Raw genomic sequence first — 57671 nt, forward strand, 5'->3', positions numbered from 1 at the left:
TACAAGGAAACCATTTTCGGCTCGACTGTGATTAAAATCATGGGCTACCTGACTATGGCGTTCTTCCCTACCTTTTGGGGCTTTTTATCGGGGGCACTGCTACTCGCCATCGGTACGGGTATCTTTAAACCCGGTATTCAAGGCACCTTAGTGCTCTCCACCAATCGCAATAATACCTCCATGGCTTGGGGGATATTTTACCAAGTCGTGAATATCGGTGGCTTCTTAGGCCCATTGGTTGCCGTGCATATGCGTCAACTTTCTTGGGATAATGTGTTTTATGCCTGCGCCGCAATTATCTCACTAAACTTCCTGTTTTTATTGACATATACCGAGCCAGGAAAAGCCGAGCGCCTCATCCGTAATCAGCAAATTAAATCAGGTGAAGTCAAACAAGAGTCCCTATGGCGCGACGCTTGGCATGAGCTTAAAAAGCCAATTGTGATCTATTACATGCTAGTTTTTGCAGGCTTTTGGTTCCTCTTTAACGCCCTGTTCGACGTACTGCCGATCCACATATCCGAGTGGGTCGATACCAGTGTGATTGTCACTTCACTCTTTGGTAGTGAAGGCACCAGCAACGGTATTTTACAATTCTGGCTCGGATTAAATAATGAAGGCACGAAAGTGATGCCTGAGGGCATGCTTAACCTCAACGCCGGCTTGATTATGACGAGCTGCTTTTTAATTGCCGCCCTGACCGCCAAATACCGCATAACTACTGCCATGTTGATTGGCTGTTTACTCAGTATTTTAGCCTTTGTGTTTATCGGTGCCTTCCATGCGGCTTGGTTTATTGTGCTCGCCATCGCCATGTTTTCGATTGGCGAAATGATGATTAGCCCAAAGAAAAACGAATTTATGGGTAACATTGCCCCCGAAGGTAAAAAAGCCATGTACCTTGGCTTTGTGATGCTACCTCAAGGGATTGGTTGGGGCTTAGAAGGTTATTTTGGCCCAAAACTCTATGAAATTTTCGCCTCGAAAGAGTTGTTCTCACGCGACTTATTACTCGAGCGCGGCATGAGCGCAACGGATGTGAATGCCATTCCGCAGGGTGAAGCTTTTACCACCCTAGTCAGCTTTACCGGTGAAAATGCCCATGATCTGACTCAGCTGCTTTACCACAGCCACAACATTGGTATGGCTTGGTATATTATTGCGGCGATTGGCACCATTTCGGCGGTGGGTATTTATTTCTATGGTAAGTGGTTACTGACGCTGCAACGTGCGCAGCAGGCAACGAACTAATACCTTAACCGCGTTATCTAAGCCGCTAATCGATTCCAAATAAAAAGTGAGTGTGCATGCACTCACTTTTTATTTAACGGCCTTGATACGCGACTAAGTCATTAAATCTAGTCATTAAATCTAGCCTTAAAAACCCGCTAACAGTTCGACCTCAAATTGTTCAGCCGATAGCGCTAATCCTAAAACGTCGCATTGTGCCTGTAACTGTGCAAGCTCCTTATCAATCGCTGATAAGGTCAAGGTATTATCATCCAGCAAATACACCTGGCGTAAACTGGTGAAGTAAAATAGCAATGTAATCAACGCATTTATATCATTGTCCGCCGCAGCTGCTTTGACTTTAGCCAGCTTGCGATAAATGCGATTTTGCAGTTGCTTTAACTGCCACACATAATAAATCTCTTTAAAAAAGGGCTGAGTTTTTAGCTGATAGACAATGGCACTACAAAGTAATACCGCCAAAATCACCCCGAGTAAATTCCAGTGGAAATTTCCTGTAGGCTCACCGGGTAAAGCCTCAACGCCAAAGAGCGCAATTAATCCAGCCCCAAAGCCAAGGGAGCAAACGATCAAGGCCAACACTAAGGCCACCATAAAAAGGTTCATATTGCTACGATAAAGGGATTTATCAATTTGCTGTAACTTCATGGGTTCTCTTTTAATCAAAATACGCATTGGCGGCGCAGCATAACCCAGTTTGCTTGAGCTTGCCTGAATAATATAAGTCTTCCGCCATCACACCAACCACAAAGGATACAATTTGAAACAAATATGGTTAAGGATTTATATTATAAAATTACCAATCTTTTTATTTAGTTATCTTCCGGTTATTGAGGCACGGTTATCCGCATTAATGACAGGTACGTGCAGATAGGGATCTAAATCAGTGTACAATTTGCTGATATTCAAAGTACGTAACGATTTATTTAACAAACTCCCCTTACTTGCACCACATTCCACTTGGAATGAAGCAACCATCACAGGAATGAAATGGCATTAAAGAACACCTTGCGAAGGTTAGTTTTGCTCACCCTCATTTGCTTAGTCGCCCCTATAAAAGCAGAGGAGCTCTTTGCTGTAGGGACTCGTTTTAGCCAAATTTTTGAACAAAAACCGAACGGCGAATACATCGGTTTAGGGGTAGATATACTCAATCGTTTTGCCCAGCAACAAAAAGTGACCATTCATTATCAAATAGCGCCTTGGCGCCGAGCGCAATCTATGGTCGAGCGCGGCCAAGCAGATATTTTAATTGGCCCCTATTTTTCGGAAGAACGGCAAAAGCACTTAGCCTTCTCGGCCCAACCCTTTTATCGCGATGAAATCGTTTTTTATGCCGGAGTCAATCATCCCACGCCTTGGGATGGTAGTTATGCCAGTATCCATGGATTAAGAATTGGCAAAATGCAAGGCTGGAGTTACGGCTATTTGTTTAACGAACGCACCAAAACGCTCACAATTAATGAATTTGCAGATCTCAAAAGTGGTATTGAACGCTTATCCCGTGGCGATCTTGATTTGCTTGCCACCAACATACGCAATACTCAAGCGGTGCTCGCGCAAATCAAAATTCCACAGGCAATCACCCCTATAATGCCCAGAATTGATATCCAAGATGGCTTTATGGCCTTTCCAAAAGACGTAAAATTTCAACCACTTCAACAACGTTTCGATCTATTTATGCAACATATGGTTGAGACAGGCGAATTGGCTACACTGGCAAAAATACGTGGCGTTACCATTCCGACCTCAATGCTCACCGATTAATCCCCTTCAATTAAATGGCTAAACATTCCATTAAGGCCAGTTCAATGTGGTCCCAATCCAGCTCTTGGGTTGCAATCATTTCGAGCCGAGAATCAACACAATCATCAAGTTCAGTGACAGTCATATCCCCACTGCTCCAATTGATCCCTGCAATACCATCGCTGGTAATCATTACAGCCTTTAACCGCAGTAAAGTAGGATTTGTTTGGGTCTGGAGGGTAATAAATTGCATTAATTTATCAAAATCAAACTCTTGCATAGGTTCAAATACCCAGCCGCAGCTAAAACAGCCCTCCCCCTGATTTTGCTTACGTACTATGCCACGCGCATCAAACTGGTAGACTTGCTCGCTTGCCTCCTCGGTAAACAGCCCCTGCAAACCCAAAGTGTCGGCAGTGTTACGCAACACACTGCGAGATTGGCTCAATGCGTTAATGCTAGCGGCTAGGTTAATGGCCGGTTTAGGTAAATCACGGCGGGGTTGCTTAAGGAGCTCAAGTAATTGAGCCGATAAGCCTTGAGGCGAACTATGCTCCACCACTGGCGTATTATCGAGTTGTAAGGCATTGAGATAATGAGTTAATTCCTGAGCTAATTGCCTGCCCTGCAATACCTCAAACTCAGGATATAAATCGGTTTTGGTTGCAACGATCACATCGGCTACTTGCAACTGCTGCACAAAATTATCATGTCCGCGGTAGCGTTCATCCATTAATTTACGGGCATCGATTAGGCATAAAGTACTTTGAAGGCGAATAACATGTTGATAATGGGGCGCACTGAGGACTTTAATAATTTCATTAGGGTGCCCGAGTCCCGTAGGTTCAATCAGCAAGCGATCAGGCTTAGCACGAGCGATCAGTTGATTGATTGCCACTTGCGTGGGTACGCCCGCCGCGCAGCACATGCAGCCCCCGGCAACTTCACGAATCTGCACGCCACTGTTGTTTGCCTCTAAGAGGCCCGCATCGATACCGACTTCACCAAATTCATTGACTAATATCGCCCAAGTTTCGCCCTCCGGCTTAGTCTTAAGTAGTTGTTTTATAAGCGTTGTTTTACCGACACCTAAAAAACCTGTGATGATATTGGTGGGAATGGCTTTGACGATCATGGACAACACTCGCAGGGTAACGGGCAACGTTTAGGGGCATTCGAGTGTAGGGATATTCTAGTTAAAGCTCAACAAAAAGCGCGCCTTGGGCGCGCTGCGTACTGCACTATTTTACTTTATTGCCGCCCTGCGGCTTACCACCAGAACGCTGAGTTTGAAATGGGCTAAATTTCGCCTTATCTTTTGAATACTTACCCTCGCGGGTAGGAGATTTTCTTGCTCTAGCTTGGCTCTCACTCGACTTTCCGGCAGCACTGACTTTGCCAATAGTGCGATCTTTTGGAGCTTTATAACTCCATTTAGTTTTAGTGGTTGCCGCGGGAGCATCGCGGTAACGTGCAGGCAGTGGCGTGCCCTCCTCGTAACCAGGCTGCACGGTGACAGGGAGTTGCTGACCAATTAAAGCTTCAATCTCAGCGAGCATTTCATCATCTGCAGAGCTGACAAATGAAATCGCTCGACCTGACAGGCCAGCACGGCCGGTACGACCAATACGATGAACATAATCTTCCGCGAGGAAAGGCAACTCTAGGTTTATCACTAAGGGCAGCGCCTGAATATCAAGCCCGCGGGCCGCCACATCGGTTGCCACCAACACGCGCAGTTTTCCGGCTTTAAAATCATCGAGCACTCGATTACGCGCCCCTTGGGTTTTATCTCCATGAAACACGCCCGCGCTGATCCCATCGAGTGTTAGCTCCTGCAATAAATGCTCAGCGCATTCCTTAGTACTGGCGAACACCAGCACTTGGCGCCAATTATTGCGCCCCACCAGCTCAGATAATAACTCTGCTTTGCGACGTTTATCGACCCGATACACTAGCTGTTCTACGGTCGATGCCGTGGTATTTTCGGCAACATTAACCCATTCAGGTTGATTGAGCATCTTATGGGAGAGTTGCTTCACCGCATCGCTATAGGTGGCTGAAAACAACATCGTTTGATGTACAGGGGCAATAAGGCGCTTCACCTTTTCAATGTCGCGTACAAAGCCTAAATCGAGCATACGATCCGCTTCGTCGATCACTAAGGTCGTTACACTGGACAGGTCTAAATTGAACTGGCCAATAATATCGAATAGTCGCCCTGGCGTTGCGACGAGGATATCGACGCCCTGCTCGACGCCTTTACGCTGCGGATTCATATTCGCACCGCCATAAACCGCTAAGGTTTTAAGGGGCAAAAACTGGCTATATTTTTGAATATTCGCACAAACTTGAATTGCCAACTCACGGGTTGGCGTCATCACTAAGGCGCGCAGCAAGGGTTTATCGGCAGGCTGGGCAGCAAGTTGCTCAAGCACGGGCAAGGCGAAGGAAGCGGTTTTACCTGTTCCAGTCTGAGCACAGGCCATAATATCCTTCCCCGTTAAGGCGAGAGGAATAACCTGTTGTTGCACTTGAGTGAGTTGCTGATAGCCACACTCAGTTATCGCATTCAAAATAGGTGAAGATAAGCCGAGTGTGTCAAATTTCATAGGAACTCTTAGGTGTTAGTCGGTGGAATTGCTCAATGCGCAGCAAAAAAGAGACGAATCGAAGAGATGACTTGTTGTACTCTTCAACATTATTAATTTTCTGCATCATGCCCTTAAATGGGGCCGCGGAGTCTAGCAAAATTCGCGGCGGATTTATAGGCAAAACGTCGCACGCCTGATAAACCTTTCTCGCCTAGGTGTTTATGTCAGCAAATACTTGCTGGCAAACTCACTGGCACTGACGGGTTTAGAGAATAAATAACCTTGGCCATAGTCGCAGCCTGCATTGAGCAACACCTGCCGCTGCGCCTCGGTTTCAACCCCTTCGGCGATGACTTTCATGCCCAATTTATGGGCCATCACAATAATGGCTTCACACAGGGTGTGGTCATTTTCATCCGTATCAATATGACGGGTAAATGATTGATCTATTTTTAAATAGTCGATATCGAATTTCTTCAAATAGGCCAGTGATGAATACCCAGTACCAAAGTCATCTAAGGAAACTTGCACGCCCGCATCCCGATAGGCTAACAATTTTTCGGTCACGCCCATGCTAGCATCAAGCAATAGCCCCTCGGTAATTTCCACACAAACGCCAGTACCAGTGACATCTAACTGCTGCAGTAATTCAAGCCAATTGTGTAACAGAGTGCCCTCGTCACGGAACTGTATAGGCGATTTGTTAACACTGATCTGAATTTCCACGCCCAACGTCTTGCGCCATTGGGCGCTTTGGCGTGCTGCTTGTTCAAATACCCAGTTACCGATTTCAACAATCAGCCCTGTATCTTCAGCAACGGGAATAAATTCTGCTGGCGATACAGAGCCGCGCTCAGGATGGAACCAGCGCAATAAGGCTTCTGCCTTAGCCACTTCACCAGTCGCCATCGCTACTATCGGTTGATAATGCAGTTCAAATTCTTTATTCAGCACAGCTTGACGGAGATCGTGAATTAATCGCATGCGGTACTTAGCGTATTCCTGCATCGAAGGGGTGAAATAGTTAAACCGATTGCGGCCTTGATCTTTTGCCGCATACATAGCCTGATCCGCATGTTTAAGTAAACCTTCAATACTGGTCGAATCATCGGGGTAAAGCGTTATACCAATACTGGCGCTAATATAAGCAGTTTCTTCACCGAGCAGATAGGGCTCGGCAATACGCCTTAAAATATGTTCGGCAACTCGCTCAATCCCCTTATGATCAGCCATAGCACTTAATACTACGGTAAACTCATCACCGCCAAGTCGCGCCACCACATCGGCATCCCGCACACAGGATTTTAAGCGACTGGCGGTTTCGATCAGTAATTGATCCCCCATGGCGTGACCTAAGGTATCGTTAACCTCTTTAAAGTAATCGAGATCGAGGAACATCAGCGCAAAGTGATTGCGATTACGGTCAGCATTCTTGATTTCGGCACTTAAATATTCGAGCAACATGCGTCGATTAGGCAGGCCAGTCAAGGTATCGTAGTTGGCTTGTTTCCAGATTAAATGTTCACTTTGTTTTTTATCGGTAATATCAGAAAAAAGCGCAACACGACGATAAGGCAAACCCTCGGCATTATTAATCGTATTAATGGTTAGCCAAATGACATACTCTTCATTATTCTTACGCCGTTGGCGCATTTCCCCCTGCCACTCGCCTTTTTCGCGAATGTCATTATTCATGCGCTGATAAAAATCGTGACCATTAAGGTCGCAATACATCATACGAATATGCTGTCCACGAATTTCAGACTCGCTATAGCCAGTGATATCGGTAAATGCGGCGTTTACGGTAATAATCACTCCGTTTTCATCGAGTACACTCATGGCTTCGGAGCTATTGTTATAGACTAACGCAGAGAGTTTTAAAGACTCTTCAATCAACTTAGCATCGGTGATATCGGTATAAGTACCGCACATTCTGAGCGCATTGTTATTGGCATCACGGCTCACCACTTTACCGGTATCTAAAATCCAGCGGATGTCGCGGTTAAGGGTTTTTAAGCGATATTCCATCTTATGTTGCGGCGTTTCGCCACGAATATGGGCCTCGATAGAATGCAATACTTTGGGCCTATCCTCAGCCACTATCGAGTCCATCCATTGGCGACTATTGGCATTGAGCATATCGATATCGCAACCTAAAATATCGGCACTGCGGGCGTTTCGCTCGATATGGTCATTACGAATATCCCAGTCCCATACCCCAAGATCGCTACTGCTCAATACCAACTCAAGTTGCTCACGACTGGCGAGCACCTCCATGTCAGCTAATGTTTGCGCCGTGACATCCAAAAAGCCTGCAATCACTAATAATACCTGATGATTTGCGCGCTTACAGGCCACTGTCATATGGGTGTAAACAATCGAGTTATCCTTGGCAATAAAGCGTTTATCTAATTCGTAATTATCGATTTTGCCTTCAAGCATTAGCTCAAACTTTAATAGATCAGCTTCAACATCATCGGGGTGAGTGAGCTGCTTCCAAGTCATATGCAGCAACTCATCCTCTGAGTATTTAAGCATCTGGCATAACCTTGGATTCACCTTGATCCACTTTTGATCGACGCCAGTAATGGCAATCCCAATGTTACCGACGTTGAATTGGCTGCGGAATAAAAAATCATCTTGCAGGCGAATTTGCTCGTCCCGCTCTAGCTCAAAACGGCGAGATAGCAAACGACTTAGCAGCCAGGTAGCAAGGGGATAAATCAATAATATTGGTAAGGCGATTTTCGACAATACGGGCAATGCAAGCTGGTTAGGCAGCAGAAAAAACCATGACAACATCACTAAATGCACTAAAAAAGCAAAACCAAAGACTTCTTTACCCGAAATATTGGCAAGATAGGACTTACGATAATGCCGCCATATCACACCGATAAGACCGGAACTGATAATTACGCCAACGCCAACCCACATGGCGACACCGCCAATACTGAGTCGGTACAGCGAAGTGATAACAACGGCAATCGCCGTCGGCAAACCACCAAAAAACAGGCCCGAAACACACAAGAGTACAGAGCGGGTATCGAAGATAATACCGGGTTCGTACATCCATGGGGTGCTCATAATCGCGACACCAATGCCACCGATAAATAAGCCAATCCCCAGTCGCCATAGTAAAAAATACTGCCGCTGATGCTTTTTAGGAATCGCATCGTACAAAAACACTAAGGCGAGCAGTAACGCTGCATTTTGTACTAAGGGTAAGAAAATGCTTTTATCCATGGATGTGGAAGCAACTCCAAAAATGAGGAAATGGTCTATCTTACGAAAACTCTCCCCCAAAAGTGTAGCAGAATTGCTTACAAATCATGATCTAATTACATGGGGTAATTCACAAAATGTTGTAAAGTTGTTTCTTGTAATCAAAGGCGATGCTATGCCAATCGAAGCGCCGCGCTTTCGCCTTGCGTTTTAATTGCGTCCAATCACGCGTATTAAATTTATCGAGTGCTTCAGCCAGCTTTGCCAGCATAGCCTCGCCCTGGCTTTTGATATCTTCGCCATAAAACACAAAACCATCGACATTGTCCTCGACCGTATCTTGTAATCCGCCCACACCATGCACTAAACAAGGCTGACCGCTACGCATGGCGAGCATTTGGCTAATACCACAGGGCTCAAAAGAACTCGGCATCAGGAACAAATCACCCACTTGATAAAGACACTGGGAGAGTTCCTCATGGTATCCCTGCAGAAATACAAAATGGGCATACTTAGCCGCAAGGGTTTGAAAAAACAGCCCTATCTCTGGGTCGCCGCTGCCAAGCAGCACCAATAGCGCCTTGGGCTGCGTCAGCTGCAACTGTTGCAGTAATGTCTCTAATACCGATAAGCCAGAAGGTAAAATATGGCGCAGGATCAATACTTTTTGATCGGTAAGCCGACCAACAGACGTCAACAGAAAGTTCGGGAACTCCCCCACTGAGGCTTGGCGCCACAGGGCTTGCAGCCGCGTAAAAGCAATCATATCGACGCCACTCACCTGAGTTCGCCCACCCTGCCACTGGGCTAAAGCTGACTCGATGCAACTCAGTAGCTTCGTAAAATCCGTTAATTCCATACGTTCGAGGGAGGTTTGAGCTAAAGCCTCTGGGTATTCGCAACCGTTTAAAATCCCCAATACTCGACCTTGATCAGCTTTATGTTGCAAATCGGCCTCAAGCCCTTCTCCACCGAAAAAGCCCAACTCTGGGCGAGAGGGAAGCAAGACTTCCTTCGCGTAGGTAGGTGAGACTAAATGCACCCTATCCGCCAGCCTAATCCCCATCCGCATCGGATTAATGCAATGGGGATAACGGGGGTCGATAATCTGGGCGCGTTGGCCCTCATCCAACTGGGCAAATAAGGGAGGAAACCAAGCCGCAAAGCTTGACGAATCATGGCTCAGCGGCCTAATACCCTGCAGCGCAAGGTTATGAATCGAAAACACACATGCTATGCTTTTTAACGCTTGATACTCAGGTGCTAGCGCCCGTAGCATGGCTAAACATCCCGTGTGCCAGTCATGCAGATGTAAAAGCTCAGGCATAGGCACAAGCCCTGCCACTAAGGCCTTGGCTACGCTTGCACACAACAGCGCAAACTTAGTCGCATCATCGGCAAAGGGGCGATCACTTGTGCCTTGGCTATAAATCTGCCCGGGGCTCGATTGCCAGAGCCCATGCTCGAGCAAGTAAATATTGGCGCCCAGCACCTTGGGGTGCGCCAGCCAATACAACTTAATCGGCTCCTGTCGCCCGGCAAAACTCACCTCAAACTCATGGATAAGTTTGGCTCCAAGACCCGTTAAAAATCCGTAGCTTGGCATAATGACATCAGCTTGGATCTCAACCCCCGCCAGCGCTTGGGGCAAGTCACGGATCACATCCGCCATACCGCCCACTTTCGCCCCTTTCAGCGCCCCATTTTCGGCCGCGACCATTAATATGCGTTTCACCTAACTTCATACTCCAACAGGGTTAATTTTCAAGCTAATTAATGGGTTGGCCTTACTCGTAGCCCACCGGCAGTCCTAACATATCGCGGGTGACTAAGGTAATGCCTTTCTCGGACACCCTAAAGCCTTTTGCCCTGTCATGGTCGTGGTTATAACCGATCACAGTACCTTCGGGAATGATGCAGCCCCTGTCGATAATGGCGTTTTTAATCTTGCAGTGGCGCAGCACCACCACATCGGGCAGCACGACTGAATCCTCAACCACTGAGTAGGAACAAACCCGCACCTCGTTAAACAACACGCTGCGACGCACGGTCGCGCCCGAGATAATACAACCGCCAGATATAATCGAATCCACCGCCATGCCGCGTCTATCGTCATCGTCGAACACAAACTTGGCTGGAGGCAATTGCTCCTGATAGGTCCAAATCGGCCATTTGGCATCGTAGAGGTTTAAGGCGGGCGTGGGCGATAGCAATTCCATATTGGCCTGCCAAAAAGAATCCAAGGTGCCCACATCGCGCCAGTAGGCTTGCTCATTCGGGAAGGCGCTCTTAAAGGGATAGGCAAACACTTTATGTTTTTCGATGATCGAGGGAATAATGTCTTTGCCAAAATCCCGATCGGAATTGGCGTTTTGCGCGTCTTTCTTCAACTGTTCGAACAAAAACTCAGTGTTAAACACATAGTTGCCCATCGAGGCGAGGCACTTCTCGGGATTACCTGGGGAGTGTTTAGGATGCTTGGGCTTTTCTTCAAATCCTAGGATGCGCATCTCGTCATCGACTTCCATCACCCCAAATGCGCCCGCCGCTTCGGCCACGGGCACCTCAAGGCAGGAGACTGTCATATCGGCGCCAGATTCGGCATGGGCGGCCAGTAAGCCAGCGTAATCCATGCGATACACATGGTCACCCGAGAGCACCATCACGTACTTGGGCAGCTCATGGCGGATGATGTCGATATTTTGGAATACCGCATCAGCCGTGCCTTGATACCAATTCTCAGAGTAACGTTGTGAGGCGGGCAGAATTTCCACCGACTCACCTAATTCCTTTTTAAAGTGGCCCCAACCGCGCATCACGTGGCGAATTAACGAGTGCGACTTATATTGGGTCACCACCCCAACACGGCGGATCCCCGAGTTGATGCAATTCGACAGCGGAAAATCGATGATCCTAAACTTGCCCCCGAAATACAGCGCGGGTTTAGCGCGCCAGTCGGTGAGTTCATGTAAACGCGAGCCTCGGCCACCAGCCAGAATCAATGCATAGGTTTCACGAGTTAAATTACTGATATAACGTACATTAGACATAGGCTCTACTCCCCAAATAGCACATCAGTGCCGATTGCTTCACAACCACTCTTCCCTGCCGCCCTAAGGCCGCAGCATTGCATACAACTGCGTATTCCTTCGCTCATTAACGACTCCCTTACAGTTTCCAAATTTCATCCCGATAGCCTGCAATCGTCACATCACTGGAGAAGCGACCACTGGCCGCCGTGTTGCGAATGCTCATTTGCGTCCACTTTTTCGGATCTTTATAAGCCTTAGCCACAGCCTCTTGGGCGAGGCGATAACTATCGAAATCCGCCGCAGTCATCCACTGGTCGTCCGCGCTTTCAATCGAGGCGATAATCGGGTCGAAAATTCCCGGTTCCAGTAGGTTAAAATGGCCGCTCTTCAGTAAGGCCATGACTTCGGATAAGGCGTGGGACTCGGCGATAATGCGCTGAGGTTGGTAATCACAGCGCATTTGGGCCACTTGATCGGCGTTGAGGCCAAAGAGGAAGAAGTTATCCTCGCCTACCTCTTCGAGCATCTCGATATTGGCGCCATCTAAGGTGCCTATGGTGAGTGCCCCGTTCATCATAAACTTCATATTGCCCGTGCCAGAGGCCTCCTTACCCGCGGTGGAGATTTGTTCGGAGACATCGGTGCCGGGGCAGATTTTTTCCATCGCACTGACGTTGTAATTGGGCAGAAACGCAAAGCGCAGATAAGGCGCCACCACAGGATCGCAATTGACCATATGGGCAACATTACTGGCGAGTTTAATGATGAGCTTCGCCATAAAGTAACCGGGCGCAGCCTTGCCACCGATCAGCACACAGCGTGGTACCAGATGCTCTGTATGCCCCTGCTGGATTTGATGGTAAAGATGAATAACATGCAGAATATTGAGTAGCTGACGCTTGTACTCGTGGATCCGCTTGACCTGCACATCAAACAGCATTGAAGGGTCAAACTCGACGCCACATTCCTTGGCGATCATCTTGGCGAGTTGTACCTTGTTGGCTTGCTTCACCTCGCGCCACTTTTGGATAAAGCTGGCGTCTTGGGTTAAGGCATTGAGCGCCGTGAGTTGGCTTAAGTCCGTCACCCAACCTTTGCCTAAATGGTTGGTTAACAGTTTGGCGAGCGCGGGATTGCAGTGGGCTAACCAACGTCTTGGCGTCACCCCGTTAGTGCGATTGTTAAACTTCTGCGGCCACAGGCTATAAAAATCCTTAAACAGGCCCGACTTTAACAATTGGGTATGTAATCCAGCGACACCGTTCACCGAAAAGCTGGCCACGATGGCTAAATATGCCATGCGCACATGGGGATCGGGGCCATCTTGAATAATCGACATGCTGGCCAGTTTGGCACCATCCCCTGGCCAGTGGTGAGCAACTAAATCGAGGTATCTGGCGTTGATTTCATAGATGATTTCTAAAATACGCGGCAGCATCAATGCCATCATACGCACAGGCCAGCGCTCTAATGCCTCGGGTAGCAGCGTATGATTGGTATAAGCAATGGTTTGACTGGTGATCGACCAAGCGGCATCCCATTCGAGGCCATATTCATCCACCAGCAGCCGCATTAACTCGGGGACCGCAATACTGGGATGAGTGTCATTCAATTGCATCACATTTTTTTCAGCAAAATGAGTGAAATCATTGCCATGGTGATGTACCCAACGTTTTAAAATTGCCTGTAAGCTAGCGGAAGACAAAAAATATTGCTGACGCAGCCGAAGCTCCTTACCGTTCTCGCTGGCATCATTGGGGTAAAGCACCATAGTGATCTGCTCGGCGAGGTTTTTACGCGCCACGGCCTCTGTGTAATCGCCTTGGTTAAATTCTGCTAAGTCAAAATCATCGGTAGCTTCAGCCTTCCAAAGTCTTAAGCTATTCACGCGGCCATTACGATAACCGGGGACAGGCATATCGTAGGCCACAGCTAGCACATCTTGGGTATCGACCCAAATCATGTGCCTGCGCCCTTGTTTATCGACATAGGATTCGGTGTGACCAAAGAACTTTACCGTCACATTATGGTGCGGAACACGCACCTCCCAAGGATTGCCCTCACGTAACCAGCGGTCTGGGCGCTCAACCTGATAACCATCAACTATCTTTTGGGCGAACATGCCGTATTCGTAACGAATGCCATACCCAGTCACGGATAAGTCCATGCTGGCGCAACTATCGAGAAAACAAGCTGCAAGCCGCCCAAGGCCACCATTGCCTAAGCCCGCGTCATGTTCGGCCTCTTCTATCTCCTCGAGTGAAACAGAGTAATGGCTTAACGCCTCGCGGCTATCTTGCTCTAACTCTAAGTTTAACAAGGCATTGCCCAGTGTCCTGCCCATTAAAAACTCGAGTGACAAATAGGCCACTTGTTTGTTGTCGTAGCAGCTATCTTTGATGCGCGTCTCACGCCAATCATCCAGCATTTGCTCTTTTACGCTCAGAGCCAGCGCTTGAAATAATTCACCACGCGCCCCTTCGCCGCGGCTTAATCCATAGCGAACATGGCGAGTAAAAGAAGCGGGCAAGGCATCACAGGGCTCGCAGGGTTCGTGAGCGGTTTTGCTCTTACTTTCAACCGTCTTCGTTGAACGTTTTTTGGGAGTAACGCCGCTGGTATTTGGGCTCAGCTCACTGTTATGACTCATAGTTAATTCCTTATAAAATCAGCATGAAACAGCATAAGACTGCGATCCTGTAACAAGTACCGCGTCGGTGAGGACTGAGCATCCAGCGGCTCAGTGTGAGTTAAAAATTGTGGGTCCGTTTGGGTATGCAGCAGGCATTGCCACGGCCCTAAACCGTCAAAAACCGGCAGGGTAAAGGCCAAAGGGTGCTCATCAGCATTAACCATCAACAGCAGTGCTTGAAGGTTGTCATCCTGAGTCTGCGGCTGAGTGGCGGTTAAATTGCCTGATAACACCACACTAAGACTGCGCCCCATAGACTCGCTCCACAGGCTTTTACTCATAGGCTCCCCTTGACGGCTAAACCAATCCAGCCTCCCCCCCGCTGGGGTTGAGACAGGGCTTGCAGCTTGGGTTGCAGATGCCTCCGGCGACCAATTGAAGGCATTGGCCACTAGCTGCTCATGGATAAAACGTTTGGCGCACAGCAGCGGGAAGCGTTTACGCAAGGCAATCAGCTGTGAGGTGAAATTCAGCAATGAGCTATCCATGCCATCCGATGACCAATCGAACCAATTCAAGGGATTATCTTGGCAATAGGCGTTGTTATTCCCGCCTTGGGTGCGGCCCGCCTCATCACCACTGAGTAACATAGGCACCCCTTGGGATAAGAATAATGTGGTCAATAGATTGCGTTGCTGGCGGGCGCGCAGCGCAAGAATGGTGGCATCCTTAGTGTCGCCTTCTACCCCATAGTGATAGCTGAAGTTCTCATGGTGGCCGTCGCGGTTTTCTTCACCGTTGGCCCAATTGTGCCGCTCGCAATAACTCACTAAATCTTTAAGGGTAAAACCATCGTGACTGGTTAAAAAATTGATACTGGCGGCAGGAGGCCGGCCGCTATGCTCAAAAAAATCCCCCGAGCCATGAAAACGCCGCGCAAACTCGGGCAACATACCGTGATCGCCGCGCCAAAAACGCCGCATAGTGTCGCGGAATCTGTCATTCCACTCGCTAAAGGCCACTGGGAAATTGCCGAGCTGATACCCACCTGGACCAATATCCCAAGGCTCGGCAATCAGCTTCACCCGGCACAACACAGGGTCTTGCAGCAGCGCATCAAAAAAACCACTTCCTGGGTCAAATCCATAGGCTTCACGGCCAAGACAGGCGGCTAAATCGAAACGAAAGCCATCGACGCCCATCACTTCGACCCAGTAACGCAGCGAATCTAACACCAACTGCAACATGCGCGGGTGATTGAGGTTTAAGGTATTACCACAGCCGGTATCGTTGATATAAAAGCGTTTATCATTTGGATGCAGGCGGTAATAACTCAGATTGTCGATACCGCGAAAGCTAAAGGTCGGCCCGAGGCGACTGCCCTCGGCGCTGTGGTTATAGACCACATCGAGAATGACTTCGATACCCGCGCCATGCAGTGCATCCACCATGTTGCGAAACTCGCCAATATCCTCAATCGAGAGATAACTCGGCTCAGGCGCAAAAAAGCCAATGCTGTTATACCCCCAATAGTTAGATAGCTGTTTTTCAAGTAAAAAAGGCTCGGAGAAGAATGCCTGAACTGGCAGTAACTCGACGCAATTTACGCCGAGATTAACTAAGTAATCTATCGCCGCCTTCGATGCTAGCCCAGCAAAGGTGCCTCGCAGCGGTGCATCTATCTCAGGGTGCAGTGCGGTAAAACCCTTTATGTGCATCTCATAGATAATGCACTGCTCAAGCGGTAGTGGCTCACGCTTACTTGTAAGAGGCCGAATAGTATGCGCCTTAGCGACATTCAAAAGAGGGCGAGTATCGACCACTTTGCATTTTGGGACAAAGTCCGCGTTATCTAAGGTACTGAAAGATAAGTCTTCATTAGGACTATCTATCTCATAGCCAAAGTTGGCGATATGGTGGTGATAACGCCCCACGAGCTGGCGCGCGTAAGGGTCTAACAATAATTTGTGTGGATTAAATCTGTGGCCTAATTGCGGCTCGTAAGGACCATAGACACGGTAGCCATAAAGCTGGCCAGCACTCAGCCCATGCACATACAAATGCCAGATTTGCTGGGTCTGCTCCGTCAAGGCGATGCGCTGAATTTCCACCTCGCCTTGGGCATCAAACAGACATAACTCCACCCCTGTGGCATGGGCCGAAAACAGGGCGAAATTCACCCCGCCATCATCGACCGTCGCCCCTAAGGGAAAAGGCTGCCCCGCACTTAGGTTAAAGGCGGTTGAGCCATCAGCATTTACAGGCACAGGATTCGTCATAGGCTAACATCTCTATCGGGCGCATCCATCGCTGGCCCGAGGATTAAGCAACCCAGGGGCGGCACAGTGATCAACGCGCTCGACGCCATACCCTGCCAAGGTAAATCTTCGGCAATCACCTTGCCCGCATTACCCTGATTACTGCCGCCATAGAGATGGCTGTCGCTATTGAGGTACTCACAGAAATCCCCGCCTTGGGGCAAGCCAATACGAAATCCTTGGTGCAGGGTTGGTGTCATATTCACCACAAACACTAAGGGCACATCACTGCCCTCGCCATAGCGAACAAAGCTAAAAATACTGTCGCGGCCATTGTCACAATCGAGCCAGCGAAAACCCTGCGACTCATAGTCGAGCACGGATAAGGCGGGGAATTGGCGATAAAGCTGATTCAGATCCCGAAGCCAGCGCTGCACGCCTTGGTGGGGCTCAAAAGCAAGCAAATGCCAATCGAGGCTATGGTTATGGTTCCATTCGTCACGCTGGGCAAACTCGCTGCCCATAAACAGTAGTTTTTTGCCCGGATGCCCCCACATAAAGCCGTAATAGGCCCTGAGGGTAGCGAATTTTTGCCAATCATCGCCGGGGATTTTATGCAGCAAAGAGCCCTTGCCGTGCACTACTTCATCGTGGCTTATCGACAGCATAAATTGCTCCGAATAGGCATACATCAGGCTAAAGGTCAGCTGGTTGTGGTGATACTGGCGATAAATAGGATCGCGGCCTAAGTAGCTTAAGCTGTCGTTCATCCAACCCATATTCCATTTAAAACCAAACCCCAACCCGCCGCTATCCGTCGGCTTAGTCACGCCTGCAAAGGCAGTTGACTCTTCGGCTATCATGCAAATGCCGGGGAAGGCTTGATACAAACGTTGATTCAACATTTGCAGAAAATGAATCGCCTCTAAATTCTCCCGTCCGCCATAGGCATTGGGCAGCCATTGTCCGGGTTCGCGGCTGTAGTCGAGGTACAACATGGATGACACCGCATCGAGCCTTAACCCATCAAGGTGAAACTCCCGCAGCCAATAGCAGGCATTGCTGAGCAGAAAACTACGCACCTCTCCGCGGTCGTAGTTATAGATCAGCGTATCCCAATCGGGGTGCGTGCCTTTGCGCGGATCTTCATGTTCATAGAGGCAAGTGCCATCGAAACGCACAAGGCCGTGGGGATCCTTAGGGAAATGCGCCGCGACCCAATCGAGTAACACGCCAATCTCGGCCTGATGGCAGGCATCGATAAAGGCCTTTAAGCCATTAGCATCACCAAAACGATGGGTCGGCGCATACAGGCCAACGGGTTGATACCCCCAAGAGCCGTCGAAGGGGTACTCGCTGACTGGCATCAACTCGATATGGGTAAAACCTTGCTCCTTCACATAGGGGATCAACTGCTCAATTAAGTCTTGATAATCAAAATATTGTTCACCAAACTCGCCTTTTCGGCGCCAAGAGCCTAACTGCACTTCGTAGATAGACATAGCGGCGCGATGCCAAGCCGTGCTCGCCCGTTTGTCCATCCATTGTGTATCTGCCCAAGGGTGTTGGTGTTTTTTCGGCACTATGGAGGCATTGTGCGGCGCACATTCCATTTGGGTCGCCATAGGGTCAGATTTAGCGTGACGCTCGCCATTTTGATAAATCAAATCAAACTTATAGTGCGCGCCTTCGGCAACATCAGGCAGGAAAATCTCCCACAAGCCGTTGGCCAGATGCTGGCGCATCACATGGCGAGTATCGTCCCAGTGGTTAAAATCCCCCACCACAGAGACTCGTTTAGCATTGGGTGCCCATACGCAAAAATGGACGCCTTCAACGCTATCAACTTGGCGCCAGTTGGCACCGAGAAAGCGATAGGCCTGTTCGCTACTCCCCTCGCCAAAAAGGTATAAATCTTCACTATTGAGGAGCGAGCCAAACTGATATGGATCGATAATATCCAGCTCACAGAGGGGATAAGTCACCCGTAGCGCATACAAAAAGGGCTTAACCCGTCTGCCAAGCGTACCCGCAAATAGCCCCGCCTCATTGACGCGCTCAAGGCTCGCCACCTTGCGGCCATCCTTAAGACTTATCACATCAACCTTTTGGGCATTGCGTAAAAAACAGCGCACCACCAAGGCCTTGCCCTCGTTGATACTGTGCATACCAAGCAGGGAAAACACATCCGTATATTGACCGTTTAACAGCGCGACATCGCTACCGTCATAGAAGTAAGTCTGGGCTTGAGTCATCATTTGGCTTCCATTTTTAGTCAAAGGGTATCTGTATGCGCAGCCGTTTCTGGCAAATGTCTTGCCGCAGCAATGCGTTGCAAACGTTCAGCCAGCGCAGGCCTACCTGCGGCTTCGCTTAGGCTGATTGGCAATCGCCGCTGCCAATTGGGGTACTCGAGCCAAGTGCCGGGGATATTCACCGCATGGCGGTCCCCTAGCAGATCGCACCATTGCACGCTGTAAAGTGTGCTGTTGCCCGAGGCGCCAAAGGGCATCCACGCCGTTAATAAATCTTCAATATCAATCTGTTGAATATCTGTCTCGGCTAATAAGCCCTGGGAGATTAAGCACTGCGCGAGCTGGTGTTTTTCCTGCTCTCGCCCTGCGAGCGCTTCTCCCAGTTCATCATCAGTCTTGAGCAGTTCGAGTTGTCGCCTCAGGTGCAAATCGCTGCCCGTCCACCAAGCCACTAAGGTCGGCACATCGTGGTTTGCCAACATCATCAAACTTTGAAACTTATATTGGCTCGGCGGCTTAAAGCCCTGATGGTCTTTGCAGAAGTAGAAAAGCTCGTTGGAATAGACTCCCGCCTGATACAGACGATGAATAATATCGGGTGGGACTAGGCCTAAATCCTCACCAATCACCACACAACGAGCACGTTGACTCTCTAGGCAGAGAATCGCCAACAGGGTTTCGACGGGGTAATACACATAGGCGCCATGGCCGAGGCGCTTATCCAAAGGCCACCACCAGAGCCGCAACAGTCCCATCACATGGTCGATTCGCAGCGCACCGCAGTGGGTCATGTTGGCGCGGATAAGCTCAATAAAATGACGATATTGATGCTGTTTTAGCTTGACGGGGTCGAGGGGCGTAAGGCCCCAGTTTTGTCCCTGTGGCGCGAAGGGATCCGGCGGTGCGCCTATGCTGGCGTTTAAGCAAAACTGCTGCGAATTGGCTTGGACCTCAACGCCCTGCAACGCTGCGCCCACGGCCAAATCGCGGATAAGCCCTATGCCCATCCCAGCTTCTTTGGCTTTGAGTTGGCACAATTGCAGTTGATCTTCAGCCACAAACTGCAGGTATAAATAAAAGCCTTCATCCTGTGCGATGGCCCTTGGACTGCGTAGCGATTCAGCTTGGGCAAATTCCCTGAGCGGCGCGCCCTGCTGTGCTACAAAATCCTCAAACCGCTGCGCCCTTGGTGTGTTGGGCTGTAAATGGTGTTCGCAAAAGACTGTGTATAAACGTGCAAATGCGCGGTACTTAAGCTCGCTGACTTTGGGGTAATCGAGCCAGTTCTCCGCATTGAGTAGGGCGATGGCTTCTTGCCATTCCTTCGCCCCAAACTCCGTCTTTAATGACTCAAATTCAGGCACGCTAGGTAAATGAATATACAGCGGATTAAGCCTTCGACGATCGCAGGGACTATAGGGACTCGGATGTTCCGGCGCGGCAATATCTAAAGCATGCAATGGATTAAGTTGAATAAAATCGGCGCTATATTCGGCCACTAAACCGATAAGTTGCTCTAAATCGCCAAAGTCGCCCATGCCCCATTGGCTTTCGCTGCGCAGACTATAGAGCTGAAGGCTCACGCCCCACGGTTTATGGCGCTTTCCTTGCGCCACAGCGCTCATCACCCCTTGATAGGCGGTTCTCGGCGCCACCATAAAAGTGCCATGGAACTCAGTCGCCTTACTTGCTACAGAAATGCTTGCTGCTGACGTGCCTGCACTTAATACGCCTTGCTGATCATCTGCCAGCCCAAGCAAACTGACGCTCAGAGTGTGGTAGCCCAGCCCGAGGCAAGATAAATCACTTAAGTTGTCTTTATTGCTAGATGTGTTTGACGCGGCGCTGACATTTTCCCATGAACGGCGCGGCTCAGCGCAGCTATCTTGCTCAGCGGCATCGCCTGCATCACGGCAATGAAACTCATGACCTAAGAGGTCGAGGCGGTATTGCAGGAACTGACACTCATTGGTAAAGGAGGTGGTGCCAAACTGCGCCAACTCCTGCGCCTGAATACGATAATCCCCAATCGGTTTTAGCGCCAAAAATGGCACCTCAAGAATAACCCTCTCCCCTTGCTCACAGGTAAAGGTGAGCAGCAGATCGCCACGGTAAGATTGAGGTAAATACAGGCAGACCCAAGGTTCATCGACATAGCACCAATGAAACGCCGGCAACACTTGTGTCCAATGGTGTGCATCGAGTTGATACACCTGAGCGTCAAGCTCGTCGCCACTGGGTAAACTCGTTAACGGTTCATCCTTTGCCTCGCAGGGCTGAGTATTTTTTTCCTGCAACATACAGGTCAAAATCCCTTGCCTGTCAGCCTCGGGAATGCGGATGTACTTGCCAAAGCAGTCGGTAAAGTCTGCTCCCACGCCCCGCAAATACAGCAACTTCTCCAGCCCCATATTTGTCGCCCCCGCGACTGCTCATCCATAGCCTTAGATAGGCAGTAACCATGCCAGCGCAAAATAACAGCATGAAGACAGATTTGTGTCAGCCAAGTGACAACAAAGAAAACTTATAAATCAGCATCTTGAATAAAATACGTGCCTTTATCACCCAAGCCTTTGCCCACCGAGCCATCTCGCAAACGCACTAGTTTGAAGCAGGGAGTGATTAAAAAAGGTGCAACGCGCTTAAATGGCGCAAGCAAAACAACATCTTATCTTTGAGTACATTAGTGAGATTTATCTCTTAGGTTGAATGCCTCTCTGGCACAGGGGAGATTAGAGTGGCAACTAGCTGCAACACTTTGTATCAATTACATTTTTCATCTTGAAATCCCCTTCATCGCTCTGTCACTATGCGCGCACAAAACAAAAACAACACTTAATCGCAACATTTACCCATGCCCGCTTACATTATCCAAGCAGGCAAAGGCGTGGCGAACAACGCAAAAATAAGGAAATTGATATGAAAAGAATCACGGGACTTTTACTCGCCAGCAGTTTGAGCATGGTCCTCAGTGCCTGCGGCGGTGGCGAAGATGATCTCACTCCCAATATCCCCAAACCCGACCCAACTCCACCGAGCTTAAGCGCCGATGTCTGTTATTTAATGAGCACCACAAAGGGGGATGTAACCTTAGCCATCGACCTCACCCATATGCCGATCACGGGTAAGAACTTTAAACAATATGTCGATAAGTCCTTCTATAACGGCACCTTATTCCACAGAACCATTAATAATTTTATGATCCAAGGCGGCGGTTTCACCACGGGATTACAGAGCAAGCCAACGAGCTCGCCGATTAAAAACGAGGCCGCGGTCGGTATCAGTAACAAACGGGGCACTATCGCGATGGCGCGTACCACAGTGTCAGACTCAGCAACATCACAGTTCTTTATCAATGTGTTAGATAATCCCCAGCTCGATGCTTCGGCGAGCAGCTATGGTTATGCTGTGTTTGGTAAAGTCATCGAAGGGATGGATGTGGTCGATCAGATAAGCATTGTGCCGACCAAAACCAGTAACGGTTTTAACGACACACCAGTGACTGAGATTTTGATTAATAGTGTGACAGAAACCAACTGCCCCAAAGCTTGATAAATACTCGGGGTTAAATAAAAAGCACTGATTTATCAGTGCTTTTTATTATTCTCGGCCCAAGGAGATTATTCATCCCCTTGAATTTTACCCACTAACAACATAGGTGCTGCGTCGATTTTATCGGCATCCATCATGGCCGCAATGCGCTCCACCGATGAAAGCAGCTGACTCTGCTCCCACTCTTCAAGATTTTGATATTGCTTAATAAAGTGTTCTTGAAGCGGTTTAGGCGATTCCTGCAATAATGCGTGGCCCGCCTCACTTAAATACAGATGGACTTTACGCTTATCGGACTCGCTGCGTTTGCGGATCACTAATCCCCGCCCTTCGAGCCTATCAATAATTGTTGTCACAGTGGCTGGGCTGAGGGTGATTTCTTCGGCCACCTGCTTGGCTAAGGGAGCGCCGAGTTGGGCAATCTTCTGCATCACCATCAACTGTGGTCCCGTCAAGCCGGAATGCTTATTGAGTTGCCGCGAATGAATGTCGATAGCGCGGATCACGCGGCGCAGTGAAATCAGCAGTTGTTCATATTTTTCCATCGTACTTCACATACTCCTCATCAACTCAACGGCCGCACCTTACCAGAAACTCAACCACAACTCACCTTGGCGGGCAATTTTATCGCGTAATAATCTGAGTTTAACTAAACAAGCAAAAGCTGAAAAAAACGTTAAAAAACATAGCGTATGCAGCCCTTAATCTCTGTCATAAAAATTCATTATTTAGTTATCTAGTTCCAACTTTAGTGCGAATTTCACCTCAGGAATCTATCTAAACCGATCTAGATCACAACTTGGCTACCCCTTAATTGGTAGTTTGGTCACCAGAAAGAAACAAATTTAATATACAAGCAAATAGGTGGATATATGGCTGCTAAATTTTTTATTCCTTCCGTCAACGTATTAGGCAAAGGCGCAGTAGATGATGCTATTGGTGATATCAAAACCTTAGGCTTTAAACACGCGCTAATTGTGACGGATAAACCTTTAGTCAATATTGGTCTAGTCGGTGAAGTTGTCGAAAAACTCGGCCAAAATGGTATTACCTCAACCGTGTTTGATGGCGTACAACCTAACCCAACGGTTGGGAACGTTGAAGCCGGTCTTGCGCTGTTAAAAGCCAATCAATGCGATTTTGTGATTTCACTCGGTGGCGGCTCACCACACGATTGCGCTAAAGGTATCGCTCTTGTGGCAACCAACGGTGGCAGCATCAAAGACTACGAAGGCTTAGACCAATCCGCTAAGCCACAACTGCCATTAGTAGCCATTAACACCACCGCCGGCACCGCCAGTGAAATGACCCGTTTTTGTATCATCACTGACGAAGCTCGCCATATCAAAATGGCAATTGTCGATAAACACACCACCCCATTACTGTCTGTGAATGACCCAGAGCTGATGCTGAAAAAACCAGCAAGCCTCACTGCTGCAACGGGCATGGACGCGCTGACCCACGCGGTTGAAGCCTATGTGTCTATCGCTGCAAACCCCATTACCGATGCCTGCGCCATTAAGGCCATTGAGCTTATCCAGGGCAACTTAGTGAATGCGGTAAAACAAGGCCAAGATATCGAGGCCCGTGAGCAAATGGCCTATGCGCAATTCTTAGCGGGTATGGCCTTTAACAACGCCAGCTTAGGTTATGTGCATGCCATGGCACACCAATTAGGCGGTTTCTACGATCTGCCCCACGGTGTGTGTAACGCCCTCTTATTACCCCATGTGCAAGAATACAACGCTAAAGTGGTACCGCATCGCTTAAAAGATATCGCCAAAGCGATGGGTGTCGATGTTGCCAATATGACGGATGAGCAAGGTGCTGCGGCTGCAATCACCGCGATTAAAGCCCTATCCGTTGCGGTAAATATTCCAGAAAACCTGACGTTACTCGGGGTTAAAGCAGAAGATATTCCAACGCTGGCTGAAAACGCCTTGAAGGATGCCTGTGGTTTCACTAACCCTAAACAGGCAACCCATGAAGAGATCTGCCAGATCTTCACGAATGCGTTATAAGTCATACAAGCTCTAACGCTTATCAGCGCGCCAATTGACAGGATGTTGTTCGGCTAGCGCAAGCTAACGACATAGAATCGGCCTAAACAAGTTCCCTTGTTTGGGCCTTTCTTTTTATGCATCAAAGACACCTTTAACACCACATGATCACAGCAAAAACCGCCGTAACGTCTTAATCTTCGGCAATTGAGATCGCGCAGATCGAAAATTCCATCAAATAGCGCAAAAACGTGATCTTGGTGGGTTACATGCTGTTACAAATCCGCTAGACTGGCTCCAGTTCGCTTTTTCCCTGCAAAAGATGAAGCCAGCTGAGAGGCCCGTTTTAAGGAACGGGCCTCTGTCCATTCAAGCCCTCATCAACCATGCACTTCCCTCATATTTTGCTAATGTTAAATAGCATACTCATCAAAACATTTTTATACCTATCATTAATTGGTGCTTTATTGCGCAGTAGTTAAGCAAAAACGAATTTGAATGCAAAACTGAGAGATAGCCCAAAGTTATTCGTTAAAAACTCATGCTAAATAACAGCTATGGCAAATAAATTAACTCGCTCATTTTTATATAAAAACACTTGTAAAAACGGTGATTTATCTAGGACGGTATCAGCGTAATTAATGATTGACCGAATTCAAAAACGATGCCTATGATGGCAGCAACATCCTCTACAGGTAGGTACGCTATGACAGCAATTACTCATGTATATAACTACACAGTTAGATGTCCGCATTACAAAGATCCCGAACATACCGCAAGTTGGTTAAACCACATTGAATTAAACCAATCGAGTGAAATTGCATTAAACCGTATCACCAAATGGCATGAACTCTCAGGCACTAAATCCTTTGAAACCAGTAAGTTTGTCGTCCGCAAAGCCGAAAATGAAGAAGCCTATTTTTCGATGCAAAGCGATAGACTTAAAAATGATGGTCATGCGCTCGTCACCTTTAAAATTTTCCTCGATACCTGTTGCGACAAGGCCGCTCCTGAAGAAATTATGCAGCACCTAATCCAAGACTATCAGCAACGTTTAGCCAAGCTAGAACAGGCATAGAACACCATTCGCCGTGGGCATGTAGCGTCAAATGCCCAATTATCCCAAAGGCCAAACCAACGTTTGGCCTTTTTGTTAAGTACTTTAGTCAAAGCTGCAGCAAGCAATTGTGATCTCATGCCTAGGGCGTGTTGACGTTTCAGTTTTGGAGCAATTTGGCCAGTGTTTATACAAGGCAAAATCCGTGCTTGTAGTCATCCTACATAAACGGACAATAACGCAGCAGAAACGCTGCCGGAAGAGTTCGTCAGACAAGCACATGCTCTTACTTTCTGTCATTAAGAGCCGCATGTCATTTGAGTAGAATAACTACGCATTATTCTTCGTTTCGCGAGCACTAGCTTGTCGGAATGAAATGTAATCTCGATACATCAATGCGCCCTAGGATTTAGTTAACTGATGACGATGGTGCTCACAAGCGGCATAAAGCGTTTCAGTTAAAAGAACTCTCCCGACACAAACAGGTGAGCCAGCGCACATTTCACCAAAAAGTGACACGACACATATCACAATTTGCGATCAGCATAATCATACATTCAACACCCATAAAAAATAAGACTAATAAAATCAATAAATAATCATTATTCCTGACTCACTTCCCTACATATGGCCTCATTGCTTGAGACATAAAGCTAAGGTTAATATTTTGTTTCACAACCTTACCCTCTGCACAATCTAACAACACAACGAATAGGAATAATCAGCATGGCTATAGCAAACATTGTTATCGTGGGTGGTGGTGCTGGCGGGATGGAGATTGCGACTAAATTAGGCCACAAACTGGGGCGCAAAAGAAAAGCAAAGATAACGTTAATCGATTGTGCTGAAAGCCATATTTGGAAGCCACTACTGCATGAGGTTGCGACTGGCGCACTCGATGTTGGTATCGACGCTTTAAGCTATCGAAGCCATGCAGCCGCCCATGGCTATCACTTTCAACAGGGCGCTATGACGGATATAGATAGACAAAACAAACAAGTAGTGCTGTCAGCGATTTGTGATGATAAAGGTGATGTACTACTCCCATCTCGTCATATTGATTATGACTATTTAGTGGTCGCCATTGGCAGCATCGCTAATGACTTTAACATTCCAGGCGTACGTGAACATTGCCAATTTCTTGATAATACAGAGCAAGCAATGGCAATCCGCAAAATTTTGCTGAATAAGTTTCTCCGTTATGCCAGCCATAGCCTGCTGGCCGATAAAATTAAAATTGCTGTTGTAGGTGCAGGGGCCACTGGAGTAGAAATGTCTGCGGAAATGCACCATGCCGTGGATCAGTTGCGCGGATTTGGCTATAACATCGATTCACGTCTTTTGGAGGTCACCCTCATTGAAGCTGATAAACGGATTTTACCTAAAGTAGAAAAGCGCGAAATTTCAGACTCAGTGACCAAAGAATTAGCCGCGCTCGGCGTTAAGGTCATGACTGAAACACGAATTAATCAGGTGGATGAAACGGGGCTGACCACAACAGATGGGCAGATGATCCCCGCCGATTTAGTGATCTGGTCTACAGGGGTAAAGGCACCGGATTTTCTGAAGGAAATTGGTGGACTAGAAACCAACCATATCAACCAGTTGGTGGTAAAACAGAATATGCAAACCAGCCGCGACCCGCATATTTTTGCAATCGGTGACTGTGCTGCTTGCCCACAACCCAACGGTACTTTTGTTCCACCAAGGGGGCAATCAGCACGGCAAATGGCACTCATGACGGCCGACAATATTATGCTACTGCTTGCAGGACAAGACGCCCGTCATCTGTATGTTTATAAAGATCTGGGGTCGCTTGTTAACTTGTCGAAGTTTCATACTGTGGGCAACTTGCTGTCATTTATCGGCGGTGGAGTGATGGTCGAAGGTAAAATCGCTCGCTTTGTATACACTTCTCTCTATCGGCGACATTTAATTGAACTGCACGGTGTGGTAAAAGGCAGCCTTTTAATGTTTGCTAAAGGTATTAGTCGCATTATTCATCCCCATCTCAAATTGCATTAGCAAGATTATTAAGGCGTTTTACGTAACTATTTGGTATCTTGCGAGGCAACCGTTAGTTTTCAGGATGAATAACCATGAAAAAAGCAACACTCCTCATACTGCCACTGCTACTAGCCACCACAGCCTGCGCCGATTTAAAGGATGCGGGGCGCGCTATCGGCACCACCACTAAGGATGTCACTAAAGAGATTGGTCACGCCACCCGCGACACCACCAAAGCCATTGGTCATGCTTCAAGAGATGCAGTGAAATCGGTCAAAGAAGATCTTACTAAAGACTCAGAGTGACGCCCGTGCGTCACTCTGCTTTATCGGAGCTCAATCCTTAGGCCGCATTAGCACGAATACCATGGGGAACCGGTAATCCCTGCGCATTCACATTTACAAACACCATCTTATCGATACTCACCACTGGCGCCTGCGTCATCTTATTACGCACTTGGCAACTGACCGTAATGGAACTGTGCCCGAGGCTGACAAGCTCCAAGCCAAATTCCAACACATCCCCTTGGCGCGCCGGCGTCATAAAATTGATTTCAGAAATCAGCTTAGTCACATGGCTGGTGCTTTTCATCTGGCATGCAGCAAAGATAGCCGCCTCCTCGTCAATCCAACTCAATAACTGGCCGCCAAATAGGGTATTTGCAGGATTTAAATGTTCAGGTTTGACTAAACGACGACTGTAATATTTCATGACGGTGACCTCACTGTGAATGCCAAGTTTTACGGCCAATTCACAGCATTATTTAGGCCAAGATAAATAGCCATTGAATAACAATGAGATAGCATTAAGTCTTTGTAAAACGGTTAAAAAATTGCACCAACTCGAGTCAGAGTTGCACCAGAATAATAAGTTAGATAAAAAAATAGCGACTCAGAGAGTCGCCAAGCACAGGCAAGCAAAGTATTGACTGGGTGGGAAGTTAAGTCACAAGAGTTGACTTAAAAACCCGTGCAGCACATGTAGGCGAACTGCACGGGGGACAACAGCTGCAATGCAGCTAAACACAGGGTTTACGGGTACAACATCTTACGGGTAGAACCTATTCGCGATACAACAGACTTCGCTTAAAACTGCTCTTCTTCAGTCGAGCCAGTCAGCGCAGTCACTGATGAATGACCACCTTGGATAACCGTAGTCACTTGGTCGAAATAACCTGTGCCCACTTCCTGTTGATGCGCCACGAAGGTGTAACCTTTCTTCGCTGCCGCAAACTCAACTTCTTGAACTTTCTCAACATAATGCTTCATACCTTCACCACGAGCGTAATCGTAAGCTAGGTCAAACATGTTGTACCACATGTTGTGGATACCCGCTAAGGTGATGAATTGGTACTTGTAGCCCATGTCCGATAGCGCTTGTTGGAAACGGGCAATCGTTGCATCGTCCAGATTTTTCTTCCAGTTGAACGAAGGTGAGCAGTTATAGGCCAGTAATTGGTCTGGGTACTGAGCATGGATTGCCTCAGCAAAGCGGCGTGCTTCTTCTAAGTCAGGCTTAGCGGTTTCACACCAAATTAAATCCGCATAAGGTGCGTAGGCTAGACCGCGAGAAATCGCTTGGTCGAGACCTGCGTTAACGCGATAAAAACCTTCATTGGTACGCTCGCCAGTCACAAAGTCACGATCGTACGGATCGCAATCAGAGGTCAATAAATCCGCCGCGTTCGCATCGGTACGAGCGATAACTAAGGTTTCAACACCGCTTACGTCTGCAGCCAGACGTGCTGCAACCAGTTTTTGTACCGCTTCTTGGGTTGGCACTAATACTTTACCGCCCATATGGCCGCACTTTTTCACTGACGCTAATTGGTCTTCAAAGTGCACACCAGCAGCGCCCGCGTCGATCATTGACTTCATCAACTCGAACGCATTCAGTACGCCACCAAAACCGGCTTCAGCATCGGCAATAATGGGTAGGAAATAATCGACAAAGTTTTCATCTTCCGGATTAACCCCATTGCTCCACTGAATTTGGTCAGCACGGCGGAAAGAGTTGTTAATACGTGAAACGACCGCTGGAACCGAGTTAGCTGGGTATAAAGATTGGTCTGGGTACATAGTGCCCGCTAAGTTAGCATCGGCCGCCACTTGCCAACCAGACAGATAAATCGCTTCGATACCGGCTTTAGCTTGTTGTACCGCTTGGCCGCCAGTCAGTGCACCTAACGAGTTCACATAACCTTTTTTTGCGCCACCGTTGACTAAATCCCACAGTTTAGCAGCGCCGCGTTTGGCAATGGTGTTCTCTGGAACAATTGAACCACGAAGTGCCACGACTTCTTCTGCAGTGTATGGGCGACGAACATTTTTCCAACGTGGATTCTCTGCCCAATCTTTTTTGATCGCGTCAATCTGCGCCTGACGTGAAGTCTGTGTTGCCTTAGTCATAGTGTCACTCCTTTCTGTATGATGTTGTAGCAAGTGACGCTGCCCCACCGCGTCACCCTGCCCATTGGTTTAATTGACGGTTTCACCGCCATAACGCATTCCATAGGACGCATTAAGTGTTAACGCATTTATAATTAAGCAGTTAGCATCTCGTAACCGGGTAAGGTTAAGAAGTCGACCAACTCATCCGAAGTGGTAATATCCTCAAGCAATACCGCCGCTTGGGTAAATTTGCCGTGGGTGAATCTGTCACTGCCCACTTCTTTTTTCACGTTTGCTAACTCTTCCACCAGCATGTCTTTAAACAATTGTTTCGTGACAGGTTTGCCGTTGGAGAGTGACTTGCCATGTTGGATCCATTGCCAAATCGAGGCGCGGGAGATTTCAGCGGTTGCCGCATCTTCCATTAATCCATAAATCGGCACACAACCGTTGCCACTGATCCACGCCTCAAGGTATTGCAGAGCAATACGAATATTCAGGCGCATCCCTTGCTCAGTGCGCTCGCCATCACAGGGCTTTAATAACTCAGCGGCGAGAATCGGTGCATCCACATCGCGGGTAATGTGTAATTGGTTTTGATGGTCTTGGCCGATATACTCGTTAAAAATCCCCATGGCCGTATCCGCAAGACCGGGATGCGCCACCCAAGTACCATCGTGGCCATTACGGGCTTCGAGCTCTTTATCCTTTCGAACCCGCTGCAACACAGCTTCGTTCTGCGCAGGATCTTTTGCTGGAATAAAGGCAGCCATGCCGCCCATCGCTAACGCGCCACGTTTATGGCAGGTTTTGATCAGCAGTCTTGAATAGGCACTTAAGAAAGGCGTATCCATAGTCACCGCTTGGCGGTCAGGTAACACGCGGTCGCTATGGCGCTTTAATGTTTTGATATAACTAAAGATATAGTCCCAGCGACCACAGTTCAGTGCGACGATGTTTGAGCGTAATTCATAGAGAATTTCGTCCATTTCAAACACCGCAGGCAGCGTCTCAATCAAACAAGTACATTTGATGGTGCCAGGCTGCAGGCAGAATCTTTCTTCAACAAAAGCAAACACTTTTGCCCACCAGCGCGCCTCGATATGACTCTCAAGTTTAGGGATGTAGAAGTAAGGACCACTGCCCTTCGCCAGCAATTGACGATAGTTATGGTAAAAGTACATCGCAAAGTCGAATAACGCGCCGGGAATGGACTGCTGGTTAAATTCAACATGCTTCTCTTTTAAGTGCAGGCCACGCACGCGGCAGATCAATACCGCAGGATTTGGGCCTAACTTGTAGTGTTTACCGGTTTCAGGCGCTGTGTATTCAATTTCACCACGCACCGCATCACGCAGGTTAATCTGACCTTCCACTACTTTTTGCCAGCTCGGTGCTAAGGAGTCTTCAAAATCCGCCATAAACACTTTGGCATTGGCATTAAGTGCATTGATCACCATCTTACGTTCAACGGGACCGGTGATTTCGACACGGCGGTCAAGTAGGTCGTTCGGAATACCGCGGATCTTCCATGCGCCGTCACGAATAGCGCGAGTTTCAGGTAAAAAGTCTGGCAAAGCCCCTTTATCGATACGCATCTGTCTGTCTTTACGTTTGGCGAGTAAGGTGGGCACTTCAGCCGCAAATTCCCGGCAAAGTGACTCAAGCAACGCCAGCGCACCTTCGGTAAAAATCACTTCTTGGCCAGGGATAGTATTTCCCACTATGGTCAGCGCGCCATTCGCAGTGGTCTTATTCTGTGCCGAATTCAATTGCTGCTCACTTAAAGTTTGTTCCGTCATCTTCTCACCCTCCCAAGAGGCAAAACTCTTGCTCGTTTACGACTCATTACCAGTAAAGACATGGGTAACATGTACAAACATTCACCGAAAAACATTCAAATGTTCGTTTAGAACCAAAACTTACAGACAAACATTTGTATTTGCAACTATCCAAAAGTGTCATGACAGCTAAAAAATTTGACCAAAAACCGTGACAAAATTGGTCTGACCAAAGTAACTTTTAAAATATAAACATATGATTTAAAATTACTTTACATTAAAGCGATAATTACTATTTTGGTAGTGGTGAAATTTGTCTGACAACTTTACCACTTTAAGCGCATTGTAATTTTATACGTAATTAAATTACATAATGAAAATTAATATATACACCACTTTTACCTTATTCGACCTAAGTAGAAAACAGACAGCGTTTTGAACTCCACCTTAAGGAAAGCGAGTAAAACCAATAAAAATAACCAGTTAACAAAATTGAAACACTGCAAAAGTTTAAACACTCGTTTAAATATTACGTTTACGTAAACAGTCACTAGGATAGGATGAGAGTGATAGGGATCACGGGTTATGTTTCTCGATCAAAAAGCCGAGTAGATGTGGTTAACCCAAAAAATAAATCACTTTTTTATAAAAAAAATGAAACAAATTAGAAATCTGACTAAGAGTTGCTTCAAGTTGCGCGCCTAGTGGCGGCAAAACTCACCACAGGATTAATCCACAAACCGTTAATCATACGTAAAGATGACAAACATTTAACTCCCAAGACCTATCAATCAAAGGTTGCAATGGTTATGAAAATCATTATCATTCGCGACCATTCTGTTTGGGGGAACTTTATATGTCAGTATCACAACCTATATTTCGCTTATCACTTATTGCACTCGCCTGCCTCAGTGCTTTACCACATACCGCTTTTGCCGATGACACACCTTCTGCTCGCGATCAAAACATCGAACGCATAACGGTATACGGCAGACAAAACTCCGTAGTGAAAAACTCTGGGCTTGCGACTAAGTCAGATATGTCCTTGATGGAAACCCCTGCGGCGGTAGTTATCGTTGACCAAGAGCTGATTAACAGCCAAGGAGTCGACAATCTTCAAGACTTAATTCGTAATATCAGCGGGGTGACTCAAGCAGGCAATAACTACGGCATTGGGGATAACTTGGTGATTCGCGGCCTCGGTGCAAACTACACCTATGACGGCATGTATGGCGGAGCTGGCCTTGGTAACACCTTTAACCCCACTCGCTCTTTAACCAATGTGGAATCCGTAGAGGTCTTAAAAGGCCCAGCAACAGGACTCTACGGCATGGGCAGCGCGGGCGGTGTGATCAACCTGATTGAAAAGAAACCGCAATTTGAGTCCAAACACAAATTCACCACTGAAGTTGGCCAGTGGGATACCTACTCGCTAGCCATCGATAGCACGGGTGGAATTACCGATGATCTTGCTTATCGTTTAGTTGCCAAAACCGCCCGCAGTGAAGGCTACCGTGATTTAGGCGCCGACCGTGATGAAGTGTTCGGCTCACTTAAATGGGTATTAAGTGATAGCCAAGATCTGATGCTATCCGGCGCATATATCAAAGACGCCATTGCCGTTGACTCTATCGGCCATCCAATACGTATCTACAATGCCGATTCAGTCGGCGGCAAAACCGCGGGCGAAGTCACTTGGCAAGATTTGATTAACGATCCTAAGGGTCAAGGCATACAGCTAACCGACGAGCAGCGTCAGCAATTAGCGGCGTCACTCGCCAGTGGTGATGGTTTAACTCCTTATTCCTTTGGTGACGCGGGATTAATTTCTCCCATGGCAAAAGATAATGAAGGTGAAGAATTAAGGTTCAAGCTGACCCACAATATCTACTTTACCGATAATCTGTTCCTCAATCAGCAGTTGCAATATCGCGACTACACCACAGGTTTTGCCCGTCAAACAGGGGCTTACAACTATGTGTACTGGAAACGAAACATCAAGATTGGTGGCGTATCGACTGATGTGATTAACCAGGATCCCCGCGCGCCACTGGTTGAAAATGGCATGCTCTATCCCTTTGCCGCCAGACGTCAGGAATACCGCCAACTCGATGCCGAAGAAACCTCATGGCAGTATTTTGCTGATCTACGTTACGACTTCCAAATCGGCAATATCGACAATGAATTACTGGTGAACGCTAACTACGAAGACCGCGATATTCGCCTCGAGCAATTCTCAATTTACGATGCAGATCAAGTCATTAAAAACAAACAAGGTGAAGTGATTTACCGTGGTTCGCTACCGTACATTTACGATATTCGCAATCCAAACTGGGGAACGGGTAAATTTGAGGACTACGATCCACTCAAAACCGCCAACTACAATAAAAAAGTCAGCGCTTGGGGTCTAGGCGTGCAGCATGTGGGTTATTTAGGTTATGGCTTTACCACCCGTGTTGGCGTGGCCTTTAACGAAATCAAACAAAGCTATGAGCATTTAGGTCTCGATGCGCGTTATAGCGCAAGTCAAGCGAGCCCGACCCCCGAGGAAGATAGTAAAGATAACGGTGTGACCTACAACTTGGGCTTAACTTATATGCCCATTGATGATTTATCGTTTTTCGTTAATCACTCAAAGGGCCGCACCGCCTATAGCATTTTAGGCTCAATCACTGGGGAAAATACCGACCGCGAAGACTCAGAATCCGTCAGTAACGATCTCGGTATGCGCTTTAAAGCCTTTGACGATCAGATGCTAGCATCGCTGGTGTTCTTTAAAAGCTCACGCACGAATGTGCCTTACAACAACCCAGACTATAACGCTGGTGTGTCAGGTGCTGAGGTACCCGTGTACTTTTACGATGGCAGCGAAGATACCAAAGGAGTCGAGTTAGATCTTAATGCCCACCTAAATGATCAGTGGCGAGTTAACTTTAATGGCATGTACCAAGATGCAAGGGATAAACAAAACCCAAATAGTTTAACCTACAACAGCCGCCAAAAAGGGGTACCCTATGTGACCGCCAGTGCTTGGGTGACCTATGGTGCAGACTGGTTTGCCTTATCCAGCCCTATTGAGCTGAGTTTAGGCGCCAAGTATGTGGATGATAGAAGCACGCACTCAACAGACTTTGGCATCCCTGATGGATATGTGCCGAGCTACACCTTAGTGGACTCTGCCATCAGCTACGCCACCGACTCTTGGAAGTTACAATTGAATATCAACAACCTATTCAATAAAGATTATTACAGCAAGGCGATGTTCCTCGGTGGTATGCCGGGCGAAGAGCGTAATGTGAAGCTGCAATATAGCTACAGCTTCTAAGCGTTTTCCTTAAGCCCATAAACAACAAGAGAGCCCATCGGCTCTCTTGTTGTTTTAGCTGGCAGGCTTAACTGACATTCTCCCGGTCGCCACGCATCAGCGACTCCAGCTCAGCTTTACCCTTATTGGATAAATCAATCAGCTTGGCTAAATCATGTTGGTGTGCGGCACTATCTATCACCAACTTTTTATCGTGCTCGGCAAAAATCTTCACCCTTTCATTGGCCTGCACCTGTGATAAGCCTAAGCCCTGCAAAATCTTCTCACTGGCAGACAAAGCCGAACCAAAGGTTTCACGGAACACATCGGTCACCCCAAGGCTCATTAATCGATAGGCATGGTTACGGTCCCGCGCCCGAGCGACGATATTGATATGGGGGAAATGGGTTTTCACCTGCTGGGCAATTTCAATCGAATCCTCAACATTATCAACAGCCAGCAGCAACAGGCGCGAGCGTGCAATCCCCGCCGACATCAACATATCTAAACGTCTGGCATCGCCAAAATAGACCTCACCACCGTATTTGCGGATCACATCCACATGGCTGGCATCCTTATCTAAGGCCACAAACGGAATACCCGATGACGCTAAAATCCGCCCAGTGATCTGCCCCACCCGTCCAAATCCGGCGATCACCACCTCAGATTCAGTCACATTAATGGTATCGGGTAAACGAGTATCCACCACCTTAGGTTTAGTGACTCTAAAAAGCGTGAAAATCATCGGTGTGACTGCCATGGATAAACCGATGGCGAGCACTAAGATTTGGGCGATTTTATCATCCACTATGCTGGATAATTGCGCCTGCGATAGCAGCACAAAGGCAAACTCACCGCCCTCTGCCAAGATAAGCCCTAGGGCAATACTCGGGCGCCATGTATGGTGCCGTAAACGGCCAAGCAGCATTAGCACGAGAGTCTTAATCAGCAGCATGCCCAGCAAAATCGCGAGGATAAGTAAGGGATCGGTTAAAAACAGCTTGAGATCCATACTCATGCCGACCGCCATAAAAAACAGCCCAAGCAGTAAGCCCTTAAAAGGTTCAATATCGGTTTCGAGCTGATGTCGGTAGCTGGAGTTCGCCAGCATAATTCCGGCTAAAAACGCGCCCATACCCGCCGACAACCCTAGCCACTCCATCAATTCGGCGCTGCCCATCACCAACAATAATGCAAAGGCGGTTAACACTTCACGAACGCCACTGCTGGCAACAAGTTTAAGTACCCGCGGCAACAGATATTTGCCCACCAACACAAAGCCCACTAAGGCCACACAGGTCCAATACCACGGCACCGCATGGTGCTCAATCTGGGCCGAATTAGGTGCAAGATAAGCGGTTAATAACAACATAGGGATCACGGCGAGGTCTTGCATTAACAACACCCCAAAGGCATCGCGGCCAAGCGGAGTGGTCAGCAATCGATGTTCGCTCATCAGCTGCACCGCAAAAGCCGTCGATGATAGTGATAACGCTGCGCCCACCACTAATGCTGCCTCAATGGATAAGCCAAATCCCCAGGCTAAACCGCCTATTGCCGCCCAAGAAAGGAGTAACTGACCACTGCCGAGACCAAAGATGGCACTGCGTAGCTCCCATAACTTGCTCGGATTGAGTTCAAGCCCAAGCACAAACAGCATCAGTACCACACCCAGCTCGGCAAAATGCAGCACGGCGGCGGGATCAGACACCAGCGCCATGCCTCCGGGGCCTAAAATCACCCCAGCAGCGAGATAAGACAGAATCGGTCCTGCGCCAAAACGTTTGCCCAAGGGCACAAAAATCACCGCGGCCAATAAAAATAACAGTACAGAAGTGAGCAGACTCGACTCTTCCATTAGGGCTCCACAACGTTAACGAAAGGCAAAAATAGGGGTATGGCCTTAAGCGAAAAAAGCTTCGGCTACCGCTGGCAATCATACTCTAGTTAGGCAGGAAAAAGTGTGAAAAATTGGCCTAAAAATCATCGAGAAAATGCAAGAAATAAGCGAAAAAGCGAAAGAAGAAAACCGCGTTACATTAACCTAAACAGTCAGTTACACAGACAATACAACTCTACCCCCTACGGTCTTACCAACTGGCTGGTAATATTGGTGGCGCGTTTATCGGAGGCTAAAGCGTCCTCATAACAGAATACACTGTTACGACCATTGGATTTTGCGGCATACAGTGCCATATCGGCACGGTGCAGCAGAGGATCTAAGCTTAAGTCTTCTGTTGTCATACCGCTGACCCCAAAGCTCGCGGTGATAGTAAATTTATGCCCCGACAGATGCGTATCAATGGCTTCGATTCGGCTTCGGCATTGTTCGGCAACTTCCATTCCCTTTTCCTCATTGGCATAGGGCAAAAACAACGCAAATTCTTCGCCGCCAATCCGGGCAAACACATCACCATTGCGCACATGGGGTTTTAATACTTCCACGACTTTTTTCAGCGCCCAGTCACCCGTACCATGGCCGTAGGAATCATTAATCCGTTTAAAATGATCTAAGTCGAATAAAATCACGCAAAAATCGCCCCCTCGGGCAGCGGCTTGCACAAACAGATTTTCGCCAAGATCTTGCCCTGCACCACGGTTAAGCACGCCCGTCAGCGCATCCATTCTGGCCATGCGCATCAAACGCCGTTTTTGCAAATTGCCCACGACTAACAAAATCGCAAGGAAAAACAGCCCGCCAACTAATATGGTGATAAACATCAGCATATTAGTGTACTCACGCTCTTTTACCGTTTGCTGGGCGATATAAAGTTCACGCTCTTTATTCAGCAAGTTGATTTCACGCGCCTGCTCATCGGCATTAAACTTAGCCGCCTGATAAGCAAGGGTTTTCATCCTCGACTCATCAAAAATCAGTTGATTATAATGCTGCTCTTTTCTGGAGTATTCATAGGCTTGCTCAAATTGCTGTTTTTGAGCATAAATCTTAGCGAGTACACCTGATGCACCGTGCTTAAGCTCTGTATTGCTAGAATCATCTAAAAGATTCATCACATATTGAGCATGTAACTCAGCTTTCGTAAAATCTTGCAACAACAAATAAGCTTCACTGAGCAACTCATGTACACTATTAATCTCCAGCTCAAAATTAAATGATTCATACCCCTTTAGAGAATCTAATAAGTAAGAAATAGCAAGCTGTGGCTCATTCAATCTAAGACTCGATTCTCCCATACCTTTTAATGCAATATTCGCAATTAGTGGGTAACCACTGGATTCACAATAACTACGAGTAAACTTAAATTCATCAAATGCTTGCGAATAAGACTTTGACTCTAACTGATGAACGGATAAATATAGTTTAGATATACAAACATCTTTAGCATCACTTGGAGAGGCGAGAGCAAGCGCTTTAGCTGCATATTTAGCAACCTCTTCAGTGACCCCCATCGCAGTATATAAACTAGCCAAACGCAAATATGAAGCGCGCTTAAGGTTAATATCATCAATTCGATCGATTAGCCCAAGACTCTTTCCCATCACTTTAAATGCATCATTGAAATGGTGCAGAGCAATATAGGCTGTTGCCTCATAACTATATGCAGAAAATAACATTTCAGAGTCTTTGAGTAAGGCTTCTGCTTGGCCCAATAACTCAATAGCAGTTTGATATTGTCCTGAATAAATAGAAGCTGCACCTTTAAAGAGCAAAACTCGTCCCTGCTGTAAGCGAGACATAGAACCAAATTCAGATTCAATTGTTTTAATTAGGTTTATAGCAGCAGGTAAATCAGAATGTTGTAATGTTTCAATCTTAGTTAGCGTTTCATCATAATTTGTAGTTGAAGCAATCAAGGGCATACAAAGTATGCTCAAGATTGCCAAAATGAAAACACTAAAAAACTTCAATTAATCACCATTACCATGTGAAATAACAAGGTAAGATTGATAGCTACTATCACCACTTAACGTTTTGAGCTTTTCCATATCACCAGTCATTACAGCATTAATTTCTTCATCAGTTAACCCATGGGCACGCATCACCGCCTCGGGATTCTGCTTATAATCTTCCATTAACTGCGCATCTTGGCCTAACTGGGTAAAAAAATCCGATAATGCAGACATGTTTTCTCCTTATTGTTAATAATGACTCAATATCACACTTCAATTTATCCCAAATCTTCGGGACCGATCCCTAACTTAGCCAAAATAGCATAGTTGTACTCCAGCTTTTTTGCTGGCGGAATTAACAACGTACTAATCGGTGTTAAGTGTGCTTGGGGTAAATTCGCTAAAGGTAAACGCTCGATACGCGGGGCTTGGATTGGCAAATTAGCCGCTTCGTAGATGACCACCTCATGGTCGAGGGGATACCATTGATTCAGCTGCTCCACGAGGATCTGCAACCTATCACTCGAGGTATGAAATTGGGTTAAGGTATGTTCGCCCGCAATCGCGATTTGCCAGAGTAATAAGTGGGTAGTAGGATCGGGCACATGGTTGAAAAACATAAACTGGCTAGCTTCAAAGCTTTGATGCCCGGAGTTGCCTGGGTCAATCCCTAAGTCGGCCCACAGGCAAGCTTCGGCCGAAATCCCCGGCTCCATCTTGGCCGAAAAACCTTCGGCCTTGGCGCGAGTGATAGCCATATGGGATACACAGGCAAACACGCCCGGATGACCATAGAGTGCACACACGGTTTTTTTACCCGCTCTCACCGCATCTAGAATGGCATTGACCATTTGCTCGTAGGTGTCTCGGCGATTTTTAACTTCACCATTTTGCGCATAAAACTGCTGCAAATTGATGACATTGGGATTGAGCTTCGTCAGCCAACGCTGCGAAAAACCGTCGGGTAAGAGTGAAAATACAATATCGGCATGTTCAATATAGCTGCGGCTTAATACGCTAATTTGCCCCGCGAGCTGTAACCCCGTACCCACACAAACGAGTGATCCCAATGGTCTCTCCTAAAAAGGCGATCTCAGCGGATTAATACATAAATTCAAGCGCTGAAATAACGCTCTCTAAAACCAATATCATCGCTAAGATCATCAAAACAAAAAACTTTCACAACTCTACCCACATTTAGCTAACAATGCCACAGCACAATACTGCATTTGGTAAAATTTTCTGACCTAATTACCGCCCTACACGGTACATATAAAACAAAAAGCGATACAGGTAACAATCCACGTAAATCAGTGTTCATTATAAAAATCTTCACACACAGCGAACTAAAGCCAGCCGCTTAGGTCGAAAACTCACACAATTGCAACGATAAGCGCCGCAACGCCCAATTACCCTTGTCATAGGGGGGACTGCTTGGGTATGATGGCCGCCAGATTTTCAGAAGTAGCGCATACAATGATCAATAAAAAGCAAAGTCTTACCCTGCTGAGTGCCATTGCGCTCTCAGTTTCGCTCAGTGCCTGTAGCGTGTTTGATTGGCTGATCTATAAGCCCGATATTCCGCAAGGCAACTACATGGAACCGCAACAGGTTGAAAAGTTGCGTATCGATATGACCAAAGAGCAGGCCGAATACATTCTTGGTCGCCCAGTATTGCGCGACAGCTTTGCCGATGACACTTGGTATTATGTGTACCACTATAAGAGTGGCCGTGATGCGAGCATTACCCACAAAGAACTGATCCTGCACTTTACGGGTAACAAATTAAGCTTAGTGAAGGGCGACTATGAATTAAGCCCAGAGTTTAATACGCCGCTTGAGCAGAGTAAGTTACCAATGGTAAACACCGCAGAATCTGCGCCGCAGGTGCCAGCACAGCGCCCTGACGAAAAGCCATTAGTGAAAGAAAATCAAACAGAAGCGCAAGTTCAAAAGCCAATCAAGTAAGTACACTGGTTTAACACTTGCCTTAAAAACAAAAAGCGCCCATGGCGCTTTTTTTGTGCTGGTGTTGCAGACAGATTAAGACACCCGTCCACCGGTCACTTTATTGGCACGACCTTCATCCTTGGCCTTATCGGCACGGCGACGGCGCACATCCTTAGGATCGGCAATCAACGGGCGATAAATCTCCACTCGCTGCCCAGGTAAAATCACTTGGTCATGCTTAATCACATTGCTAAACACCCCAAGCTTTACCGTTTCTAAATCAATCTCAGGGAAAAAACTCACCATATTGCTCTGACGCACTATGTCAATCGCGCTCGTGCCGGGCAATACGCTAACCGAAATCACCTTCTGCTGAGTCGGCAGCGCATAAATAACATCGACGACGAACTTATCTGCTTCATTTGTCACTGTAAATTACCTTAGCGCGGCTGGTAAATGCCGTCACCATTGACACCATAAGATCATTAAACACTTTACCAAAAGCCATATCGACCAATGAGCTGGAAAACTCGAAATTTAAATCGAACTCCACCTTACAGGCATCTTCAGTCAACTCGGTAAAACGCCACTGGCCGAATAAGTGTTTAAAAGGCCCATTTTCAAGTCTTAACTCGATACTCTTTCCCGGCACCACCTGATTGCGCGTGGTAAAGGTCTTACGGATCCCCGCCTTACTCACATCGACCGAGGCCACCATGGTTTTACCATCAAACTCAAGCACTTTACCGCCAACACAACCGGGTAAAAACTCTTTGTACGACTCAACATCATTGACTAAATCATACATTTGCATCGCACTAAAACGAACTAACACACTTCGAGAAATTTGCGGCATAAAGCTTGGCACTCTCAATCTAAGGAAACACGCTGTCTCAAGCGAACTCCGCGCGCCCTAATCTCTAGGGAAGCTAACAAAATTGGTTTGGATTCTACCACGATACTTAAAAAACGCACCCCTCACACATCCCTATGATGACACAGTCAAAACCGTATAAAAAACCAGCAACAAACTAATGAGGGCTTGAAATAGCTCAAATAAACCCTTATATCCATTTCAAATTGATTCACCGTGCGTATAATGGCGCCACTATGGTAAAGAAAAACTCAAAAAAAGCCGCGCCTGCGACAATCGCACGTAATAAGCGCGCAACCTTCGAATACCGTTTCGAAGAAAAAATGGAAGCCGGCCTGTCCCTCATGGGATGGGAAGTGAAGTCTATCCGCATGGGCAAAGTGAACCTATCGGACTGCTACGTCTTCTTAAAAAATGGCGAAGCCTTTATGCACGGCTGTACCATTATTCCGCTCAATACCGCTTCAACCCATGTGGTGTGCGACCCTATACGACTCAAAAAATTACTGTTAAGTCGTAAAGAGTTGGACAAATTAGCAGGTTTAGTGGAACGCCAAGGCTACTCGATTATCCCTATCTCCATGTACTGGCGTAAAGGGGCTTGGGTCAAAGTGGAAATCGGCCTAGGTAAAGGTAAAAAAGATCACGACAAGCGTGAAGATACTAAAGCGCGCGAATGGGAAGTCGAAAAAGCCCGCGTAATGAAAAAGGAAAAAACGCGCGGATAATGAACAAACGATTGAACTTGCAGCAAATGATACTAGGTTATCTTTACGCTACGAGTTACAATCAACTTTCTTGGGGGCGATTCTGGATTCGACAGGATTCACGAAACCCTGGGAGCATGCCGAGGGGCGGTTGGCCTCGTTAAAAGCCGCAAAGTTATAGTTGCAAACGACGATAACTACGCTCTAGCCGCTTAATGCCGCTAGCCATCTACCACACGCTTCGCACATGGGCAGTGGATTTGATGGTCATCTCACATCGTGCTAGCGAGGGAACCCTGTCCGGGGGTGAACCGCGAAACAGTACCGGACTCACCGTTTGGGATCCTGTCTTTCGGAGTTCAAACGGTTAAACAATAGAAAGACTAAGCATGTAGCGCCTTGGATGTAGGTTTTCTGGACGCGGGTTCAAGTCCCGCCGCCTCCACCAAATATAAGAACGAAGACGTCTCAGGACGTCTTTTTTCTTGCCTAAAACAATCTAAAATCAATAACTTAGCAAGACAACTTATCCATAGACGTCCAATAATGGTTGGTAACATCCATGCTTTTTAGTAACATCAGAAGTAACACCAGCACTTAACATTAAAGTGCGGTGTTACTAAAATGGTGTTATCTATTTTAGATCAATAAGTTATGTAAATATTGATTTTAGTAACACTGAGTATCAACAAAATACTGGTGCTAAGGTGTTGTTATGGCAAGACTTGCTAAGCCGTTATCTGATACAGAGATCAAAACTGCTAAACCAAAAGATAAGGAGTACAACCTTGCCGATGGTGGCGGACTACAGATCAGAATTAAGCCTAATGGCTCAAAGCTCTGGCTGCTTAACTACTCACATCCAATAACGAAAAAACGCCAAAACCTTAGCCTAGGCTCTTATCCCGATATCTCACTATTATCAGCTCGTAAACTCGCACAAGAAGCTCGAACTCTTATTGCCCATGGCACAGACCCTAAAGCCCATAGAGAAGCTCAGATTGCCGCTAAAGCAGCCATCATAGAACATACTTTTGGTAAAATTGCTGCCGAGTGGTTTGAGCGGAAAAAAGATGAGGTGACAGAAGATCATGCAGCAGCCACTTGGCGCTCTTTTAAGCTGCACTTACTACCCTCACTTAAAGACATCCCAATAAGCCAAATTACTGCACCTATGGTTATTGAATTCTTAAGACCAATAGAAGCCAAAGGAAATTTAGAAACAGTAAAACGACTCACTCAAAGGTTAAACGAAGTGATGATCTATGCAGTAAATACAGGGTTAATACATGCAAATCCCCTATCAGGTATTAAGGCTATTTTCAAAAAACCTCGTAAAGAACACTTAGCAGCCTTGAAGCCAGATGAGCTACCTGAGTTAATGCAAGCTATTGCCAACGCAAGTATTAAAAAAGTGACTCGCTTTTTAATTGAATGGCAACTGCACACTATGACTAGACCAAATGAAGCCGCCGCAGCTCGTTGGGATGAAATCAATTTTGATGAGCGTATTTGGCTTATCCCCGCAGCAAGAATGAAAATGCGCCGAGATCACCAGATCCCACTAACAGAACAAACTTTAGCCCTCCTAGAAGCAATTAAACCTATATCAGGACACAGAGAATATATTTTCCCTGCTGATAGAGATCCAAAAACTCACAGCAATGTACAAACGGCTAATGCTGCATTAAAACGCATGGGCTTAAAAGACAGAACTACAGCGCATGGTTTTAGGTCTCTAGCAAGTACCACACTCAATGAGCAGGGCTTTGATCCTGATGTAATTGAAGCAGCGCTCGCTCACACGGATAAAAACCAAGTACGCAGTGCCTATAACCGAAGTATTTACCTTGAGCGCCGACGAGAAATGATGGCATGGTGGAGTAACTACATAGTGGAAGCCGCTAAAGGGAACGTCAGTCTTGCGCACAATGCTAGAAATTTAAGACTTGTAGCTCAATAAAATAGTTCGTTTTTAAATCACAGCATAAGTAAGGGGCGACCATATGGTCGCCCCTTACTTTTACTTCGAAAAATTATAAATTCCACGGTCAAAGGCTAAGAAATGACCTTTTAAGCAATTTATTTGAAGTGCTTAGTGAGTAGACAAAGAACCACTACAGGTGTACTAACTCATACACAAACTGACAGTTTTTTCCACTCGAAACCACACAACTCACTATGGGACAAAAACCATTTAGATGCTTCGGGCGGAATTTACAATTCAGATAGCTTCTGGTATTCCAAGTAGCAAAACGGCACCATGTCAGGTAATCCCGTTCATGATAGAAAATGGACAGAAACTCGCATCTTCGTTCTGCGATGTCAGGTTCATTTGATGCAGAATTTTCGATAAAGCATGCAAAACACGACTAGCTCTTGATGCGCTTATCCACTAAAGCGAGGTTACAATCGGATTGGACCTGCTGTAACTGAATATTATTCTTCCCAATATTACTTATGTGGTTCCTTCTAGATTGAACCTCTTAACTCTGGATTGTTGAATGCAACACATGGAAGCCTCCAATGGCCTTGTAAAGGCTTACCAGTATCTGTTCGAGATATTTTAGCTATTCAACCTAAAGCGTGTCACGCATAGTTACACGCTGTAATGTATCTATACATCAGTAACTTGCTTCTTGTGCCCATATTAACACCCTGTTATGTTTCGATACACATGAGGCATTGAATGCATAGCCAAAGGATATGAGTGTAAATTATGCTGACAGAACTAATTGGAAAGAACATTAAAACATTTAGAGATGAGCAAAAGCTTTCTCAAAAAGAACTTGCAGAGCAACTTAACGTTGCTAGACCTGTGATATCAAATTGGGAAAACGGGAAAAACGAGCCATCTTCGTCTCAGTTGCTAAAACTATCGAAAATATTCAAAACTTCGACAGATGAGTTGGTCGGAAATACTTCAATCAAGAAAAAGGTTATCGTTGTTGATACTTCAGCATTGATCAAAAGACCATCGATCATTGATGAGCTTGAAGAGTTCTTTGAAGAAGTCGTGATACCAGAAGTAGTCATTTCAGAATTGAATAACCTGAAAGACCGAGGCAACCCTTCTACAAAACAAAAAGCTTGGTTGGTAATGAAATCTATTACCGAGAAAAAAGCAAAATTCTGCATAGAAAGAAGCATTAAAACAGATGGAAACAATGACGAAAAGATCGCTGATGTAGCAATCAAGAGATCGAAAGCTTGCCCTTACGATGATGTGTATTTGCTAAGTGATGATATCTACTTTCAGTTCTTGACTAGAGAACCAAGAAATCTCACAGCAATAACTCCCAATATGTACATAGAGAAGTTCCACACCGCAGACAACGATTATGATGTTGTACGGTCTATAGAGTTTGGTTCTTTAGTCAAATTAAAGAGACTTCAACAAGCTATGGATTTCGATATGCAGGGCGTTGATGTCAATTTTCATAGTCCTGATAGTGGCTTAACGCCATTGATTTGTGCTGTAAGAAATCGTGACCTACCGATGATCAAATACCTTCTCACACTAAAAGAAATCAATCTTGATGTGAGGGATAAGCACAAATACCGATTCTCAGCTATCCATCACGCAACACAGATTAAAGAATTGGAAATAATAAAGCTGTTGGTCGAAAACGGGGCTGATCTTGACTATGGGAGTGGAGGTAAGAATGCTGGCAATACACCTCTAATGATTGCTGCGTGGAGCGGATTTTTACAAGCGGCAGATTACTTTTTGTCTCACGATTCCTGTACAAATCAACAAGATAATAACGGTTACACACCTTTGATGAAAGCTTGTATTAAGCACGATATAAAAATGGTCAGAATGCTAATTGAAAGAACTGATTTGATGATTCGGTGTAGAAATAACAAAAGAGCAATTGACTATTTAGATGCTAACAACCCGAAAAGTAGTGATATATTTGAACTGTTTAGAGGAAATTTGAAGTGATTGATCGAGCTTGTATATCTCTTGGAGAACAATGTAACTTAAAATGTGCTTACTGCCATTTTCATAATGAAGATAATGGAAAGTTAAGTGGAATACCACAAGAGTTTACTACTGATGAGCTAATAAAAATAGCAAAAAACTTAAATGATTATGCAATAGTTAACAATTTAACCACCTTCAAAATTGGGATAGTTGGTTCTGGTGAGCCTATTTTACAGTATAGAAAAATTGTTGGTCTTATCGAGTATGTAAAGAATAATAATCTTGATAGATTAGCATTTTATACCATTACAAATGGAACTATATTAACAGGAAAGATGTTGGATTTTTTCTTGGAGCACAAAGATTCGATAAAGATGTGCTTCTCATTGGATGGTTATGAAGAGCTTCATAATTTAGGTCGAGAGAAATATAATGTTGTTTTTAGTGGGGTGAAAAAGTATGAGTCTAAATTTGGTCATAAGCCACCTATAAACTGCACAGTGCACAGCCAAACCATTTTGAATAAAGCTAAACTTAGAACATACCTTGAAGATAATAATTTTAAGGATGTAACATTCTCACGTCTATTTGATTCTCATGATCAAAGTATGACAATATCAAAGGACGAATATCAATCTTTGCTTGAAGATTTTAGAGGTAGCCAGTTCGAAGTACGTCAACTTGATGAAAATAATAAAAAGAAATATGACTGTACAATGTATGGCACACTCTGTGGAGTAGGTCGAACCAATATTTTTATCACTAAACGTGGTATCTATCCGTGTGGCAGATTCTATGGAAATGAAGATTACAATTATGGTGCATTCGATATGGACCTTGAAAGTTTAGCGTTTCAAATGGGTAAGATGAAGTCTCTACAGGACGGTGAATGTTACTACGACAAATATGTTGAGGTTAAATGATGAAGTTAGCTATCTATGGGGTGTCTAGATCTGGTAAAGACTATCTAATAAAGAATGTAATAGCCTATTTACAGGAAACTACATTGTTAACAGCTATTCATATTGAGGGTTCAAAGACATTGAATGCCCTTGCTCAAGATATGTTCATACAGCCCTTTAAAAGTCTCGATGAATCAAGAAAAAGAATATTGCGAGAAAAATTTACTGAGATCGTGAATGAAAAAAATTTAGAATACGATCTCGTACTAGTAGATGGTCATTATTCCTTTATAGATGGCGACTTTTACAAAGTAGTCTTCACTGAACAGGATGAAAATGTTTACGATCATTTCTTTTATTTGGATACTCCATCAGAAATTATTGTAGATTTTTCAAGAAAAAGCACAGGAGATAAAAGAAATTTAGATATTACTGTAGAGCAAGTTAGAAATTGGAAGAAATATGAAAAATGTGAATTAAATAAGATATGTAATAGCAACAGAAAAGAGCTGGTGATCTTAGATGAAGATACTAATTCTAGCATTCAATTTATTTATTATTGGTTGGAATCATATTCTTCAAAACTTTGCAATCAAACTTCAGCTCTAAACTTTTATACCAAAAATAAAGAATTACTTGATAAATCAAATCAAATAATCCTTGTTGATTGTGATAAGACAGTTTCAATTAATGATGGGACTTATGATTTTTGTAGGCATTTAGGGATTAAAAAAGAAGAGTTAAAGTCTGTATTTAGAAATGATAGGTATACGTCATACCAATTCTTTAAAGTTTGGAATTTATACAAAAAGAATAGCTCTATTAAAGTGGGAGAAGCAGCAAATCAAACTTTGCAAAAGATAAAGCTGAGCCAGAGTTTATCAAACTATTTTTCGAGTAAGAAAGACTCAATTGTTATCGGTGTTACGTCAGGTGTAATCGAAATCTGGAGTCTAGTTAACGAAAAATATCAAATTTTTGACGTTTTGTTGGGAAACAATTGTAAATCAGAAATTGAGTATCTTGTTACTCCATTGTTCAAGAAAGAAATAGCGAATCTACTAATGGACAAAGGAAAACACGTTGTGGCTATTGGTGATTCGATGATTGACATACCAATGTTAGAAGCAGCAAATAAAGGGTATTTGGTTGCTCACGAAAAGTTAAACAAAGCAGTGGAGTCTTACTTAGCTGAATCGATGTGTACAAATATCGAAAAAATGTTTGAAGTTGGGGTGTCTTATGACCTCAAAAAATGCTGTGAACTAGAAGAAGTATAATTATGTATGTATTAAATGAAAGCTGCCATAATAATAATGTTAAACAATTAATTGAGATTTGTAAAAGCAGCTCAATGTCGATGGGCTACAAACTTCGAACCGCACATTATCAGTTAGGAGAGATCATTGCTGAACCAATATCAAAATCTTCAAATCAGCATAAAAACTATGTTGTATTGATTTTGATGCGGGCTGGTTTGTGTTTTGGCAATGGTATTGCAGACAAGCTTGAACAGCTAGGTAGCAATATATCAATAATTTTCGTCAATGATGATAAGGTTTCTAACGAAGACCTAGAAATTGTTAAAGACAAAGACATTATCATTGTTGATGCAGTAATAAATTCGGGTAAAAGTGTTTTTAGTTTGATTGACCAACTACCAAATGCTAACTCTGTAAAACTTGCTACAACAGTGATCCCAAGTTCTTCGACTGAGCTACTTGAGAGCTATGATTTATATACTGTACGAGTATCAAATAACCAGTACGAAGGAGCAAAGGTTCAGGTCATTTCGGATGGTAAGGGACCCGATACTGGTGACAGATTGTTTAGTACATACAAATAAGGATATTGTCTTGGTAAATAACTAAAGTAAGTGAGCAATGATCTCAATTAGTGTACTGTAACAAGATCTATTTTTGCCTGACTTACCCGTAGAAATTCAGACCTTATCTGAGATGAACGCCTTAGAGCCGACCTCGAAGACATTCATTAACTATTAGTGAGGTTTTACTGTCAGCAAACTTGCATAACGATGCAGATTAAATTACTGGTCGAGAACACCCTCTATACTCAATTTCGGTAGATTCCGTGCAATGCATTATTGGTGCCTGCTATAACGTCACGTATTGCAGACTCCAAAGCGTCATAATTTGCAGAGTAACTGCTCTAACTAGGAATGGGGCAGAACAAACTTTCATTAGTCTGTTCTGCTATAGGTGGAGAATTTAGATCAAAAAGTCTTCGATTGAGCGGCCATTTTCAATTTGTTGTTTGAAAACAGTTGGCATTCTACCTTGCCCTGTCCAAGTGACAGTTTCACCTTCAACTACGATTGAATATTTAGCTGGACGTGGTGCTCTTGCGCTTTTTACTTTAGCAGTAACACCGCCAAGATCATCAAGTGATAAACCAGCTGATTCAATCATTTTCTGAAGTTCTGCAATTTTAGCGATACGCTCAGCATTTGCTTCAGCTTCAGCATTCGCTTCTTCTTCTCTTTCCGCAACGATCTTGCCTAACTTTTCATACACATCTTTTAGCTCTGCCACAGATAACTCTTTAACTGAAGCTTTTAAACGACGAGCATGAGTTAAGATCTCTATAAATTCAGACATTGTATTCCCTTAATAAATTTGTATAGAAACAATATAACTGATTTTCTGTTTGTAATGAATACACGTAGAGTTTCAATTTAATCGTTATTAACATGCAAAAATCACGTGTTTACGTGCATATTTGAGGTGCTTCATCAGCAATTGACTGCAAACAGCTGTTTAGATGCTGTTATGAATATGAAATTGCATAAATAATCACAAATTAGATGAATGAGCTAGAGATCTGTAGATAGCATGATGTTCAGCTATCGTAAGCATTCACGCACAACGATGCCCGTTCGTCACTGAATATATCGCTTAGCAATACTTTTCATGTGAGTCACCTTTTGATGTACTTACAAATTGGCAAAAAGTCTATGTATGAATAACGTACAAGTTAAACACGTTGTGAAACAGATAACGGAAAGTTCAAAAATATTAATTACTAATGCAGGAAAATCTTTGAGATTAAACGTTATGATAGCCTATGCATGCCATTTTTAAGCCGCTGCAACCACATCTCTATCATCCATATCTGGCAATGTTAATCCTTTAATTAACGGCATATCCTCTAGGATGAGATCGTGAATACAAATTAAACAAGATAGCCGATAGATTATTCTATCTTGCTGAATCACAAAGGTCAGCTACATTTGAGCCTAAAATAAAAATGCTCAATGAGTTACATTGAGCATTTTGGCTAAAATAAATGGCAGCCTATATCAGAATTTAAACACAAGGCACAGCGACAGTATTCGCGGCACGTGTCTCACGTTTGTTTACTATTGAAATAAACGCTAAACCAAGTACAGGGATAATTACTGCTGCATAAGGGATCATGCCTGCGCCCATCTGACTATCCAGCACCATCCCCCCTAAGAATCCACCAAACGCATTAGCTAGGTTAAAGGCTGAAATATTAGCGGTTGCTGCCAACTCTTGCCCTTCACCACCATGATTCATTACCCGTAACTGCATCGCTGGAACATTAGCAAACGAAGCGACACCAAAGACAAAAACGGCAATAACAAACATCACTTGACTATCCAGCGCGAAACCAACCAGTAGCAGCGACACAATCATGGCTATCGCCCAAAACATCGACGCTTTCTGCAAGTCTTTATCCGATGAGCGCCCGCCTAAAGTGTTACCCAATATCAAACCTAAGCCGACGATAACTAAAATCCACGTTACAGCATGTTCACTAAAACCCGTAATGTGCATCGCAATTGGCGCAATATAACCGTAAACGGTCATAAAACCGGACCAAGCAAACACAGTGATAGCAAGACTAATCAATAACATAGGGTTTTTAAATGCTCGCAGCTGAGCTGAAACATTTTTCGCTTCACTATGGCCGGTCGCATTAATAAACTTGAAGATAGACACGATTGAGATAACGCCCAATAAAGCGACTGTGATAAAGGTGGTTTGCCAACCAAATTGCAGGCCAATCCAAGTGCCACCTGGTACGCCCAATACGTTCGCTAAGGTTAAGCCCGCAAACATCTGACCCACAGCACGTCCGGCCATTTTATCTGATACCAAACTGGTCGCCACTACGGCACCTATGCCATAAAATGGACCTTGAACTAAGCCAGTAATCACTCGGCTAATCATCAGCAAGGTGTAATTGGGGGCAAATGCCGACAGTAAATTACCCAAGATAAACAGCACCATTAAGCTGGTCAGTACGGTTTTTTTATTGAACCGCGCTAAGTAAATCGTGAGGATAGGACCACCAAACACAATTGCCAATGCATAGGCGCTAATCAAATACCCTGCCTGACCTTCACTAATCGACAAAGACATTGCAATTTGTGGCAGGATACCCGCTATCACAAACTCTGCGGTGCCAATTGCAAACGCTGCCAGCGTTAGTATCCACACTTGTAACGGCATTTTTTCCTTGTTCATTGTAATCTCGCTTATTTCAAATTTTGTGTAGGAAGCATACCGGCGATGTGTTATCAGCTCGGTGCAATAATGGGTATAAAGCACGATTTATTCAGCGCATTAACTAATCAGCGCACCACCATCAACATCAATAATGGCGCCAGTCATAAAGCTGTTATTCATGGCAAGGTAATAGGCCATAGCGATATCTCTCGGCTCACCCACTTTTGCCACAGGCAATGTGGCTTTGGCTTGTTCGTACATCGCCGTTTGCGCAGGCATTGACCCAGTTCTTGTTAATCCAGGGCTAACAGCGTTGACTCTAATGGGGGCAAGCTCTTTAGCGAGCACCTTAGTAAAGGCTTCTAAGGCGGCGTTCATTGTGCTTTTAACATAGGTATTAGCGACCACTTTTCGTGACAGCATCCCAGTGGTTAGCGTGATCGAACCACCTTGTTTAATGTAACGAACCGCCTGTTTTGTAGCATTGATTGAGCCCCAAAACTTAGTATCAAAAGCCGCTTTAGCTTGTTGAAAATCGACATCAACGACCTTGCCAGCAGGCGCAGAAGAACCCGCGGTGATCACTAAGTGATCGAACGCACCAATGGATTCAAAAAATCGATTTACCGATTGTTCGTCCGCCACATCTACGCCTGTTTGGCGACTGGCGACATGGACAATCTGGTTGTCTATCGTTAGCTGCCTAGCAAGTGCAGCCCCTATTCCTGATGTTCCGCCGATGATGACAATCACAGCTTTATCGCTATTGCTCTGATTGCTAATTTGATTACTGATGTGGCTGCTCATATGACTGCTCTCTGCACTGCTGATGGATTAGTGGAGCCAGTATATTCATTCGACAAATTCTGATAATTGATTAATATACGAATTCATTATTCAGCCCAGACAAATAATAGAAGTGAAAATGGATAAATTTTCAGATATGGCGCTGTTTATCAGCATAGTGAAACATCAAGGGTTGGCAGCGGCGGGCCGAGAGCTCGGACTTTCTCCAGCGACCGTCACGGCTCGCTTACAAGCACTTGAAGATCGCTACGGGGTTAAGCTGCTTAATCGAAGTACTCGACATCTGTCACTCACAGACTCAGGGGCCCTGTATCACCAAGCATGCTTGGGGATTATCGAAAATGTAAAAGAAACCGAAAATTTGCTACTGAATGGGGTAAAAGAGGTCAAAGGCACCTTAAAAATTGCTGCGCCAAAAGATATAGGCAAACAATATATACTGCCGATTTTGTCCGCCTTCACTGACCGCTACCCCGATATCGTTCCCTATCTGTACCTTAATGATAATCTGTCTAATATTGCCGAATCGGGCATAGATGTCGTTATTCGCTACGGTGATTTAACTGACAGTAATCTGATTTTAAGGCGGCTAGCGCGGAGTCGACGGGTGCTGTGCGCATCCCCAGAATACCTTGCGCGGAAAGGTACACCCGTTAAACCGCAAGACCTCAACCATCATGATTGCCTCGCTATGCTGCGCAGTAACGAAGAGCTCAAAACTTGGCACTTTCAAGACCAAGAAGGCCGCAACTCAGTTACTGTCACCCCAAAACGGTTTTCTGATGATGGCGAAGTGATCCGTTGCTGGGCATTAGAAGGCGCGGGGATCGCGTTAAAATCACTGCTCGATGTGCAAAATGACATTAATCAGCAACGCCTAGTAACAGTATTAAATGGCTATATGAAAAACTTTAATAGCTCGACCACAGTCTCAAGTGCTGACCTCAACGTGGTATACATTAGCCGCCAATATCAGCCCAAACGACTGCGATTATTTTTAGATTTTCTGTTCGAACAATTTGAAAAGCAGCTGGAGCATTAATCGCTAAACGTCTATCAAACGGGGGCAACTGCATCTGGTAAGACCTAAGAAAATTAGACACTTTCTTAAATTCTCAAAATACTGCTGCTCATACTCTGTTGGCGACACTCACCATTGTTAGTGTGGCTATTTTCGGGATTGTAGAACATTTCGATGTATTGAAACATCGTCTGTCTTGCTTCATCCCTAAGTGAGCAATGGCACCACTTATTTTAGTTTTTAAGGCAATTTTGACAGTCTAAACGTGTTAATAGATATAAGCATTATGCGAGCAAGAAAGTGGCACCTGAGCCTACTGAAATAGCGAAAACCATGTAACGCCCGCAGGGGCATGGCGAAAATAGCTTAATCATGAGTGTGGTGGCGATGGATAGCCTCTGACTAAACAATCGTCGGCGACCTTTCCTGCCTTGCTCTACTTTAGCTTGCCAGATGGCGTTGATTTTCTCATCAATCCAGAAGATAAGCGAACTACGGTTGGTTATATTGTTCCCAATTAGTTGTTTTATTGCGGGGTTCAGGCACGGTTAGTCTGTAAATGATGCCATTCTGGTTGCCGACAAAAAAGTTCAGCCATGTTTGGAAACAAAAACCTACGAATCATTAACAGTTATTTACATTAACCATATTATTAATTTAAAGTTTCAGTATGTTACTTAACTTATACCCGCTTGCGTCTTCTCGGCCCAATGGACATGGTGATAGATTTTCTAAAAACTTTCGATTAAAAACATATGATTACCCACTCTTTTGAAAAGTTCTTTTTTGCGAAGTACATTAAACATTAGATCAAGTTTGATCACGCTTATATGCAAAATATCTTAGAGTTCTAATCTCAAAAATAACAAAATTATGACATCAAAAATTATTGAGCCTTAACTGATTTAGCGAAATCTAAAATTGTTTGATATAGCTTAAATGTTGATTCATCCTGCATATGCTCATAAGTGCTAACAAGATGATACGCGGGAGATTTATGTTTTGGCATATATATATCGAATGGCTTAATCAAACGTCCATTAGCCAACTCTTTTGAGACTAGAATTCGATTCACATAAGCAATACCAGCACCTTGAATTGCAGCTTCTATTGCTTGAATAGAGTTTTGAAAGATAAGTTTACTCTGGCTCGATTTTCGCTCTACTCCAAAATACTGCATGACAATATCCCATTGAACTAAACGGTTGTTGGTAAAAATCAAAGTATGTTTATCGACAATCTCCTGATTAAAGCTAAGAACATCAGAATTAAAATAATTAGGATGGCATACCGGAATCATTTCTTCATGAAATAAAAAAACTGAGTAGAGATTATCCCAAGAGTCGTAGCCATAACGTATTGCCAGATCTAAATCACACTTAGAAAATTCAAGGTAATCTAATGTATCAATAAATTCAACACTACGATTAAGCTCTTTTAGCTTGTTATCTACTAACCTTGGTAGAAGCCAATTCTTTAATAATGATGGAGGTATAGCTATTTTGATTTTTGGCTTACTCCCTTCAATACCCAGGTCAACCGTAGCTTCTTCCATATTTTGCAAAATCAAGGATATTCTAGAATAATATCTTAAACCACAATAGGTTAGAGTAATCTTCCTACTACCTCTTTCAAATACTTTTTTACCAATAAAATCTTCTAATGTACTTATCTGATGGCTAATTGCACCAGGCGTAACATTCAGTTCCATTGCGGCAAGTTTAAAACTTTGCAATCTAGCAGCGGCCTCAAAATAAATAATCGATTTTATCGGAGGTATAACTCTCATGCCATTTCCTTGTGTTAAGTGAATTTTTCTATTCTGACAAATTAATTTTTTTGCTTTGTCAACATGCAACTCTGCAGCAATGATAAAAATGAATTAAAACACTAGAGAGGTAAGAGTAATGTTTAACACCAAGTTATTACCGTTAGCTATATCTGCTTTTTTTATATCAACATTTAGTTATGGTCAAACATTATCAGAATTCCATATTGATAATGGCAATAATTGCCAATCATGTCACACAAAGCCTATAAAGGTTGATGATGCAGAAAGTTATGAAAATAAGTCCTGTGAAAATTGTCATGATACTATGGATAAATTAGCTACTAAATCAAAAACAAAACTATCCCCACACCATAGCCACCTTATTGATGTGTCATGTACTAGTTGCCACTCAGGCCATAAACAACCGGTATTCGTCTGCCAAACTTGTCACGACTCTTTTAAAAATGAGTTCAAAATCCCCTTTTCTGATGACAAGCCCATTCTTGATAGCTATCAATTCCCTAAAGTTACTCAAGAAATGATTGATACAGCCCTTGCAAAAGCTCCAGTTGAACAACACCAAGTTGTTGTTATTGGAGCAGGTGCAGCAGGACATGCTGCGGCTATTTCAGCGAGACAACATGGTGTTGCAGATGTCGTTATTCTTGAAAAGCAACCCTATATAGGAGGGAATAGCATGTTAGCCGCAGGCGGAATGTCTGCCGCAGAAACAATCACACAAGCCCTTAAAAACTATCCTGACAGTAAGGCACTGTGGTACGAAGATACAATGAAAGGTGGACATAACATAAACAACCCCGATCTCGTTAAAATCTTGACAGAAAACGGCAGCGCTGGGATTGATTGGCTACAAGCAATGGGAGCAGATTTAACGTCTGCATCAAGTGCTGGAGGGCATAATGCTGAGCGTTTACATAGGCCTACAGGTGGGGCGAAATCAGGTCCTGAAATCGTTAACACCCTAAAGGAAACAGCAAAGAAACTCGGGATTGAAACGCGTACAAATAGTAAAGTCATCCAGCTAGTACAAGATAAACAAGGGGTTGTCACTGGCGTCCTTGTTCAAGGAAAACACTCGAAACTACATATACTTGGAGCTAAAGCAGTCATTATTGCTTCAGGCGGTTTTGCTCGAAATAATGAACTAGTGGCAAAATATCGCCCAGATTTGAAAGGAGTCGATGCAACAAACAATCCAGGTAACGTAGGAGATGCGCTAACTTTTGCCCCCAAAGCAGGTGCAGAGGTTGTTGATATAAAAGAAATTCAAGCCTTTCCAACGGCAGCAGCAGGGAAAATGGTTATTTCAGGGACTGCACGAGGTGCCGGAGCAATCATGTTAAATAATGATGGTGACCGGTTCTGTGATGAAATGGGGCCAAGAGATAAGGTGTCTGAATGTATTTGGGCACAAGAAGGTAAGGATGCTTGGTTAGTTTTTGATGAAACCGTCTTGGATAGACTAGGCCAACTACGTGGAATGTTGGATTTAGGTATTATTTTTAAAGGCAACTCAGCAGATGAAATAGCTAAAGCAACTAAAATGAATGCTCAAAAATTTGACCACGCAATTAAACGTTATAACGATTTTAAAATGAAGGGAAAAGATGCAGACTTTGGCCGTAAAAATATGGCAGATGATCTTCAATACCCAATTTATGCGGTCAAAATTAAACCCGCCGTCCATCACACCATGGGAGGCTTAAAAATTAACGCGAAAACTGAAGTCATCGATCACAATGGCTTACCAATAAAAGGTCTCTTTGCTGCGGGAGAAGTGACAGGAGGAGTTCATGGTGCAAATAGATTGGCAGGGAATGCAATTGCTGACACCATAGTATTTGGACGAATAGCAGGTGAGCAAGTAGCCAATTCGATTAAGTAATCAACCTTGTTTTAATGCCCCCTTCTCTTAGAAGGGGGTTATTGTCCTTATACCTTCCTATTTCTCGAATATAGCTTCAGATCTAGATTTAAGTAGACCATAACTACCATCAGACTTAGGTAGTAAGTTTTTTATTTTTAATCTTCTCTTCTAGTGCCATAAAGCCTTTCAGCCGTAATCCAAAGGTCTGAAGGGTGACAATTTAGCGCTTGGGCAAGTTTCCACACTGAAGCGATAGATGCCTTAGCCACACCACGCTCAACACTTGATACAAATGATCTGGCAAGTTCAGCTTTATCCGCTAGTTCCTCTTGGTTAAACCCCACCTCAACACGACGTAACTTAACCGCTCGGCCGAAGGCCATCCCCATTT

At 45.2% G+C, this 57671-nt stretch carries 42 protein-coding genes, 1 other RNA gene and 1 pseudogene (2 of these 44 running past the window's edge); 18 read left to right on the plus strand and 26 right to left on the minus strand.

What is annotated here, in order from left to right; genetic code table 11:
• Positions 1 to 1251, plus strand: the 3' portion of a protein-coding gene (locus JM642_RS13880) for an MFS transporter (RefSeq protein WP_203432001.1). The gene continues 294 nt to the left of window position 1, outside the view; 1251 of the gene's 1545 nt are visible here — the last part of the coding sequence; its start codon lies off the left edge, out of view; it ends in the stop codon at positions 1249 to 1251.
• 126 nt (positions 1252 to 1377) lie between these two features.
• On the opposite strand, the gene JM642_RS13885 is transcribed toward JM642_RS13880, so the two are convergent.
• Positions 1378 to 1899 (minus strand): DUF3087 domain-containing protein, encoded by a 522-nt coding sequence (locus JM642_RS13885; RefSeq protein WP_203432002.1) that lies wholly within the window; start codon positions 1897 to 1899, stop codon positions 1378 to 1380.
• Positions 1900 to 2241: 342 nt separating this feature from the next.
• Between JM642_RS13885 and JM642_RS13890 the strand changes: the two genes are divergently transcribed.
• Positions 2242 to 3018 (plus strand): transporter substrate-binding domain-containing protein, encoded by a 777-nt coding sequence (locus JM642_RS13890; protein WP_203432003.1) that lies wholly within the window; start codon positions 2242 to 2244, stop codon positions 3016 to 3018.
• A 10-nt stretch (positions 3019 to 3028) separates the two neighbouring features.
• On the opposite strand, the gene JM642_RS13895 is transcribed toward JM642_RS13890, so the two are convergent.
• The 9 genes from JM642_RS13895 to malQ form a co-directional block, all read right to left on the minus strand.
• Positions 3029 to 4132, minus strand: coding sequence for a GTP-binding protein (locus JM642_RS13895; protein WP_203432004.1), 1104 nt, complete (start codon positions 4130 to 4132; stop codon positions 3029 to 3031).
• Between the two features lie 106 nt (positions 4133 to 4238).
• Positions 4239 to 5609, minus strand: a complete 1371-nt coding sequence (locus JM642_RS13900) for a DEAD/DEAH box helicase (protein ID WP_172590081.1) — start codon at positions 5607 to 5609, stop codon at positions 4239 to 4241.
• Positions 5610 to 5810: 201 nt separating this feature from the next.
• Positions 5811 to 8834 (minus strand): EAL domain-containing protein, encoded by a 3024-nt coding sequence (locus JM642_RS13905; protein ID WP_203432005.1) that lies wholly within the window; start codon positions 8832 to 8834, stop codon positions 5811 to 5813.
• 109 nt (positions 8835 to 8943) lie between these two features.
• On the minus strand, positions 8944 to 10533 hold the full coding sequence (locus JM642_RS13910) for a glycogen/starch synthase (RefSeq protein WP_203433822.1): 1590 nt from the start codon (positions 10531 to 10533) through the stop codon (positions 8944 to 8946).
• Between the two features lie 67 nt (positions 10534 to 10600).
• A complete protein-coding gene (gene glgC, locus JM642_RS13915; RefSeq protein WP_011717793.1) occupies positions 10601 to 11863 on the minus strand; it encodes a glucose-1-phosphate adenylyltransferase in 1263 nt (420 codons plus the stop codon).
• Positions 11864 to 11981: 118 nt separating this feature from the next.
• Positions 11982 to 14495: a glycogen/starch/alpha-glucan phosphorylase gene (locus tag JM642_RS13920; protein WP_203432006.1), complete on the minus strand. Its 2514-nt coding sequence runs from the start codon at positions 14493 to 14495 to the stop codon at positions 11982 to 11984.
• Between the two features lie 2 nt (positions 14496 to 14497).
• A complete protein-coding gene (gene glgX / locus JM642_RS13925; RefSeq protein WP_099457763.1) occupies positions 14498 to 16756 on the minus strand; it encodes a glycogen debranching protein GlgX in 2259 nt (752 codons plus the stop codon).
• The gene (gene glgB, locus JM642_RS13930) at positions 16753 to 18993 is read right to left on the minus strand and encodes a 1,4-alpha-glucan branching protein GlgB (protein WP_203432007.1); all 2241 of its coding nucleotides are present in this window, start codon (positions 18991 to 18993) and stop codon (positions 16753 to 16755) included. Before glgB ends, glgX begins: the two co-directional genes overlap by 4 nt.
• 17 nt (positions 18994 to 19010) lie before the next feature.
• On the minus strand, positions 19011 to 21401 hold the full coding sequence (malQ, locus tag JM642_RS13935; protein ID WP_203432008.1) for a 4-alpha-glucanotransferase: 2391 nt from the start codon (positions 21399 to 21401) through the stop codon (positions 19011 to 19013).
• 508 nt (positions 21402 to 21909) lie between these two features.
• Between malQ and JM642_RS13940 the strand changes: the two genes are divergently transcribed.
• Complete coding sequence (locus JM642_RS13940; RefSeq protein ID WP_088585862.1) at positions 21910 to 22542, plus strand: peptidylprolyl isomerase; 633 nt, start codon at positions 21910 to 21912, stop codon at positions 22540 to 22542.
• A 68-nt stretch (positions 22543 to 22610) separates the two neighbouring features.
• On the opposite strand, the gene JM642_RS13945 is transcribed toward JM642_RS13940, so the two are convergent.
• Positions 22611 to 23087 carry a MarR family transcriptional regulator gene (locus JM642_RS13945; RefSeq protein WP_133180881.1) on the minus strand — a complete coding sequence of 159 codons (477 nt, stop codon included), beginning with the start codon at positions 23085 to 23087 and terminating at the stop codon, positions 22611 to 22613.
• Positions 23088 to 23414: 327 nt separating this feature from the next.
• Here JM642_RS13945 and yiaY point away from each other — a divergent pair, with 327 nt between their 5' ends.
• The 4 genes from yiaY to JM642_RS13965 all read left to right on the plus strand — a co-directional run bounded on the left by yiaY (position 23415) and on the right by JM642_RS13965 (position 27911).
• Positions 23415 to 24563, plus strand: a complete 1149-nt coding sequence (gene yiaY / locus JM642_RS13950; protein WP_037416021.1) for an L-threonine dehydrogenase — start codon at positions 23415 to 23417, stop codon at positions 24561 to 24563.
• A gap of 685 nt (positions 24564 to 25248) precedes the next feature.
• On the plus strand, positions 25249 to 25620 hold the full coding sequence (locus JM642_RS13955; RefSeq protein WP_037416019.1) for a hypothetical protein: 372 nt from the start codon (positions 25249 to 25251) through the stop codon (positions 25618 to 25620).
• 705 nt (positions 25621 to 26325) lie between these two features.
• Complete coding sequence (locus JM642_RS13960; RefSeq protein WP_203432009.1) at positions 26326 to 27624, plus strand: NAD(P)/FAD-dependent oxidoreductase; 1299 nt, start codon at positions 26326 to 26328, stop codon at positions 27622 to 27624.
• 74 nt (positions 27625 to 27698) lie between these two features.
• The gene (locus JM642_RS13965; protein WP_037416014.1) at positions 27699 to 27911 is read left to right on the plus strand and encodes a hypothetical protein; all 213 of its coding nucleotides are present in this window, start codon (positions 27699 to 27701) and stop codon (positions 27909 to 27911) included.
• A gap of 37 nt (positions 27912 to 27948) precedes the next feature.
• On the opposite strand, the gene JM642_RS13970 is transcribed toward JM642_RS13965, so the two are convergent.
• The 3 genes from JM642_RS13970 to aceB form a co-directional block, all read right to left on the minus strand.
• Positions 27949 to 28317: a hotdog domain-containing protein gene (locus JM642_RS13970; RefSeq protein ID WP_007646510.1), complete on the minus strand. Its 369-nt coding sequence runs from the start codon at positions 28315 to 28317 to the stop codon at positions 27949 to 27951.
• 374 nt (positions 28318 to 28691) lie between these two features.
• Complete coding sequence (aceA, locus tag JM642_RS13975; RefSeq protein ID WP_037416008.1) at positions 28692 to 30014, minus strand: isocitrate lyase; 1323 nt, start codon at positions 30012 to 30014, stop codon at positions 28692 to 28694.
• A 134-nt stretch (positions 30015 to 30148) separates the two neighbouring features.
• Entirely contained in the window at positions 30149 to 31798 is a 1650-nt protein-coding gene (gene aceB, locus JM642_RS13980; protein ID WP_203432010.1) for a malate synthase A, read from the minus strand.
• Between the two features lie 835 nt (positions 31799 to 32633).
• Between aceB and JM642_RS13985 the strand changes: the two genes are divergently transcribed.
• Positions 32634 to 35102 (plus strand): TonB-dependent receptor, encoded by a 2469-nt coding sequence (locus JM642_RS13985; RefSeq protein WP_203432011.1) that lies wholly within the window; start codon positions 32634 to 32636, stop codon positions 35100 to 35102.
• 67 nt (positions 35103 to 35169) lie between these two features.
• On the opposite strand, the gene JM642_RS13990 is transcribed toward JM642_RS13985, so the two are convergent.
• From JM642_RS13990 to JM642_RS14005, 4 genes are all read right to left on the minus strand, one after another.
• Positions 35170 to 36939 (minus strand): monovalent cation:proton antiporter-2 (CPA2) family protein, encoded by a 1770-nt coding sequence (locus tag JM642_RS13990; protein ID WP_203432012.1) that lies wholly within the window; start codon positions 36937 to 36939, stop codon positions 35170 to 35172.
• Between the two features lie 224 nt (positions 36940 to 37163).
• Entirely contained in the window at positions 37164 to 38903 is a 1740-nt protein-coding gene (locus tag JM642_RS13995) for a GGDEF domain-containing protein (protein ID WP_203432013.1), read from the minus strand.
• 48 nt (positions 38904 to 38951) lie between these two features.
• Complete coding sequence (locus JM642_RS14000; RefSeq protein WP_203432014.1) at positions 38952 to 39167, minus strand: hypothetical protein; 216 nt, start codon at positions 39165 to 39167, stop codon at positions 38952 to 38954.
• Between the two features lie 44 nt (positions 39168 to 39211).
• Positions 39212 to 40003, minus strand: a complete 792-nt coding sequence (locus tag JM642_RS14005; protein ID WP_037425536.1) for an SAM-dependent methyltransferase — start codon at positions 40001 to 40003, stop codon at positions 39212 to 39214.
• 406 nt (positions 40004 to 40409) lie between these two features.
• Here JM642_RS14005 and bamE point away from each other — a divergent pair, with 406 nt between their 5' ends.
• Positions 40410 to 40901, plus strand: a complete 492-nt coding sequence (bamE, locus tag JM642_RS14010) for an outer membrane protein assembly factor BamE (RefSeq protein WP_037416135.1) — start codon at positions 40410 to 40412, stop codon at positions 40899 to 40901.
• 75 nt (positions 40902 to 40976) lie between these two features.
• Here the strand turns inward: bamE and JM642_RS14015 are convergent, their stop codons facing one another.
• Positions 40977 to 41312, minus strand: coding sequence for an RnfH family protein (locus JM642_RS14015; RefSeq protein WP_037415988.1), 336 nt, complete (start codon positions 41310 to 41312; stop codon positions 40977 to 40979).
• On the minus strand, positions 41302 to 41739 hold the full coding sequence (locus tag JM642_RS14020; protein ID WP_011623526.1) for a type II toxin-antitoxin system RatA family toxin: 438 nt from the start codon (positions 41737 to 41739) through the stop codon (positions 41302 to 41304). The genes JM642_RS14015 and JM642_RS14020 overlap by 11 nt, the downstream gene beginning before the upstream one ends.
• 254 nt (positions 41740 to 41993) lie before the next feature.
• Between JM642_RS14020 and smpB the strand changes: the two genes are divergently transcribed.
• The 7 genes from smpB (at position 41994) to JM642_RS14055 (ending at position 49143) form a co-directional block, all read left to right on the plus strand.
• On the plus strand, positions 41994 to 42485 hold the full coding sequence (gene smpB, locus JM642_RS14025) for an SsrA-binding protein SmpB (RefSeq protein ID WP_011071661.1): 492 nt from the start codon (positions 41994 to 41996) through the stop codon (positions 42483 to 42485).
• A gap of 72 nt (positions 42486 to 42557) precedes the next feature.
• Positions 42558 to 42912, plus strand: a transfer-messenger RNA (tmRNA) gene (gene ssrA, locus JM642_RS14030).
• A 267-nt stretch (positions 42913 to 43179) separates the two neighbouring features.
• A complete protein-coding gene (locus JM642_RS14035; protein ID WP_172588347.1) occupies positions 43180 to 44427 on the plus strand; it encodes an integrase domain-containing protein in 1248 nt (415 codons plus the stop codon).
• A gap of 756 nt (positions 44428 to 45183) precedes the next feature.
• Positions 45184 to 46413, plus strand: a complete 1230-nt coding sequence (locus tag JM642_RS14040; RefSeq protein WP_144345612.1) for an ankyrin repeat domain-containing protein — start codon at positions 45184 to 45186, stop codon at positions 46411 to 46413.
• Positions 46410 to 47318: a radical SAM protein gene (locus tag JM642_RS14045; protein WP_203432015.1), complete on the plus strand. Its 909-nt coding sequence runs from the start codon at positions 46410 to 46412 to the stop codon at positions 47316 to 47318. Before JM642_RS14040 ends, JM642_RS14045 begins: the two co-directional genes overlap by 4 nt.
• Positions 47315 to 48577, plus strand: a complete 1263-nt coding sequence (locus JM642_RS14050; RefSeq protein ID WP_144345614.1) for an HAD hydrolase family protein — start codon at positions 47315 to 47317, stop codon at positions 48575 to 48577. Before JM642_RS14045 ends, JM642_RS14050 begins: the two co-directional genes overlap by 4 nt.
• A gap of 2 nt (positions 48578 to 48579) precedes the next feature.
• On the plus strand, positions 48580 to 49143 hold the full coding sequence (locus tag JM642_RS14055; RefSeq protein ID WP_144345615.1) for a uracil phosphoribosyltransferase: 564 nt from the start codon (positions 48580 to 48582) through the stop codon (positions 49141 to 49143).
• A gap of 382 nt (positions 49144 to 49525) precedes the next feature.
• Here JM642_RS14055 and JM642_RS14060 read toward each other — a convergent pair whose 3' ends face one another.
• The 3 genes from JM642_RS14060 to JM642_RS14070 all read right to left on the minus strand — a co-directional run bounded on the left by JM642_RS14060 (position 49526) and on the right by JM642_RS14070 (position 52600).
• The gene (locus JM642_RS14060; protein ID WP_203432016.1) at positions 49526 to 49915 is read right to left on the minus strand and encodes an H-NS family nucleoid-associated regulatory protein; all 390 of its coding nucleotides are present in this window, start codon (positions 49913 to 49915) and stop codon (positions 49526 to 49528) included.
• Positions 49916 to 50623: 708 nt separating this feature from the next.
• The gene (locus JM642_RS14065; protein WP_203432017.1) at positions 50624 to 51811 is read right to left on the minus strand and encodes an MFS transporter; all 1188 of its coding nucleotides are present in this window, start codon (positions 51809 to 51811) and stop codon (positions 50624 to 50626) included.
• A gap of 99 nt (positions 51812 to 51910) precedes the next feature.
• Positions 51911 to 52600 carry an SDR family oxidoreductase gene (locus JM642_RS14070; RefSeq protein WP_051714071.1) on the minus strand — a complete coding sequence of 230 codons (690 nt, stop codon included), beginning with the start codon at positions 52598 to 52600 and terminating at the stop codon, positions 51911 to 51913.
• Between the two features lie 118 nt (positions 52601 to 52718).
• On the opposite strand from JM642_RS14070, the gene JM642_RS14075 reads away from it, so the two are divergent.
• Positions 52719 to 53642, plus strand: coding sequence for a LysR family transcriptional regulator (locus tag JM642_RS14075; RefSeq protein ID WP_037415847.1), 924 nt, complete (start codon positions 52719 to 52721; stop codon positions 53640 to 53642).
• Between the two features lie 3 nt (positions 53643 to 53645).
• Here JM642_RS14075 and JM642_RS20390 read toward each other — a convergent pair.
• Together JM642_RS20390 and JM642_RS14085 are read right to left on the minus strand one after the other, a co-directional pair.
• Positions 53646 to 53830 (minus strand): annotated as a pseudogene (locus tag JM642_RS20390) (hypothetical protein); the annotation flags it as partial.
• A 677-nt stretch (positions 53831 to 54507) separates the two neighbouring features.
• Positions 54508 to 55410 (minus strand): LysR substrate-binding domain-containing protein, encoded by a 903-nt coding sequence (locus JM642_RS14085; RefSeq protein ID WP_203432018.1) that lies wholly within the window; start codon positions 55408 to 55410, stop codon positions 54508 to 54510.
• A 118-nt stretch (positions 55411 to 55528) separates the two neighbouring features.
• Between JM642_RS14085 and JM642_RS14090 the strand changes: the two genes are divergently transcribed.
• Complete coding sequence (locus JM642_RS14090; protein ID WP_203432019.1) at positions 55529 to 57298, plus strand: flavocytochrome c; 1770 nt, start codon at positions 55529 to 55531, stop codon at positions 57296 to 57298.
• Between the two features lie 137 nt (positions 57299 to 57435).
• Here JM642_RS14090 and JM642_RS14095 read toward each other — a convergent pair whose 3' ends face one another.
• Positions 57436 to 57671: the 3' portion of a helix-turn-helix transcriptional regulator gene (locus JM642_RS14095; protein ID WP_203432020.1), read on the minus strand. The gene runs 22 nt beyond the window's last position; only the last 236 of its 258 coding nucleotides appear in the window; its start codon lies beyond the right edge, outside the window; it ends in the stop codon at positions 57436 to 57438.

It is taken from the genome of Shewanella sp. LZH-2, assembly GCF_016859145.1.
GTDB lineage: Bacteria > Pseudomonadota > Gammaproteobacteria > Enterobacterales > Shewanellaceae > Shewanella > Shewanella xiamenensis.

Bases quoted from the DNA above. Each gene is read 5' to 3' on its own strand.
- glgB (WP_203432007.1), bottom strand. From the start codon at position 18,993: ATGATGACTCAAGCCCAGACTTACTTCTATGACGGTAGCGATGTCGCG.
- JM642_RS13910 (WP_203433822.1), bottom strand. From the start codon at position 10,533: ATGGTCGCGGCCGAAAATGGGGCGCTGAAAGGGGCGAAAGTGGGCGGT.
- malQ (WP_203432008.1), bottom strand. From the start codon at position 21,401: ATGGGGCTGGAGAAGTTGCTGTATTTGCGGGGCGTGGGAGCAGACTTT.
- JM642_RS14085 (WP_203432018.1), bottom strand. From the start codon at position 55,410: ATGAGAGTTATACCTCCGATAAAATCGATTATTTATTTTGAGGCCGCT.
- JM642_RS14070 (WP_051714071.1), bottom strand. From the start codon at position 52,600: ATGAGCAGCCACATCAGTAATCAAATTAGCAATCAGAGCAATAGCGAT.
- JM642_RS13945 (WP_133180881.1), bottom strand. From the start codon at position 23,087: ATGGAAAAATATGAACAACTGCTGATTTCACTGCGCCGCGTGATCCGC.
- JM642_RS13940 (WP_088585862.1), top strand. From the start codon at position 21,910: ATGAAAAGAATCACGGGACTTTTACTCGCCAGCAGTTTGAGCATGGTC.
- JM642_RS13955 (WP_037416019.1), top strand. From the start codon at position 25,249: ATGACAGCAATTACTCATGTATATAACTACACAGTTAGATGTCCGCAT.
- JM642_RS14065 (WP_203432017.1), bottom strand. From the start codon at position 51,811: ATGAACAAGGAAAAAATGCCGTTACAAGTGTGGATACTAACGCTGGCA.
- JM642_RS13970 (WP_007646510.1), bottom strand. From the start codon at position 28,317: ATGAAATATTACAGTCGTCGTTTAGTCAAACCTGAACATTTAAATCCT.
- JM642_RS13985 (WP_203432011.1), top strand. From the start codon at position 32,634: ATGTCAGTATCACAACCTATATTTCGCTTATCACTTATTGCACTCGCC.
- JM642_RS14060 (WP_203432016.1), bottom strand. From the start codon at position 49,915: ATGTCTGAATTTATAGAGATCTTAACTCATGCTCGTCGTTTAAAAGCT.
- JM642_RS13890 (WP_203432003.1), top strand. From the start codon at position 2,242: ATGGCATTAAAGAACACCTTGCGAAGGTTAGTTTTGCTCACCCTCATT.
- JM642_RS14000 (WP_203432014.1), bottom strand. From the start codon at position 39,167: ATGTCTGCATTATCGGATTTTTTTACCCAGTTAGGCCAAGATGCGCAG.
- JM642_RS13995 (WP_203432013.1), bottom strand. From the start codon at position 38,903: ATGCCCTTGATTGCTTCAACTACAAATTATGATGAAACGCTAACTAAG.
- JM642_RS14040 (WP_144345612.1), top strand. From the start codon at position 45,184: ATGCTGACAGAACTAATTGGAAAGAACATTAAAACATTTAGAGATGAG.
- JM642_RS13905 (WP_203432005.1), bottom strand. From the start codon at position 8,834: ATGGATAAAAGCATTTTCTTACCCTTAGTACAAAATGCAGCGTTACTG.
- JM642_RS13960 (WP_203432009.1), top strand. From the start codon at position 26,326: ATGGCTATAGCAAACATTGTTATCGTGGGTGGTGGTGCTGGCGGGATG.
- smpB (WP_011071661.1), top strand. From the start codon at position 41,994: ATGGTAAAGAAAAACTCAAAAAAAGCCGCGCCTGCGACAATCGCACGT.
- aceA (WP_037416008.1), bottom strand. From the start codon at position 30,014: ATGACTAAGGCAACACAGACTTCACGTCAGGCGCAGATTGACGCGATC.
- yiaY (WP_037416021.1), top strand. From the start codon at position 23,415: ATGGCTGCTAAATTTTTTATTCCTTCCGTCAACGTATTAGGCAAAGGC.
- JM642_RS14090 (WP_203432019.1), top strand. From the start codon at position 55,529: ATGTTTAACACCAAGTTATTACCGTTAGCTATATCTGCTTTTTTTATA.
- JM642_RS14020 (WP_011623526.1), bottom strand. From the start codon at position 41,739: ATGCCGCAAATTTCTCGAAGTGTGTTAGTTCGTTTTAGTGCGATGCAA.
- JM642_RS14035 (WP_172588347.1), top strand. From the start codon at position 43,180: ATGGCAAGACTTGCTAAGCCGTTATCTGATACAGAGATCAAAACTGCT.
- JM642_RS13900 (WP_172590081.1), bottom strand. From the start codon at position 5,609: ATGAAATTTGACACACTCGGCTTATCTTCACCTATTTTGAATGCGATA.
- JM642_RS13965 (WP_037416014.1), top strand. From the start codon at position 27,699: ATGAAAAAAGCAACACTCCTCATACTGCCACTGCTACTAGCCACCACA.
- JM642_RS13990 (WP_203432012.1), bottom strand. From the start codon at position 36,939: ATGGAAGAGTCGAGTCTGCTCACTTCTGTACTGTTATTTTTATTGGCC.
- JM642_RS14075 (WP_037415847.1), top strand. From the start codon at position 52,719: ATGGATAAATTTTCAGATATGGCGCTGTTTATCAGCATAGTGAAACAT.
- bamE (WP_037416135.1), top strand. From the start codon at position 40,410: ATGATCAATAAAAAGCAAAGTCTTACCCTGCTGAGTGCCATTGCGCTC.
- JM642_RS13895 (WP_203432004.1), bottom strand. From the start codon at position 4,132: ATGATCGTCAAAGCCATTCCCACCAATATCATCACAGGTTTTTTAGGT.
- JM642_RS14050 (WP_144345614.1), top strand. From the start codon at position 47,315: ATGATGAAGTTAGCTATCTATGGGGTGTCTAGATCTGGTAAAGACTAT.
- JM642_RS13920 (WP_203432006.1), bottom strand. From the start codon at position 14,495: ATGAGTCATAACAGTGAGCTGAGCCCAAATACCAGCGGCGTTACTCCC.
- glgX (WP_099457763.1), bottom strand. From the start codon at position 16,756: ATGACGAATCCTGTGCCTGTAAATGCTGATGGCTCAACCGCCTTTAAC.
- glgC (WP_011717793.1), bottom strand. From the start codon at position 11,863: ATGTCTAATGTACGTTATATCAGTAATTTAACTCGTGAAACCTATGCA.
- JM642_RS14055 (WP_144345615.1), top strand. From the start codon at position 48,580: ATGTATGTATTAAATGAAAGCTGCCATAATAATAATGTTAAACAATTA.
- aceB (WP_203432010.1), bottom strand. From the start codon at position 31,798: ATGACGGAACAAACTTTAAGTGAGCAGCAATTGAATTCGGCACAGAAT.
- JM642_RS13885 (WP_203432002.1), bottom strand. From the start codon at position 1,899: ATGAAGTTACAGCAAATTGATAAATCCCTTTATCGTAGCAATATGAAC.